Raw genomic sequence first — 57,671 nt, 5'->3', positions numbered from 1 at the left:
ATGGATCAAACTTTTGAATCGTTACGTTTAAACCACGATTTTTTAAAAGTCTTCCAAGAGATGCTGCTGTAATACCTTTTCCTAAAGACGATACTACACCGCCTGTTACAAAAATATACTTAGTCATGAAAAAGCTCCCTTCTATTTTGCTGTTATATAATCACCGTTGCAAAGCGCAACGTATGTAGATAACACTGTATCCATCTTATTGTTAGACTCTTTTTATTTTCTAAACAAAAAACAAAAAAGAAAATTGCTCCCCTCATCACAAAAAGTAATAAGTAGGGAGCAATTTTCTTTTATATTTACACTTTAAAAGTATTATCGTCCTTTTTTAAAGAGCCCAAAAATGATTCTACATGGACGATAATGAAAAGTCAAGAACTACAGTTCTTCCTCTTCTTCTTCTTCAGTTTCGTCATACTCAAGTTCTTCTTCAGCGAAGTCGTCGTCATCTTCGTCTAAATCATCAAGATCGTCGTCATCTCCGTCTTCTTCTTCAAGAACCTTGTCCAAATCTTCTACATCATCATCTTCTTCATTTACGTCTGCATCGTCGAAGTCATCTTCATCTTCTTCAATGTAGTCGTCAAAACCGTCTTCTTCAACTTTACGTTTCTTCTTCGGTTTTGGTTGAGGCAAGATTTCTTCATCAATTTGCTCGTATGGGTACCAGCTGCGTAGTCCCCAACGATTTTCTCCTAAATTAATGAAACGTCCATCGATGTTTAAGTCTGTATAAAATTGTGCGATTTTCGCATTAACTTGCTCTTGAGATAGTCCCAGCACTTGAGCGATTTCTTGAACCAACTCGTTGAATGTCGTTGCTTGTTTTTTATCCCCTAAAACGCTATGTACAACTTCAATCATTGAACATTCTTTTAGCTCTTCTGGTGAATATTGCTTAAAATCCACTTATGCGGCACTTCCTTTCATCAAATATAACATTATATATAACGGCCTGCTTAAAAAAATCCATACTATTCATTATAAACAAAAGTCGCACAAATATGCTACAAAAAAAACGGGAAACTTTTATAGGGTAGTAAAATTATAATTTGTCTGTTCCTTATTTCGGAAGCATATGGGCCCCTTGCAATACATACCTAATTTGCATTTCTGTATATTCTTCGAGCGTATACAGTTTTTGCAGCGCCCAGCGTCTAAATCCCCACATCTGTCCTTGTATAAAAATATTATGGGCAAGAAGCTGTATTTCTTTTTTATTTAATGTAAATGTTCCATTTTCCGTACACTGTTCTAAAATATTCTCGAACATTCCTACCATTTGAAACTCCTTTTCTAATACATACGGAAGTGATTCTTTCGGTAAAAAGCGTACCTCTTGATACATTATCAATACTTCTTCCTGTAATTCGTCCATCACTTTAAAGTAATTCGTTATTGCTATCTTTAAACTTTCTACACTCCCTTTTTCTGTACAAACTACTTCCTCTAATCTTTCTTTTACATGTTCATAAATACTATCACAAACTAAATACAAAACATCATCTTTTGTACGAATGTACTCATAAAGTGTCCCTATACTAAATCCAGCCGCTTTTGCAATTTCTCTCGTTGTTGTACGCGGAAATCCTTTTTGTTTAAACAGTTGCACCGCACCTTTAATCATTTGCTCACGTCTTAACGCAACTAATTTTTCATCTTTCACCGATGCATGTACATTATGTTTAACCATTCCCTTCACCTCTCTCTATTATTTTTTGGAAGGAAAAAGCGTAGGAAAATACCTACGCTTTCGTTCCTACTTCGTTAACATACGAGAAATTACAAGCCTCTGAATCTCTTGTGTTCCTTCATATATTTGTGTAATTTTTGCATCTCGCATATAACGCTCTACTGGATAATCTTTCGTATAACCGTAACCACCAAATACTTGCACCGCTTCAGTCGTCACCCTCATCGCTGTATCTCCTGCAAATACTTTTGACATCGCTGACTCTTTTCCATACGGAAGCCCTTCTGATTCAAGCCAAGCCGCTTGATATGTTAAAAGGCGTGCCGCTTCTACATCTGTTGCCATATCCGCAAGTTTAAAGCCAATCCCTTGCTGCGCCGCAATTGGTTTTCCAAATTGATGGCGCTCCCTTGCATATTCTACAGAAGCATCTAAAGCCCCTTGTGCAATACCAACAGCTTGCGCCGCAATACCGTTACGACCTCCATCTAATGTTTGCATCGCAACTTTAAACCCTTGCCCCTCTTCTCCAAGTAGATTCTCTACAGGAATACGGCAATCTTCAAACATAATTTCAGTCGTTGGTGAAGAGCGAATCCCTAGCTTGCTCTCCTTCTTCCCAACTGAAAATCCCGGTGTATCACTTTCTACAATAAATGCACTCGTACCGCGCTGCTTTGATTCAGGATCAGTTAGCGCAAAAACGACATAAATATCAGCAATACCGCCATTTGTAATGAAAATTTTTGATCCATTTAAAATATAATGGTCTCCATCTCTCTTTGCGATTGTCTTCATTCCACCAGCATCCGATCCAGATCCTGGCTCCGTTAAGCCGTATGCACCAATTTTCTTTCCTTCAGCCATCGGTCGTAAAAACTTTTGCTTTTGCTCTTCCGTCCCAAATTTAAAAATTGGCCATCCCGCAAGTGAAGTATGCGCGGACAGTGTTACGCCTGTTGAAGCACAAACGCGGGATAATTCTTCAATAGCGATTACGTACGCTAAGTAATCGCTTCCAATTCCACCGTACTCTTCAGGCCACGGAATACCGGTTAAACCAAGCTCTGCCATTTGATCAAATAATTCTCGATCAAATCGCTCTTCCTCATCACGCTCAGCTGCTGTTGGTGCCACTTCATTTTTAGCAAAATCTCGAACCATTTTTCTTATCATTTCATGTTCTTCTGATAGTTTAAAATGCATCTCCGTCTCCCCCTCGCCCTTTTATAAAGCACGGCTAATAACAAGTTTCTGTATTTCACTTGTTCCTTCATATATTTGCGTGATTTTCGCATCACGGAAAAATCGTTCTACTGGATAGTCTTTCGTATAACCGTAACCACCAAAAACTTGCACCGCCTCAATCGCGACTTCAACCGCTGTCTTAGAAGCAAATAATTTCGCAATAGATGCTTCTTTACCGCATGGTAATCCCTGTGCCCTAAGAGATGCCGCTCTATATACGAGTAACCTTGCTGCTTCGACACTTGTTGCCATATCTGCAAGCTTGAAGCCAATCCCTTGCTGCGCCGCAATTGGCTTCCCGAATTGCTCTCTTTCTTTTGCATAATCAATTGCACAGCCAAGCGCCGCTTCAGCAATTCCTAACGCCTGCGCACCGATTCCAATTCGCCCAACATCTAAATTCGCCATTGCCACCTTAAATCCTTGTCCTTCTTCCCCAAGTAAATTCTCAGCTGGCACTTTCATATCTTCAAAAGTAAGTTGTACTGTACGAGAACCGAGAAGTCCCATCTTATGTTCATCTTTTCCAATGATTAAACCAGGTGTATCTTTCTCTACTATAAATGCAGAAATACCACTTTTTCCTGCCTCTGGATTTGTAGAAGCGAATACAATGTATGTACTTGCTTCACCACCATTTGTAATAAACACTTTCGATCCATTAATAATATAATGATCACCTTTTTTCACAGCTCTTGATTTCAAACTCCCTGCATCTGATCCTGCATTTGGCTCTGTTAAAGCAAATGCACCTAAATATTCCCCAGTTGCAAGTTTAGAAACATATTTTTTCTTCTGTTCTTCTGTTCCGAAATATAAAATCGGATTCATTCCAACTGACGTATGTACAGCTAAAATTACACCAACTGTTGCACTTACCTTTGAGATTTCCTCAATTGCTAGAATGTAAGATATAAAGTCCATTTCTGCCCCACCGTATTTTGCAGGCGCTGGAATACCCATTAATCCAAGCTCACCCATCTTTTGCAAAATCTCTTTCGGGAACACCCCTTGTTCCATACTAGGAACAAAGGGAGCTATTTCCTTCTGTGCAAAATCCCGAACCATTTTCCTCATCATTTGCTGCTCTTCATTAAAACGAAAGTTCATATATTCCGCCTCCATTTGCTATATATCCTTTAAATAATTTGGTAAGACCACTATGTTGTAACAAAGGGGGCATTTATTCGTAAACGTAGAATCCACGACCTGTTTTACGCCCTAACCATCCTGCATTCACATACTTACGTAATAACGGACATGGGCGATATTTACTATCTCCTAATCCTTCATGCAACACTTCCATAATGTATAAACACGTATCTAAACCGATAAAATCGGCGAGTGTCAAAGGCCCCATCGGATGGTTCATACCAAGCTTCATGACTTCATCAATTGCTTCTTTCGTCGCTACACCTTCATATAACGTATAAATTGCTTCGTTAATCATCGGTAGCAAAATACGATTTGATACAAAACCTGGGAAATCATTCACTTCAACTGGTACTTTCCCAATTTTTTTCGTAATATCTTCAATTGCTTCATATACCGCATCATCGGTAGCCAAACCACGAATAATCTCAACAAGCTTCATAACTGGAACTGGATTCATAAAGTGCATACCGATTACTTTTTCCGGACGCTTCGTTACCGCTGCAATTTCTGTAATTGGCAGAGATGACGTATTCGTTGCTAAAATTGCGTGTTCTGGAGCAATTTCATCTAGATTCGCAAAGATTTTCTTTTTAATATCCATTTTCTCAACAGCTGCTTCAATAATAAGATCCGCTTCTTTCACACAATCTAAATCAAGCGTTACTGTAAGACGATTTAATGTGGCTTCCTTCTCTTCTTCCTTCATACGTCCTTTTTCTACTTGGCGTGCTAAGTTTTTCGTAATGATAGCCAATCCTCTATCTAATTGCTCTTGCTTTAAATCTTGTACCTTCACGTCATATCCTGCCATTGCACATACTTGTGCAATTCCTGATCCCATTTGCCCTGCACCAATTACAACAATGTTTTGTACACCCATTTTTTCTTCCCCCTTAATTGTTAATAAATTTTATACCCTCGAACTTTAATTAGTGAACTTCAATCATCACTGCGTCCCCTTGACCGCCACCGCTACAAATCGAAGCAATTCCAATTCCACCGCCGCGCTGCTTAAGTGCATGGATTAGTGTAACGATAATGCGCGCTCCGCTTGCTCCAATTGGATGTCCCATCGCTACCGCGCCGCCATTTACATTCAATTTTTCCGGATCAATTCCTGCGATTTCTGTACTTGCAATTGCTACCGCTGCAAAGGCTTCATTAATCTCGAATAAATCAATGTCTTCAATTGTCTTTCCTGTTTTTTCAAGCAATGCGTTAATTGCATAACCTGGAGTTCTTGGGAAATCTTTAGATTCCACTGCAATTGCTGTATGCGCCAAAATTGTCGCTAATGGCTTTCTTCCTTCTTGCTTCGCTCTGTCTTCGCTCATTAATACAAGTGCGGCACCACCATCGTTTAGTCCCGGCGCATTACCAGCTGTCACCGTCGCTGTCTTATCAAATACAGGTTTTAACTTTGCTAACTTTTCAATCGTTGTATCTTCACGTGGCGCCTCATCCTTTGCAACGACAATAGGATCGCCTTTTCTTTGCGGAATCGTTACTGGCACGATTTCCTCTTCAAAACGCCCTTCTTTATGCGCTGAAACCGCACGCTGATGGCTACGATATGCCCATTCATCTTGCGCTTCGCGAGAAATTCCATCTTCCTTTGCAACTTCTCCGCCATAAACGCCCATGTGTGTACCTGAAAATGCGCATGTTAAACCGTCAGCAACGTTTAAATCAATAACTTCGTTGTTGCCCATTCTGTATCCCCATCTTGCTCCACGTAAAATGTAAGGACTGTTACTCATCGACTCCATACCGCCAGCTACAATCAGTGATTGATCGCCAGTACGAATAATCTGATCCGCTAACGTAACCGCACGAAGCCCTGATGCACAAACTTTATTCACTGTTTCCGTCTGCACTTCCCAAGGGATTCCAGCAGCCCTCGCAGCTTGGCGCGATGGAATTTGTCCCTGCCCACCTTGAATAACCGTTCCAAATATAACTTCTTCAACATCACTAGCCGCAACATTTGCTCTTTCAAGCGCTGCTTTAATTGCAATTCCTCCAAGTTCCGTCGCTTTTACATCCTTTAAAGATCCTCCAAATTTTCCAACTGGTGTTCTTGCAGCACTTAAAATAACTGTTTTACTCATGTTTCTTTCCCCCATTTCATTTTTTAACACTGAGCGCTCGCTCGGTATCCCTACGTTGAGAAGAGGTGCAATCATTGCACCTCTTTCTAAAGTTGTATACATTCTTACAAACTACATTGCTTCTTTTTTCTGCCCGATAACAGATCGTTCTAAAATCTCTGTCACATCAAGAGTTTGAACTTTCTCTTCTACCTCTTTCGCTTTCGTTCCATCACTGATCATCGTTAAGCAATATGGACAACCTGTACCGATAATAGATGGCTGTACAGCTAATGCTTGTTCTGTACGAGCAACGTTAATACGAGAACCTGTTGTTTCTTCCATCCACATTAAGCCACCACCTGCGCCACAGCACATTCCAGTTTCACGGTTACGTGCCATTTCTACAAGATTCACTCCAGGAATCGCTTTCAAAATGTCACGTGGCGCTTCGTACACTTCGTTGTATCTTCCTAAATAACAGGAATCATGGTACGTAACTGTTTCTTCAATAGCGTGAACAGGCTTTAAGCGCCCTTCTTTCACCCACTGAGCTAACAATTCTGTATGATGATAGACTTCTGCTTGCAAGCCAAAGTCCGGATACTCATTTTTAAATGTGTTATAAGCATGAGGATCAATCGTAACGATTTTCTTCACTCCTGCCTTTTCAAATTCTTCGATATTCTTTGTCGCCATCTCTTGGAATACAAATTCATTTCCGAGGCGGCGTGGTGTATCTCCAGAATTCTTTTCTTTATTACCGAGAATTGCGAATGAAATGCCTGCTTCGTTCATTAACTTCGCAAACGATATCGCAATCTTCTGACTACGATTGTCGTATGATCCCATTGAACCAACCCAGAATAAATACTCGAATTCCTCCCCAGCTTTTGATTTTTCTTTTACAGTTGGAACTGTTACTTCGTCATCACCTTGGCGCCATGTTTCACGCTCTTTACGGTTCAGACCCCACGGATTCCCTTGACGCTCGATATTTGTCATCGCGCGTTGTGCTTCCGCGTCCATTTTTCCTTCTGTTAAAACGAGATATCGACGTAAATCAATAATTTTGTCAACATGCTCATTCATAACTGGGCATTGATCTTCACAGTTACGACACGTTGTACATGCCCAAATCTCTTCTTCTGTAATAACATCTCCGATTAAACTCGGATCGTAAGCGAGCGTTGTAGACGCTGATTCTTGTTGTCCTTTTCCAGCTGCCATCATCGCTAACTGATTTCCTTGTGTATTATTGAAGGCAACTACTGGAACCCACGGTGCTTTTGATGTTACCGCAGCTCCTTTATCAGTTAAATGATCGCGAAGTTTTAAAATTAAGTCCATCGGCGATAACATTTTTCCTGTTCCTGTTGCCGGACACATATTTGTACAACGGCCACACTCTACACAAGCGTATAAGTCAATAAGTTGATTTTGTCTAAAGTCTTCAATTTTACCAACACCAAATGTTTCTTGCGTTTCATCTTCAAAATCAATCTTTTCAAGCTTCCCTGGGTTTGAAAGACGACCGAAGAATACATTAGCTGGTCCTGCAATTAAATGCGCATGTTTTGATTGTGGAACATACACTAAAAACGTTAACAAAATTAGTAAATGCACCCACCAAGAAAAATAGAACACTGAAATGGCTACGGTTTCATTTATCCCGCTAAAAACGTAAGCGATTGCAGAAGCAATTGGTTCACTCCATGAAAGCTCCTCGCCATGCCATATAAGTCCCATACCGTTACCAAGTAGCACAGAAATCATTAAGCCACCGATAAAGATAAGAACAAGACCTGATTTGAAGTTACGTTTTAAACGAACAAGCTTTTCTACATAACGTCTATGAAAAGCCCAAAATACTGCAATTAAAATAACAAGTGTGACAATTTCCTGGAAGAATGTAAATGCAGGGTATAGTGGTCCAAGTGGAAGATGTGATCCTGGTGCGAGTCCTTTCCAAACGAAGTCAATTGCTCCAAATTGGACAAGAATAAATCCGTAAAAGAACATAACGTGAATGATGCCGCTTTTCTTATCTTTCAGCAGCTTTTTTTGACCGAAAACATTGACCTTAAGGAGATCCCAACGCTCTTTAAAACGACGGTCAAATTCAATTTTTTTTCCTAATTGTATGTAGGCCATTCTCGTCCGTATAAGATATACAAACAAATATCCTGCATAAGCAATAACAGCAATGGCAGCCAGCCAATTAATGATCAGTAAGCTATTCATTTTTATGCTACCCCTCTCTTTGTAAGCCCTCTTTCTTTTTTGAATCTTCAAAAATATATAATTTTCTGAATTATATCCCCTATCCCCATTATATAATGAGTGAGCATTCAGTCAACAGTTTTTTGTTATAGAACAACACATTTTTTCATAAAGCTGTTTATTTCGGTGAAACTATAAAGTGAAACTTTAATCCGCAGGGGTGGTTCATCCCCCGCTGATTATTAGTTGAACCAATCGGGCTTTTACGGGCAGTTGATTTCCAAACTAGCTTCTGCTTATTCATCAATTTTTGAAATAGGAAGCTTACTGCCCGTTAAAGCGGGATAAAGTGAACCTTTAATCAGTACAAGATCTATCCTCTAAAGAAATTTATAATAACAGCCGTGCTACCCGTATCATTTGTAACACACTGAAGGTGAAAAGAATGCGAAGGAGGGAATTCACTAATGCTCTACTTATCTCTTTTGTTAATATCCGTTGCTCTTTGGATTACAATTGACCTTTCATACGGGAGACTTCTTCATTTAAAACGAGTAAGCTCTCGCACTTTCCCTTTACGTCAAAGTGATTTTCACCTTTATACATACGGGAAAGATTTGTATGACGCTTTATTTACTGATATAAAACAAGCACAGCATCACATTCATATTTTATTCTTCATTGTAAAAAACGATAAAATCAGTCGTGAATTTTTAAAATTGCTGATTGATAAGGCTCAGGAAGGAATTGAAGTACGACTTTTACTTGATCGATTTGGCAGCCATTCTTTATCAAACGAAGCTATTCGCTCCCTGCAAAAACATGGTGTATCTTTTTCATTTTGTCATAAGGTAAAATTTCCTCTGCCTTTCTTTTCTGCCAATCAACGAAATCATAGGAAAATTACAGTGATTGATGGGAAAACCGGCTATATCGGGGGATTTAATATCGGTGAAGAGTATCTAGGGCATAATGAATATTTAGGATTATGGCGAGACTACCATTTACGTCTTACAGGAGAAGGGGTTCAAGATTTACAAAAGCAATTTTTGCATGACTGGTTTGATGATACGAAACAAAATTTATTAGATGCTTCTCTTTATTTTCCAAAACAAAACCCAGGTACCATCCTGCATCAATTTATTCCGACTGATGGGGCTTATTTACAGCATACTTTTTTACATTTAATTAACGCGGCAAAAAAAGAAATCTGTATCGGTACACCATATTTCATTCCTGGAAAAAAAATTATGAATGCCTTATTAAAAGCAAAAGAAAGAGGGGTTCAAATCACAATTCTTGTTCCAGAAAAAGCTGATCACCCTCTTGTTCGAGAAGCCAAATTTCCGTACTGCCGAAAATTAATACAGGCTGGTTGCAATATTTATGCATTTCAACAAGGTTTTTTTCACGCCAAAATTATTATAGTAGACGATGATATTTGCGATATCGGAACAGCAAACTTTGATATGAGAAGTTTATATATTAACCATGAAATAAACTGCCTGTTATATAATAAACATTTCATTCAAACAGTAAAAAAGAAATTCCATGAAGATCTAGAGAATGCATCTGTACTTTCCTATAGCGATGTAAACCCGCCTTCTCTTATCGATAGAGGAAAGGAATGGATTGGAACAATATTTGCTTTCTTTTTATAGGAAAGACAATGAATAAAAGAGGTGTATCTCATATGCTTATACGGTTTGGATATGTCTCACATGCAATGGCACTCTGGGACTGTTCTCCTGCCAAAACAATGACGTTTACAAGCTTTAAGAAACTCAGCAAGCAAGAGCAAGAAGACAAACTGTACCATGTTATAAGGCAAAATTTAGAGCACACAATACGTATCCTTCATTACAATATAGCGCATGAAATCCCACTATATCGCCTATCGTCTTCCATCGTCCCACTTGCAACACATCCCGAAGTCGAGTTTGACTATATTGGGGTATTCACACCACTTTGGCGTAAAATAGGGGCTTTAATTAAAGAACACAATTTACGAATAAGTTTTCATCCAAATCAATTTACGCTATTTACAAGCGACAAGCCACATATTACTACTAACGCTATTACGGATATGACTTATCATTATAAAATATTGGATGCTATAGGCATTGCAGATTCTTCTTACATTAATATTCATGTAGGTGGAGCCTATGGAAATAAAGAAAAGGCAATTGAGCGCTTCCATGAAAACATAAAAAAACTTCCTACACATATAAAAAAACAAATGACTCTTGAAAATGATGATAAAACATATACAACCGCTGAAACTTTATCAATTTGCCAAAAAGAAAATATTCCATTTGTATTTGATTATCATCATCATATGGCCAATCTTTGCGAGGAACCACTAGAAGAGTTGCTTCCTGCAATTTTTGAAACTTGGTCACATACAAATATTTCTCCTAAAGTTCACATTTCCTCCCCGAGATCGGAAAAAGAATTTAGGGCTCATGCTGAATATATCGATTTAGAGTTTATTAAGCCTTTCTTACACATTGCAAAAAAACACAATCATAATTTCGATATTATGATTGAAAGTAAACAAAAAGACTTAGCATTATTCCAATTAATAGATGAACTTTCTGCTATAAGAGGAATTAAAAGAATAGGTGGTGCAATGTTACAGTGGTAAATTGTAACTTTGCACCATTTTTTCAAAAAAGTAATTTTTATAGTAAAAAACATCCTATTTTATATGCTATTATTTAAATTAGCATTCCCTCGAGATTCAACTTTATTGAAACGGAGTCATAATATGATTAATCAAAAAAAATATGTACAATTTGTCATAATATACATATCTATATTTGCTCTTTGGATACTCTTTATTCCAAATGAGTCGCATATAAAGGAGATTGGAATTCTTTTCTTATTCTGTTTCGCTGCACTTTTTTCTTGTCACTGTTTATATAAAGCTATTAAGAGAATGAAACGCAGTGATAAACTATTTTGGATTTTATTACTATGTACTTGCCTATGTGGGTTAGTTATGGAGATAACCCTATTTCTTAGTTCACTTTCTATACATGATCAATCTATATTTTCATATAAAGCATTACCTTTTTTTATCATACAATATATTTTGCTCTTTGTTGGATTTGCTATAAAGTTTATAAAAAATTATTCTATTAAGGGGCTTTCTCAATTTTCATTCGATAGCATCTTTATTATTATTATGAACATTTATTTCACCTTAACTTTTATCTTAGACCTTTCAAGCTTCCGCATGTTAACAACGGATACTTGGATTTTAATTGGGTATTTCATTGCACAATCATTAGTAATTTACGCCGTTATTAGCCTATATAGAAGAGAACAATATTCTTCTAGTAGAATTGCATTAATTATCGGTTTCACTATTATACTCGTATACGGTTATATTCATCTGTTTCAATTGAATTTTGGAATGAAAACTTCTGCTGAAATTAATTATTTAATACACACTGCTTCTATTTTATTAATTGGACTTTCTTCCATACTATATATTTTAGATAAACCAATGCAGCATGAAACGAAAACAAAATATTATCGATTCGATTATGTACGTTTTATACTACCTTATTTTAGTATAATTATTACTTTTTCTTTTATTATCATTCAACCTTGGGATGATAAATTCATGTTAATCGGTCTCGTATTATCACTTATTTTGTTATTCTTGCGGCAACTTTACATGTGGAAAGATAATCAAGCACTAATTCATACATATGAACAGTTGACTACACAACTAGAGGACGAAGTTGAAGAAGGTGCATTTGCATTATCAAAAAGTGAACAACGTTATAAATCTTTATTCGAGGACCATCCCGATGCCGTTTTCTCTTTAAATATGAATGGCATTTTTCAACAATCTAATAAGGCGTGCGAAAGCTTATTTACTGCCTATTATTGCGAAGTGGCAAGCTATTCTCTGGTACACTTCATTGATTCAAAAGACCACGAACTACTAAAGAAGGCTTTACAAATTACAAAGGAAGGTAGGCCACAAACGTTAGAAGTTCGTACAAAAGAACAAGAAGGCTATTATTATTATCTCCATATTACACTTATCCCTACTTTTATAAACAAAGAAGTGGTCGGAATGTTTGGGATAGCACGTGATATTACCACCTTATATGAAAAACAAAAACAAGTAGAACATTTAGCCTTTCACGATGCACTTACTGGATTACCAAATCGTCGAAAGTTCGAAAAAGATTTAAAAGCCATTTTAAATACAGCCCAAACTAACGCAAATGATGTCGCCGTCATATTCCTTGATTTAGATCGATTTAAAAAAATTAACGATAGACTTGGCCATGACGTTGGAGATTTATTATTAATTGAAGTAGCAAAAAGATTACGCGGTTGCTTGCGTTCAAAAGATATCGTCGCTCGCCAAGGTGGAGATGAGTTTACAATTCTATTACCAGAAATGTACTCAGAAAAAAGTGCAATTTTTATAGCTGAACAGATTTTAACTATTTTAAACAAACCATTCTTCATTCAAGGCGAAGAACTTTCTATTACACCAAGTATCGGAATTGCGATGTACCCTGATTATGGAACTGATGTAAATGAGTTAATGAAAAATGCTGATATGGCTATGTATCGTGCGAAAGCAAATGGAAAAAACAGATTTGTTTTCTTCTCAAAAGAAATGAGTATCGCTCAAAATGAAATTCAATTCTTAGAAGGTGAACTTTCAAAAGCATTACAACAAAATGAATTTTTCCTTGAATACCAGCCACAAGTAAGCACAAAAACAAAACAAATTATCGGTTTTGAAGCATTAATACGTTGGAAGCATCCAAAACTCGGTATCGTATCTCCTGCCCAATTTATCCCTCTAGCAGAGGAAACTGGTTTTATTATTGAACTTGGCAATTGGATTTTACGTACTGCTTGTTTAGAGGCAAAAAGATGGCATAATCAAGGTTTCTCTCATTTAAAAGTTGGTGTAAATTTATCTGTTGTTCAATTTAACCATGCAGATTTAATCCCAACTATTTCAAAGGTATTGGAAGAAACAGAACTGAAACCAGAAGCACTAGATATTGAAATTACGGAAAGCATCGCAATTAATCAAAATCAATCTGTAGTTGCAAAACTAGAACAACTTCAAAATCTCGGTATTCAAATTTCAATCGACGACTTTGGAACCGGTTATAGTTCTTTAGCTTATTTAACAAAATATCCAATCAACACATTAAAAATCGCTCGAGAGTTTATTTGTGGAATTACAACTAGCCCTTTAGAAGAAGCAATTGTCTCTTCCATTATTACATTATCAAAACAACTAAATTTAGAAGTGATTGCAGAAGGTGTAGAAACGGAAGAAGAATGGGAATTTTTACATAAACAAAATTGTGATCACATTCAAGGATTCTTTATTAGCAAACCTGTTTCTAGTAAAGACGTTTGGATGTTACTCCATAAAAAAACAACCGCCTAAGTAAGACGGTTGTTTTTTAATATTCAAAAGGTAAATCTTTAGCTAATTGTACCTCTTGATCGTTATGAGAAATTATATGGCTTTTCTCTAATGCCGTATCGCCTAATGAAATACCCCATGCCATCGCTAACGTTAATAAACTACCAATAAGTAATTTCTTCATATTCCATCACCCACATTTTTTATTTTAATATATCATGAAAATTTATCTCTATTATATGCAATTATGCATACCCATTTTTTAGGATATTTATCTACTGATTTTATTTACGAGAGCTTCTTTATATGTATGCATTTCTAATATATCAAAAAAGAAGCTTGCCTTTTTATATGCATCTTCAACCTCTGCCCCATCGTACTCCAACTTCCCTAGGCATTCACCTCTTTGATAATATAGCTGTCCAATTAATGCCATACTATTAATTCGGCATGATATTTCAATCGCTTTATTTACTTGATAAAGTGACTCTTCATATTGATTATCTAAATATAATGCTTTCGCATGATTATATCTTACCTTCACTTCAAATTCTTCATTATCATGCAATACCTCTAATTGTTTTAATATATCTTCAAATAACTCAATACTCTTCTTAAAATAGCTATTTTCAGCATAAATATTTGCAATCGCATTTTCTATATAAAGATTTTGGTATACGTCTATTCCAGCTAACTGTTGATTTAACAATTTTTTTAATTCTAAAATACAATATTCGTAATCGATTTTCTTTAATATGTAAGCTGCTACATGATATTGCCATTGAAGAAATTGCTGGAATTCAGGATGATATTCTTCCTTTTTCAGCTCATTCCACACTTTATTATAAATTTCTTTATATCTTTTTTGCTTACAAAGCATAATGATTTGATCTTTAAACTGTTTTTTTCTTTCAATATCGGAATAAATGAGTACCTCATAAAAATGAATAATAGGAACTTGTAATTTTGCTGCGATACCTTGCAATATATCCATACTTGGGTATACCGCACCCGATTCAATTCTACTCACTTCCGATTGATGACATATATTATCGGATAACTGTTTCTGTGTTAATCCTCTCATCACCCTAATTTTCTTAATTTCACTTCCTAATTTTTCTGCGTGCATACTTACTCACCATCCCATTAGAACAATCTAATTTTTTGAGTTGTCATACCACTACAATAATGTGAATTCGACAATTTTTGATATGAAATAATGCATAATATATATAAAATTCGGCAAATTTTTCATACAATTCATCTCACATACAATAATAGATTAGGAGTGTTATAGATGAATTATAGAAAACTTGCTAGTGCTTTCGTTACATTCGGTCTTCTTTGCCCTTTATCAACAGAAGCTATTCATGCTCAAGAATTAGACAAAAGTGCAGTCAAAGTTGAAATTGCTCAGCCTGGTTTAACAATCGGGAAATTAACACAACCTCAAAATGATACGAAAGAAAATATTGCTAAAAAGTATTTAAAAGGTGAGGTAAATGGGGCGAAAGCTCAACAAGAACAAGTCACTACTGAAAAAAATGTAGATTTCCAACCTACAAATAAAGAAACCAAAGAAAATCAAACCGAAGTTCGCCTTGCACAAACATATAAAAACTATAAAATATATGGCCAAGATCTCATTGTAAAAGTAGATAAAAATGGAGTAATCACAACTGTTAGTGGTAAAGTTGTTCAAAATTTAAATCAACAACCTAATCTTACTATAACAAATTTTTTGTCGAAAAATGAAGTAAAATCTAAATTACGCGATATAGTTCAAATTCCAAGTGATGCAGTTGAGACAGAATTCTCTAGCGAAACCGTTGTTTATAAGAAAAAAGATGGCTATTATACATTCGCAACTGTTATTACATTTACTTATGAAAACAATGAACAAATTATAAACGGCAATGCTATCGTTGATTTAAAAACTGGCGAAGTACTTTTCCAAGAAAAATTCATTAAAAACAAAGAGAATAAGACTATAAATCAAGTAACATCACCTAGATTATCCCCTGCAAGTGAGCAAGGAACTGGGAAAAATGCACTTCAAGAAAACATCTCTTTCAATATTGCCAAAGGAACTGATGGGAAGTTTTATTTAGCAGATTTATCACGCGGAAATGGTATTTATATTTATAATGCAAACTACGCCGATTCCCTCGGAGGATATAGTCAAGCTGGTTATCCAGGGACACTAATTTCAAGTAGTACTCCTAATTTTGCAGATAAAGAAGCCGCGGGCGCTATGAAGAACATGAGTGATATTTACGATTACTTTAAGAAAGAACATAATCTAAAAAGTTACGACAATAAAGATTCAAAAGTTGTTGCTAGTGTACACGGTTTTGATTCTACTGAAGTTAGTGATGGTGTAAAAGAAGACTATGTAAATGCATTTTGGCATCCCGCTTGGAACCAAATGGTATTTGGTGATGGTTTAGACGGAAAACTAACATCCGCTCTTGATGTAACAGCTCATGAATTTGGACATGCTGTATTCAGTGGCACGACGAAAAATAAAGTCGTGAGATATCCAAGCGCTGAAACATCTGCACTAAACGAGGGATTAGCGGATTTCTGGGGTACACAAATCGAATATTACGTAAAGAAAGATAAAGGAAACTGGATTATGGGCGATACATTAGATGGCCTAACAATTCGTGATATCCCAAGGGAAATTGGTGACGGCGGTCATAAACTATATACAAATTTACAAGATTTCTATAACGATGGTAATAATCAAGAATCACACGTGAATTCTGGTATTATCAGTCACGTATTATATCAATTAGCTGAAGGTAAAACATATAACGGTGTTGCTGTTCAAAAACAAGGAAATGAAAAAGTAAGTAAAGTTGTTATGCGTGCATTGCAAAATTATGCAACTTCCGCTGAAGACTTTGAATCACTTCAATCTCATATCGTACAAGCTGCAAAAGATTTATATGGCACTGCCGTATCAAATGAATTTGCAAAGGCATTTGAAGCACACGGTTACAAACCGTTACAAAAAGTAAATCAAGTAATAGAAGTACAATAATTATAAAAAGAAGGTTACCTCTCATAGGTAACCTTCTTTTTATATCCAACCCTTTTCTTCCGCAATTGTAATTGCCTCAATTCTATTTTTCGCATCAAGCTTCGCTAATACTTCAGAAATATAATTACGTACTGTACCCGGCGAAAGATAAAGTGCCTTCGCAATTTCGTTTGCCGTCTTTCCTTCTTTCGCAAGCAACAGTACTTCCTTTTCGCGATCTGACAACGGATTTTGCTCCTGCCATAAGCCAAACATTAAATCTTGGGAGACCTCTCGTTTCCCCTTCATTACATTACGAATTGCTGCCGCTAAATCTTCACTTGGGCTATCCTTTAATAAATAGCCGTGCACACCAGCTTTCATTGCTCTTTCAAAATATCCCGGCCGTGCAAATGTTGTTAAAATCATTACTTTGCATGATGATTTTTCTTTCTTTAAAGTCTCAGCGACATCCAATCCACTTTGAATCGGCATTTCAATATCCATAATACTTACATCGGGCTTTAACGATTCAATTAATTCTAACGCCTCTTCCCCGTTCGCAGCTTGCCCAATTACTTCGATATCATCTTCTAGATCAAGCAGGGCCCCTAATGCACCACGAAGCATCCGCTGGTCTTCTGCAATAATAATTCGAATCATGCCCTCACCTCATCTTTTCCTGTTCTAATAACAACTGGAACTTTTACCGTTAATAACGTCCCTGGATTGATTGTACCTAGTTCAACAAATCCATCAATAAGAGCAATTCGTTCTTTCATGCCGCGAATACCATTTCCATCATGATTTTGATCTGTTAAACCGATTCCGTTATCTTCTACTTTCAAAATCAGTTCACCTTGTGATTCTAATACAGAAACTGCGCACCGCGTTGCCTTACTATGTTTTACAACATTTGTAACGGCCTCACGTAAACACATCCCGACAATATTTTGTTCAATTGGTGATAACGAGCTCGATCTTGCTTCTTGCCTCACTTCTAATTCAATATTAGCTGCTTGTAAGATCGCTTTTATTTGCTCTAGCTCTTCTTCTACCGTAATCATACGCATATCAGAAATTAATTCTCTCAGCTGTTTTAAGGCTGTACGAGACGTTTGTGTAATTTCCTTCGCTTCCGCACTTGCACGCTCTGGATTTTTCACAATTAACTTCTCTACAAGCTGGCTTTTCAAAGTAATAAGAGATAACGTATGCCCTAATGTGTCATGAAGATCTCTTGCAATCCGCTGCCGTTCTTCACGTTTTACTAAGTCTTTAATTTGCTCGTTCGCCTGATCCAATTGATTTCTTAACATCTTTTTCTGATTAAAATTGCGCATACCAAATGGCGTAAGAAGCATTAAAATAAACATTGGAACGATATTTACTAAACTTGTAGTTGTTAGTTGATTCATATTTACAAATAAAAATGCTCCAAGCATGATAACTAACGAACATAACAGCACTCGAAATACTTTCTTATTTGGCGCAAATCCCATCGCACTTGCTGTGAAAAAGCCAAAAAATATCATAAAAGGATTATAAAATAAAGCAAATAAAAAGATGAGTACCATTTGAATACACGCCCAAAAAACAAACGTCCTCTGAACAAAATAAAGCTGACGGTATGTGACGATAAAAATTATCAACATACCGCTTCCTATTACAAGCTTCCATCCTGATGCCTGCGCTAAGTGATAAATTGGAAATAATAGATAAACAAACCACATATACGGGAAGAATCCCATATGTTTCGGAAAAATCTCAATCCTCTTCTTCTCTATCATTTATACCGCTTCCTGTCTTTTTCTTATATATATTGATACTACAACAAATATAAGGAAATAACCTCCTAATACCGCGATATTTTCCCATCCAATTGATTTTCCAGCTACAATATCCCACGCACCACTTCCGAAATGGTATGTCGGTGTCCATTCACCAATCGTTCTTAATATTTTTGGGAATACTTCAATCGGCATCCATAACCCGCCAACTATAGCTAAACTCATATTTAAAATATTTGCTAAGCCAGCAGCTGCGTCCGCCTTCTTAATGGAACCTATTACTGTTCCTAACGCTAAAAATGGTGTTACCCCTAACAATAACCATAATCCCGCACCAATCCATTGCCCTATCGTTAACTCAACATGATTAATTAGTATCCCTGCAATAAAGATAACTAATATTGAAAAAGCATTTACTACTGTTTGAGCGATAATTTTTGCTGTTAAATATGCTCCCTCTGGAAGCGGTGTAATTTTTAGAAGATGTGTCCATCCTTGCCCTCTTTCCTGAGAAAGTCTCACACCGAAACTAAAGAGTGCAGTCCCTACAATACTGAAAGTTGCCATCGAAATTAAATAATGTGCTTTCCACGCATCTCCGTTTTGTGGTACTTGAACAACATTTGTGAAAATGTAGTAAAACATAACAGGCATTAATAATGAGAAAAAGATAAATAATTTATTGCGGAATGTACGTAAAATTTCTATTTTGCATTGCATCCATAATGCTCTCATGCGATTTCCTCCTTCTGATTTGCGACAAACTGTTCGAATGCTTCATCAAGACTTCCACGTTCAACTGAAACATCTGTTACAGGTAAACTCTTTTGATAAATGGCTTTTAAAGTTGCATCCGTATCCTCCGTTGTTAAAATGAAGCGTCCTTCGCTTGACTTTACTTCTGTTACATTTGGTAATTCCTTTAGTAATTTTGTAGGAATGCTTTCCTTCGAGTAAAATGTGATTGTTTTTCGCGAAATCGTCGCTTTCATTTCGTCTGGTGTACCATCTGCGATAATCTTTCCGTTCGCAAATAATAAGATACGATTTGCTAAAGCATCTGCTTCTTCTAAATAATGCGTCGTTAAAATAATTGTTTTCCCTTCACTTGCTAACTTTCGAATCGTTTCCCAAAACATTCTTCGAGACGTAATATCCATTCCGACTGTCGGCTCATCTAAAAATAACAAATCTGGATTTCCCGCAAGTGCAAGCGCAAAATTCAACCTTCTTTTTTGCCCACCTGATAACTTCTCACATCTTTGCTTTCGCTCTGATTCTAAATTTGATAACTGCAGTAACGTTTCTTTCGCTATAGGATTCGTATAATAACTACGGAATAACTCGATTGCCTCTTCCACCGTAATACTATCAATGACACTTACTTCTTGCAGCATCGCACCGAGGCTATTACGAACATCTCTATGCTTTGGACTCTTTCCAAATATAAAGACCTTACCTTCTGTCGGGTCCTTTAATCCAAGCATCATCGACATCGTCGTTGTTTTCCCCGCACCATTCGGACCAAGTAACGCTACTATTTCCCCTTTATTTACATGAAATGAAACATTATTTACTGCGTTTTTATGTTTAAATGTTTTAGAAACACCATTTACCTCAATAATCTTTTCCATCTCTCCACCCCCGCTGTTTCTTATATTTACATTGTATTACTTGGAAAACTTAGGAAACAGTATGATGCGTCATGACATCGATATGACAATTGTCATGTATTCTTTATGAGAGGAATCAACCCGCATACCGCAAGCGAGTAGCAGGACGAAAATAAACATGATACAATCGGATAAGATATATATTCGAGGAAGGACAGTGGTTTTCATGATTATTCGTAATGAACAAGATTTAGAAGGCTTACGAAAAATCGGCCGCATCGTTGCGCTTGCACGTGAAGAAATGAAAAAAGAAGCGAAGCCAGGTATGACAACGAAAGAGCTTGATTTGATCGGTAAAAAAGTATTAGATGAGCATGGTGCTATTTCTGCACCTGAAAAAGAATATGATTTCCCAGGTGTAACTTGCATTAGTGTAAATGAGGAAGTTGCTCATGGTATTCCAGGAGATCGCGTATTAAAAGAAGGCGACTTAGTAAACGTCGATGTATCTGCTGCACTTGATGGCTATTATGCAGATACAGGTATCTCATTTGTTCTTGGAGAAGACGAAGCAAAAGAAAAGCTTTGCCAAGCAGCAGTTGATGCATTTTGGGCAGCAATGAAAAAGGTTAGAGCTGGCTCAAAACAAAATCAAATTGGTCGTGCTGTTTCAAACTTCGCACATAAAAGTGGATACAATGTCATTCAAAACTTAACTGGTCACGGCATTGGTCTTAGCTTACATGAAGCACCAAATCACATTTTAAGTTACTATGATCCAATGGATAATGCGCTTCTAAAAGACGGTCTTGTTATCGCTGTAGAACCGTTCATCTCTATGAAAGCTGATCATATTATTGAACGTGGTGACGACGGCTGGACATTCGTTACACCTGATAAAAGTCTTGTTGCACAATGTGAACATACGGTTATCGTAACGCGCGGCGAACCAATAATTTTAACAGAAATCTAATACCAAAAACGGCTGTTTTGTAGATTTATTCCACATAAAACAGCCGTTTTTATTTTTGGGAAAATATGTGAACTACTGTTGAACTCTTTATCATTTAAGTATATAATCTTTAGCGGAGGTTACTTAAGCTTATCTTTACTAAAAAGATATTGTAACTAAAAACACCTTCTTTCTTATTGTTTAAACAGTCTCAAAAATGACCGTAGTAACGTGTTAGTCGAATATTCTGTAATTCTTATATTCCTCTAACAATGTAAGAAACTATCATCTTTCAACTTCGGTCCACTAATCGCACAACTCTCTTTAGACAAAATAAATGACTATTTTCAAAGTACATATTGTCTTCATTCTGACCAAAACCAACCCTATCTAGCTTTTTATCTCCACATAACTTTAAGGCAAAAATAAGCCGTCACAAAGGGATACACTACATTGGTTAGTATGTATCGTAAAACTTACCTTTATAACCATTCTTTTTTACTAGATATACATGAAAACTATCTCACATATAAGGGTCTGATATCATTCTTTATATCAGTATTTTTTTCGACATTTTTTGTCGAATTGTGTATATTTCCATAGAACTGTGTAAATATACATTTTGTTTTACGTTAAACAATTTTACTTTGAACATAATCCTGTTTGTCTGAGAACGCGTATAGAAACGGAGGGATAGCAAAAATAAATAGCTTATAACAAATACTTTTAATATTCCATTTGTTCATGTGGAATAAGTCCCCAATGGACAAATGAATGTTCAGAGGAGGAAAAATGAAAAAACTTTTCAATGTATGTTTAATTGTATTCGTACTATTTTCGCAAATTGCTAGTTTTCCATACAATCAAGTAAAAGCGGAAACCTTAACAGGAGATTCCTTATTTGACACTGTTGAAATGAAAGATGCAACGAATCATATTATTGACGAAGCAAAAAATCCTAACAATTTAATAAAGATAGGATCAATCATTCAAGTAGAATACGCTTGGTCAATAAAGGATCAACAAGCTGCACACGCAAATGATACAGCAGTAGTTCAAATACCACTTGCATTAAAAGTATCTAAAGATTTGCAAGGAGATTTAGTAACAGATCAAAAAAATATTGGTCAATATTTTATAACAGCTAAAGATAATAAATTAAAATTAATATTTAATAATCAAGTAGAAAATTTGAAAGACGCTAAAGGAAAAATTAAAGTTGATACCGTGTTTAACTCAACTTTAAAAACTGGAGAAAAATCAGTTCAAATCGCTTTTCCTTTAGGAACAATGGTTCAGCCTATATCAGTTCCTGTTCAAGTAGAAAACTCTAAAGAAGATGGCACCAAACAGGATACTAATAAACAAGCGCAAGATCCAGTAGCTAAACCTGTTACTGACAATCCGGAGCAAGATCCAGCAACTAAACCTGTTACTGATAATCCAGAACAAAACCCAACAACTAAAACTGTTACTGATAATCCGGAACAAAACCCAACAACTAAAACTGTTACCGATAATCCGGAACAAAACCCAGCAGCTAAAACTGCCACTGATAATCCGGAACAAAACCCAGCAGCTAAAATTGCTACTGACAATCCAGAACAAAAGCTAGCAAGCGACCCTGCTGAGAATACAAATTCAGGTCCAAAGCAAATAACAACAAACATTTTAACCAGTGTAAAGTTGACGGATAAAGACGGAAAACCATTTACAGAGGATAACCGTCCAAGTACAGATTCCCCTGCCAATATTGAGTTTACATGGGAACTTTTAAAATCAATGAATGTGAAAAATGGAGATTACTATATTTTTGATCTTCCTAAACATTTTAAGATTTACAATACAATTAACAGTCCTTTATATGATAGTGAAAACCATCAAATTGGTAATTTTACTGTTACAAAAGATGGAAAAGTCACGATGACATTCAACGATTATGTTGAAGAGCATCCAGATGTTGCTGGTAACCTACAATTAAAGACAGAATTTAATAAAGCTGAAATTAAAGGTACAACAACACAAGAAATTCCTTTCCCGATTAAAGATAAGGATGTTTCTATTACAGTTGACTTTAAGCCTAATGTACAAACAGCTACGAATAAAAAGGGTTTACCTGATAGACCAATTAATACAAATGAAATTAATTGGAAAGTAGAGATGAACAAAACGAAAGACCCCCTTAAAAACGCTGTTTTTAAAGATAACATTCCACAAGGTACAAGCTTAAATAAAGATTCTATTAAAGTTTATTATTTAGAAGTTGATGTTAATGGGAATGTAACGCGTGGTGCAGAAGCTGAGCCAACAGATTACAATATTATTTCATCAGATGGCTCAAAATTGGAGATTGCTTTCAAAGATTCTATCAATAAAGCATACCAAATCGAATATGCCACAAAAATTACTGATGAAAATATTAAAAGTTTCCGAAATAACGTTACGATAACGAGTGATAATCAAAAGCAACAAAACGCAAGTTCTACTGTAACGGTTTCTCGTGGTACACACTTAAATAAAACAAGTAAATATGATCCAAAGACGCAAACAATTGAGTGGACAATTACTTACAATGGTGATCAAAGAGAGATCAAAAAAGCTGATGCGATTTTAAAAGATATTTTTGACGATACACACGAACTAGATGCAAATTCTATTGTTGTAAAAAACGCTTCATATAATGAAAAAGGAACGCTTGTAACAGGAGACGCTGTTAATAATTACACTGTAAATAACAAGAAGAATGGATTCGATTTACAGTTTAATGATGATATTAATAGTGCTTATGTGATTACCTATAAAACCAAGCCAACTAATAAAGTTATAGAAGATGGAAAAGTAAAAAATAAAGTTACAGCTGATAATGATTCAAGTAAAGAAAATGAAGCTAGCTTCAAGCAGCAAAATATTATTAAATCTAATAATAAAGCTGAAACAAATTATAAAGACAAAACAACAACTTGGACAATTATAGTAAATAATAACAACTATCCATTAAGCAACGCGATTATTACGGACACCTTTGATCATGGTGGATTACAATTAAAAGATAAGAAACTAGAAATTAAAGACGGAAATTATACCCTTCAAGCTGGGACTGACTATGTTTTAGATGTAACAGATAAAGGCTTCAAAATTACTCTTATAGGTACGTATCAGTCTAATATGACAAAGACATTAGTCGTAAAATATACGACAGACTTTGATTATACAAAGCTAGAAAGTGGTAAAACTTCATTTAAAAATACAGGTAACCTTTCTTGGATAGATACGGATTCTAATCCACAATCAAATAAAGTTGAAGCTAATTTCGATCCTGATACTTTCACAAAGGCAAATGGTTATAAATACGGTTCTTATAACGCCCAAACGAAGGAAATTACTTGGATAATAGGCTTTAACTATAATAATGTTGAGATTAAAGATCCTTATGTTATAGACGTAATACAAGATAAACAAAAATTAGTGCCTGGATCCATTGAAGTGCGCGATATGATTCTAAATGGAAATCCTGATAATGCACAACCTGGTAATGCTGTACCAACTGAGAAATATGAACTTGAAGAACCTACAGAGAAAAATAAAAACACCCTAAAGGTTCATTTCAAACAATCAATTAATTCACCTTACTATATTATCTTTAAAACAAGCCTTGATGGTGAACTTATCCAAGGCACCTACAAAAACGAGGCAGATTTAAAAGATGGCTCTAAAATCGTAAACACCCTTACAGGTGACACTCAAGTAAATAAAGGTGGCAGCTTCGTTACTAAAAAAGCTGTGCAAGACGACAACTATATTAATTGGAGTATCGCAATTAACGAAAGCCAATCAACCATTGCAGATGCCGTTGTAACAGATGATCCAACCGAAAATCAGGTAATTGTGGAAGATTCATTCCACTTATATCCTACAACTGTTGATCCATATGGAAATTTAACAAAAGATACAGTAAACGAATTAAAAGAAGGAACAGACTATAAACTCAAAATAACAACAGACAATAATACCGGAAAGCAACATTTCGAAATTGCCTTCTTGAAAAAAATTGATCGAGCTTATATTTTAGAATATCGCTCACTTATTAATGCAGACGATAAAGAAAAAGTAAGTAATAAAGCGAAAATCACAGGCAATAAGTTGACAGTTAAAAACACAGAAACTACTGAAACGATTGAAGTGAGAATGTCTTCTGGTTCAGGCGGAGGATCTGCTACTAAAGGCCGTGGAAACCTTGAAATTATAAAGGTAGATAACGACAATAAGAACGCACTATTAGCTGGGGCAGAATTTACTTTATACGATCGTACAGGTAAAACTGTTATCCGTAAAATTACAACAGACAAAGACGGTATTGCTAAATTTAATAATTTAAAACGCGATAAATATTTATTAAAAGAAACAAAGGCTCCTGAAGGCTATGTAATTAGCTGGGATTTAAAACAAGGGAAAATTGTTGAACTTGGTACACAAGAGACTACAACATATAAACTTGCAAATAAGAAGTTTGTCGGTAAAGTAGTTTTAACAAAGTCTGATGACCTGAATAAAAACGTCACACTGCAAGGTGCCGTTTTCACACTACTTGATAAAGACAAAAAAATAATTTCAGAACACGAAAAATTAACAACAAATAATCAAGGACAAATTACTGTAGATAATTTAAAACCAGGAACTTACTACTTACAAGAAACAACTGCTCCTGAGCATTATAAATTAGACAGTACACCTATACAATTCACAATCAAAGAAGATCAAACAACAGTAATAAACCGAACTGCAACAAACAGTTTGATTCTAGGATCGGCCATTTTAACAAAATTCGATAAAGATGGAAAAACTTTAGCAGGTGCGGAGTTCAGTGTACGCGATCGATATAACAAAGTAATTCGTGGATATGAAAAATTAACGACAAATGATCAAGGACAAATCGAAGCAAAAGATTTACGCCCTGGAGACTATCAATTTGTCGAAGAAAAAGCACCTAAAGATTACGACATAGATAAAAAACCAATTGAGTTTACAATTATAAAAAGTCAAAAGAAAGCACTTACTGTTACAGCGACAAATCACCTCATTAAAGGTGGTGTCACTTTAACGAAAGTCGATGATGTCGATGGCACTGCCCTTGAAGGTGCTGTATTTAAAATTGTCGATGCGAATGACGAGAAACAAGTAATTCGTGAAAATATAAAAACAGGTTCAGATGGAAAAGTTACCGTTAAAGATTTAGAGCCTGGTGCTTATAAATTTATTGAAACAGAAGCTCCTAAGGATTATACGTTAAGTACAAACCCTATCGAGTTTACAATTGATAAAAGCCAACAAGCTCTTGCCACTGTTACGGCAAATAACAGCTTAAAAACGGGCGAGGTTGAATTATTAAAAGTTGATGAGTTTGGTGAGAAAAAACCACTAGAAGGTGCTGTATTCAAACTTGTCGATACAAATAATAATGACGTTTCCCCTCACACTAACTTAACTACTGATAAACACGGTAAAGTTAAAGTTAGTAACCTACGTCCTGGTACGTATAAATTTATTGAAATAGCTGCTCCTGAACATTACGTTTTACGAGCAGAACCTATTGAATTTACAATCGATAGAAGTCAGAAAGAAACTCTACTTGTGAAAGCTGAAAATGCTTTAAAACCAGGAGATGTTGAGTTAACAAAAGTTGATGATATCGATGGTACAGCTCTTGAAGGTGCTGTATTTAAAATTGTTGATGCAAATGATGAAAAGAAAGTTATTCGCGAAAATGTAAAAACTGGTGCGGATGGTAAAGCTATCGCTACTGGCTTACGCCCTGGCGATTATAAATTTATCGAAGTAACAGCACCGAAGTATTACGACAAAAATACAAAACCAATTAAATTTACGATTACAGAAAGTCAAACAACTCAGGCTACTGTTACCGCTAAAAACAGCTTAACAAAAGGCGGTATTGAGTTAACAAAAGTGAATGCTGCAGATGAAAAGGAAACACTTGAAGGTGCAGTATTTAAAATCGTTAATAGAGATACTAATGAAGATGTTCGTACGGACCTTGTTACGAATAATAAAGGAATGCTAGTTGTAGATGACTTACGTCCTGGTAACTATAAGCTTATCGAAACAAAGGCTCCAACTTATTACGATGTAAATGTAGAACCAATTGAATTTACAATCGAAAAAGGACAACAAAAACTCCTTCCACTTACATTTAAAAATAGTTTAACGAAAGGAAAAGTTAAACTTATTAAAGAAGATGATGTGGAAAGTAGTAAAGCTCTTGCCGGCGCTGTATTCACATTGCAAGATGCAACTGGCAAAGAAATTATGAAAGATTTAACAACAGATGATTACGGAGTATTAGTTATTCCTGATTTAGCACCAGGGGATTATCAATTTATCGAAACAAAAGCCCCTGAACATTATAAATTAGACAAAACACCTATTAAGTTCACAATTAAAAAAGGTAGTAAGGAAGATCTTCCTATCCCTGTTACTGTAAAAAATAGTTTACTTACAGGTGGCGTCACTTTAACAAAAGTTGATGATGTTGATGGCACTATTCTTGAAGGTGCGGAATTTATAATCGTTGACGCTCATGATACTAAAAAGGTAATTCGCAAAGGTTTAACGACTGATAAAAACGGTAAAATTTCTGCTTCTGATTTACGTCCTGGAGACTATCAATTTATTGAAGTAAAAGCTCCAAAAGACTATACCTTAAGCAAAGACCCTATTCCGTTCACTATCGAAAAAAGTCAAAAAGAGAATATTACTGTTACTGCTACTAACAGTTTAAAGAAAGGTGCAGTAACATTAACAAAAATTGACGACATCGATCGTACGATGCTCGAAGGTGCAATCTTTAAGATTGTTGATATGAATGGTAAGGAAGTTCATACGAATCTTGTTACAGATAAAAACGGTAAAATTTCTGTTTCTGATTTACGCCCTGGAGACTATCAGTTCATTGAAACAAAAGCTCCTGAGCACTATGTATTAGATGAAACAACGATTCCATTTACAATTGAAAGAAGTCAAACGAAAGAGATCAATGTTACAGGCAAAAATGCTTTGAAAAACGGTAGCGTTGAACTAACAAAGATTGACGATATTGATATAAATACAAAACTTGCTAACGCCGTATTTAATTTATTAGATGTAGACGGAGAGCTAGTTAAAGAAGGCTTAAAAACAAATGATGAAGGTAAAATTGTTGTTGAAAACCTACGTCCTGGTACGTATCAATTCGTTGAAACAATTGCTCCTGAACATTACGATTTAGATAAAAAACCTATCGTATTTACAATTAAAAAGAGCCAAACTGAAACTCTTCATGTCACTGCTACAAATGCTTTAACAAAGGGTGCAGTTAAACTTTCTAAAGTTGATGATGTTGATGGCACTGTTCTTAAAGATGCAGTATTTAAAATTGTTAATATGAATGGTGATGTAGTTCATAAAGACCTTGTTACAAATGAACAAGGAATAATCGAAATTAACGACCTACGTCCTGGTGATTACCAATTTATCGAAACGAAAGCTCCGAATCATTACGTTTTAGATGAAACACCAATCAAATTCACTATTGAAAAAGGACAGAAGAAAGCTATTTCTTTAACTGCTACAAATAGCTTAAAACAAGGTAGTATCGAATTACTTAAAGTTGATGATTTAAACACTCAAACAAAACTTGCCGATGCGGTATTTAATTTACTAGATCAAGATGGCAAAGTACTTAAAACAGACTTAAAAACAAACAGTGAAGGTAAAATCGTTATCGAAAACTTACGTCCTGGTACGTACCAATTCGTTGAAATAACGGCTCCTGAACACTATGATTTAGACAAAAAACCAATTATATTTACAATTGAAAAAAGCCAAAAAGATATTGCTACCGTTACTATGAAAAATAGTTTAACAAAAGGCGGCGTGGAACTTTCTAAAGTGGATGACGTCGATGGCACTACTCTTGAAGGCGCAGTATTTAAAATTGTGGATATGAATGGTACTGTAATTCGCAAAAATCTTGTTACGAATCAACAAGGTAAAATTAGCGTTTCTGACCTACGTCCTGGTGATTATCAATTCATCGAGACAACGGCTCCGAAACACTACGATTTAAACAAAGAGCCAATTCCATTCACAATTACAAAGAGCCAAGCTGATCCTATCTCCGTTACAGCTACAAATAGCTTAACGAAAGGCGCTGTGGAACTTTCTAAAGTGGATGATGTAGATGGTACTGCTCTTAAAGATGCGGTATTTAAAATTACTGATCTGAATGGTAAAGACATTCGTACTGAGCTTATAACAGATGTACACGGAAAAATTTCTGTTTCTGATTTACGTCCTGGGGACTATCAGTTTGTTGAAACGAAAGCTCCTGAACACTATAAATTAGATAGTACACCTATTAAGTTTACAATTAAGAAAAGCCAAAAAGAAAAGCTCCAAGTTACTGCTACAAATAGCTTAACTGAGGGTGCTATAGAATTAGTAAAAGTGGATGATATAAATCCAGATACAAAACTTTCTGATGCAGTGTTTAACATCATCGATGTGAAAGGTAAAATTGTTCGCACTGATTTAACTACTGATAAAGATGGGAAGATTACTGCTACGAACTTACGCCCAGGAGACTATCAATTCATTGAAACGAAAGCTCCGAAAGATTACGATTTAAATAAAACACCTATTAGCTTCACTATCGAAAGAAGTCAACTAACTCACGCTTCTGTTACTGCTAAGAATGGCCTAACAAAAGGTGGCGTGGAATTAACGAAAGTTGACTCTATAGATAAGAAAGAAATGCTAGAAGGTGCGGTATTTAAAATTACTGATCTGAACGGTAACGATATTCGTACGAATTTAGTTACCAATAAAGACGGAAAAATCATCGCTAAAGACTTACAACCAGGAGACTATCAATTTATTGAAACAAAAGCTCCTAAACATTACGACTTAAATGAAGAACCAATTAAGTTCACAATCAAAAGAAGTCAAACAAAGCATGTCTTCGTTACAGCTATTAATAGCTTAACGGAAGGTAGTGTTGAGTTAATTAAAGTTGATGATGCCAAGCAAAACACAACACTTGAAGGTGCAGTATTTAAAATTGTTAATAAGGATGGACACGATGTTCGTACCGATTTAACTACTGATAAAAACGGCCGTTTAGTTGTGGATGAATTACCGCCAGGAGACTATGAGTTTATCGAAACAAAAGCTCCTGAACACTACGACTTAAGCAAAACACCTATTAAGTTCACAGTTAAAAAAGGCCAAGAAAAAATCGCCTCTGTTACTGCTACGAATAGCTTAACTAAAGGCGCAGTTGAATTAACTAAAGTTGATGACATCGATGGTACTACTCTTGAAGGAGCAATCTTTAAAATTGTAGATATGGACGGCAAGGATGTTCGTTCTGATTTAACTACTGATAAAGATGGGAAGATTTCTGTTTCTGATTTACGTCCGGGAGATTATCAGTTCATTGAAACGAAAGCTCCAACTGGCTATGATTTAAACATTAAACCAATTCCTTTCACAATTACGAAAGGACAATCTCAGATTACCTCTGTTACAGCTTTAAATAGTTTAACAACAGGTTCAATTGAGTTAACTAAAGTTGATATTGATCACCATGGAACACTTGAAGGTGCCATTTTCAATATTTTAGACCAAGATGGAAAAATCATCCGAGAAGGTTTAAAAACAGACCAACACGGAAAAGTAATCGTAAATGATTTGAAACCTGGTAATTATCAATTAGTAGAAACACAGGCTCCTAAAGGCTATCAATTAGATGCATCACCAATAAACTTTACAATTGATAAAGCCCAAGCTACACCACTACAAATTACAGTTTCAAATAAAAAGATTGAATCTTCGTCAGGTGGAGATGACAAGCCAGTTACTCCTCCAAATAAAGAAGAGAACAAAGGCAATGAAACATCTGAGAAACACGAAAACGGAACTTCCGAAGAAACATCGAATAAAACAGATAACAAACAGCAAGATGATCGAAATACGGATAAACACCTTCCAAATACAGGTCATAAAGAAGACCCTACACAAACAGTAGGTATCCTTCTTCTACTAGCTGGATTATTAAGTATTTTGGCTACAAAACGCAAAAAAAATTATTAATAATTTTTTCACATCCAATCAATCTCTCAATTGATTGGATGTTTTTTTATACAAAAAGGACGATACATAAAGTATCGTCCTTTTAACGGGGTGAGGCTGCCCAAAAGTACGGAAAACCTTTGAACAGCCTCTTATTTTCATATGGATGCCTTACATATATCACTGATAATAATTATGAAATGCGGAAACATAATTACCATCAACTGATTCAAACATGAGAAATGAAACCCTACAGTGGTTCCATTTCTCTACATAATCTAAAGTTTGGGTACACTAGATTCATGCAATGTAGGAGCTTTCAGAGTAGAAAGCGAACCTTCGTTTAAAATGATAGCATACATATCTTCCTCAAAAATATGCAAATATGCATATATTGTTTTTATTTCTCAATGTCAGAATATTGAAAAACAAAAGACTCGAAGGTAAAATAAAGTCATTATCCGTCTTCTTTTGTCAGTCACAGAGAATAGAAGAATAGGAGAGGAAAAAATGAGAAAATCATTGAAACAAAAAATAGTAAGCTCTTTGCTTGCTGTATCACTCGCTGTTAGCTTAGCTCCAATTGGGCAAGCAAAAGCGGATTCCACGTCAGAGGTTACACAAACTCCATCTATTACAAAACAGATTGATCCAAACCGCGCGATTGAACATGTTCGTTTCTTATCTGAAACAATTGGTCCTCGCCCCGGTGGAACAAAATCCGAAGAATGGGCTTCTCGTTACATTGGTATGCAGCTTAAATCAATGGGCTATGACGTAGAATATCAACCATTTCAGGTGCCCGATCAATACGTTGGATTCATTGAATCACCACTATCAACAAAACGTAATTGGCAAGCTGGTGCTGCTCCTAATGCACTCATTTCTACAGAAGCTGTTACAGCTCCCCTTATCTTTGTTCAAGGTGGGACAAAATTAGAAGATATTCCAAATGAAGTAAACGGTAAAATTGTTTTATTTGAAAGAGGAACGACAGTTACAGACTATAATAAACAAGTTGAAAATGCTGTTAGCAAAGGTGCAAAAGGTGTTCTTTTATACAGTTTAATTGGCGGACGCGGAAATTATGGACAAACCTTCAATCCCCGCCTAACGAAAAAGCAGTCTATCCCTGTCTTTGGTCTTGCTTATGCGCAAGGAAATGCATTTAAAGAAGAAATCGCTAAAAAAGGGACAACAATTCTTTCCCTAAAAGCGAGACATGAATCTAAATTAACATCTCTAAATGTTATCGCCAAAAAGAAACCAAAAAAGAGTACAGGTAATGAGAAAGCAGTCGTTGTAAGCTCGCACTATGATAGTGTTGTCGGAGCACCTGGCGCAAATGATAATGCTTCTGGAACTGGATTAGTATTAGAACTAGCTCGTGCTTTTCAAAATGTAGAAACTGATAAAGAAATTCGCTTTATTACCTTTGGTTCTGAAGAAACTGGATTACTTGGTTCGGATTATTACGTGAATAGTCTATCCCAGAAAGAACGCGACCGTATTTTAGGTGTCTTTAACGCCGACATGGTTGCAACAAATTATGATAAAGCAAAGAATTTATACGCTATGACACCTGATGGCTCTACAAACTTTGTAACAGACGCTGCCTTGCAAGCAGGTAAACAACTAAATAATGACCTCGTCCTACAAGGTAAATTCGGTTCTAGTGATCATGTTCCATTTGCTGAAGCTGGTATTCCTGCTGCTCTATTCATTTGGATGGGTGTCGATAGTTGGAATCCATTAATCTATCATATTGAGAAGGTATACCATACACCTCAAGATAACGTATTAGAAAACATTTCACCTGAACGAATGAGAATGGCATTAGACGTTATCGGAACAGGTGTTTATAACTCGCTTCAAAAACCTGTTCCTCAAACTGAACAGAAAGCTGCTTAATCATTTAAAAGACCACTGATTTTATCGGTGGTCTTTTATTGAGAAAAAATATATATGCATAAAAGCATATTTTATCCTACCCATTATCGTATACAATATTAACTGTAACAACACCGATTACAACTAATAAGGAGGCTTTTTCTATTATGAAAAAAATGATTTTAGCAGGTGCATTAACTTTAGCAGGAATTACTGGAGCTACTGCGTTTATTCCTGAAACAAAAGTCGCTGCTGCCGCTCAAGAACAAAGCTTTACAAAATTCTATTCTTTGCAAACTGGAGGTGGTTCTGAACAAGAACCTATTTTCCTTCAAAAAGGACAAGAACTAACAATTCATCCTAACAGCAAAACTCCTAGTTACAGTGTTTATGACTCAAATCATAACCTAATTGGACGTTATTCTGATGGTTACGGCCGAATTTTCACTGCAAAAACAGATGGAAATATGTATGTTCAATTTCATGCACCTTACGTTTACTATAGTCCTGTTAGTTTTTCTGTTACTTATACTATTCAATAAAAAAGAGGTCCTTTATAGGGCCCCTTTTATTTCTCTTGCCAATTCACTTTTACGAATCCATCTTTCACTTTTAATCCGCTTATATTCAATACATACTCTTCATTTGCTTTTAAAGTAACTGTAAAACTACCTTTTTTCGATTCACAGATTTCCTTTAACTCTTTTATACCTTCTCCTCGTCTTTCATACACGCTAAAGCATAAGTTCCCTCGTTTTGCATCTGTCTCATAAGAAAATGTCACTTCTGTGTCCTTCTCATACTGAAGTTCAATATCTTTACCGGCAATATCCCATGATGAGAATTTCGCCTCGTAACTTGTCTCCCCTTGCTTCTCATTTTCTAAATATATATCTCCTGCTTTCCACGCGTCATCTAACGTTTGTGCAAAAGCAAAACCACTAAGTAATACAAACATTGTACTTGCCAATATCGCAACTAATGTTACTTTCTGTTTTTTAACAAAGTTCATCTTATATTCTCCTTCAACTTTCTTTTTACTTCTTCTTACCATATATAACAAAAAACCGATAAAAAATGGAAATATAACCGCTAAGACACTCCATCCTTTACTCATTTGATGTGCTTTAGCATCTGTATATACCCATGATGCAACACATATTAAAAGTGCTATAAAAGCTAAAAACATCGTCACTCCAGCTACTTCAAATAGTACAAACGGATTAGCGAACTCATTCATGTAATTTATACTCCTTCTTTAAAAATGACTGTATTACAACATATCTCGGAATGTATACATGCATCATAATCACAATGGCTATTAACATAGGAATTTTATAATCCAAATGAGTGACAAATTGTTCTATAACAATTGTTAACAAAACAATCCAAATGGTGTGAATACAAATCATCCATTTCCTCTCTAACTTCTGAGCCTTTCGCACGCCCTGCTTCGTGTTATTTATTAGCTCTTCGCTTGGAGTTATCTCTTCTGCTAAACTGCTCTTTATTTTCTGTTCAAATTTATCTTCCTTCATGAACGAACCCCTCCAAATGTTCTCGCATTTTCTTTTTCCCATAATTAAGCCGATACTTTACCGTACCAATCGGTATATTTAATATTTCGCTCATTTCTTTATAAGAGTATTATTCATAATAGTAGAGTACGAGCACGGTTTTATATTTTTCATTCAATAGCTGTATAACTTCCCGTATCATTTCCGCTTCCACTTTTTGAATAAATTCTTCTGATATATTCACATCATCTGCGAAATCTATTTCTCCACCATCCTCTTTATGAAACAAATCCAATATTCGATCTTTCCACCTTTTTTTCTTACGATAAAAATCATAAAACGTACGAACACAAATTGTAGTAATCCATTTTTTATAATTCTCCACGTAAGAAAGTTGGTGCCGCGATGAAAAAACTTTTATCCATGTCTCTTGAAAAATATCTTCCGCGTCTTCTTTCGTCTTTGCTAACTTATAGCATAAGGAATATATTTGCTTCTTATATATATCAATTAATTCTTCTACCTTTTCTTCCATCATAAGCCTCCTGTCATTTATATAAGACGACGCAAATTCCCTTTTTGTTTGATAAAATTTTATTTTTTTATTATCTCCACATAAAAAGGCAATCACAACATCGTGTGATTGCCTTTTATTTAAAAACGAAAGTCCGCTTCCGCTTTTCTTAATTACATTTTTTCTGGTGCAGATACTCCTACGATTGCTAATGCATTTTGAAGTGTAGTGCGTACTGCTTTCATTAACTCGTAACGAGCTTTACTTAATTCTAAATTATCTTGGTTTAATACTTTTTCTGCATTGTAGAAGCTGTGTAATGTTGCTGCTAATTCAAATGCATAGTTTGTAATACGGTGTGGTAGACGTTTTTGTGCTGCATCCGCAACTACCGCTGGGAATTCACCAAGTTTTTTCAGTAACTCTACTTCTTTTTCAGAAGTAACAAGTTTGTAGTTAACGTCTCCGCCTGTAGCTAATCCTAATTCTTCACCTTGGCGAAGGATGCTGCATACGCGAGCGTGAGCGTATTGTGCATAGTATACTGGGTTTTCATTAGATTTTGATACAGCTAAGTCCATATCGAAGTCTAAATGAGAGTCACCGCTACGCATTGCGAAGAAGTAACGCATTGCGTCCACGCCTACTTCTTCCATAAGCTCACGAAGTGTAACTGCTTTACCCGTACGCTTACTCATCTTCATTTTTTCACCATTTTGGTATAGTTGTACCATTTGGATGATTTCTACTTCAAGCGTGTCTTTATCGTAACCAAGTGCTTGAATAGCAGCTTTCATACGTGGAATATAACCGTGATGGTCAGCACCCCAAATGTTAATTAACTTATCGAAACCACGCTCTAATTTATCACGATGATACGCGATATCTGGCGTTAAGTATGTGTAAGAACCGTCATTTTTAATTAATACACGGTTTTTATCGTCACCGTAAGTCATTGAACGGAACCAAGTTGCACCGTCTTCTTCAAAGATCTCGTCGCGCTCTTTTAATACAGCAAGTGCTTGATCAATTTTCCCGTTTTTGTATAATGATGTTTCTGAGAACCATACATCAAATTTAACGCGGAAGCTTTCTAAGTCTTTTTGAAGTTTTGCTAATTCATATTTTAAACCGTACTCACGGTAGAATTCATAGCTTTCTTTTTCATCAGCTTTCGCATAACGATCACCGAATTCTTCTGCTAAACGTTTACCAATTCCAATGATATCCGCACCATGGTATCCGTCTTCTGGCATTTCTTTTTCTAAGCCTAAAGCTTGCATGTAACGAGCTTCAACAGAAAGAGCTAAGTTATGAATTTGGTTACCAGCGTCATTAATGTAGTACTCACGAGATACATCGTATCCTGCTTTTGCTAATAGGTTACATAAAGTGTCACCTACTGCCGCACCTCGTGCATGTCCTAAGTGAAGGTCACCTGTTGGATTCGCAGATACGAACTCAACTTGTACTTTTTCACCTTTACCAGTATTCGTTTCACCGTAAGCTTCACCAGCGTTTACGATTGTTGGAATTAAATCTGTTAAGTAGCTATTATCCATATAGAAGTTAATAAAACCAGGACCAGCGATTTCGATTTTTTCAATAGAAGCTTTTGCTTTATCGAAGTTTGCAACTAGTTCTTCTGCAATCATACGAGGTGCTTTTTTCGCAACGCGTGCAAGTTGCATTGCCATATTTGTAGAGAAGTCACCATTTGTTTTATCTTTTGGAGATTCTAATACAACGTTTGGAATTTGTTCTTCTGTCGCTAATTCTGCCTTTAATACAGCAGCCTGAATTTCTTCTTTAATCAATCCTTTTACCTGTTCTAAGGAATTCATTATTTTGCCTCCTTCAAATTAATTGTAATAGTATATCTGCCAGCTTCTTGTTCACTTAGAAGCAATGCGTACGTTAAAAAGAGTTGTCCTTTTTTCTTTTCATCCGACCATTTAAAAAGAACGTTATCAGTCTTTGTTTGCAATGCAAACGTACCAAGTTCACTCGTATACGTACCAGTTGTCCATTCACCTTTCACATGCGTCTGACGCATAGAAACAGCACCTGAACGCATAATGAGAACTTGTTCATCTTGAATTTTAATAATTGTTTTCACTTCGCCTTGTTCGTTCGGCTCCTGGAATGCTACATATGTACCTTGACCTTTTACATAGTATTGACCATTTGCTTCAAAAGCAACGGTTTCCTTCCTCGCCCCTTCACGGATTTCTGTTACGAAATGAACGTGTACCGGCAAGCCTGCAAGTTGTTTCTCCACGTCTTGCACACCTTTCAAATGTTATAGATATTAAATACTACTTATAATAAATCACTTTTCCTATCATATCAAAAAAAGACTCTGTCTGTCTGCTGAAAAATCAGGAAAACTCCATTTCAAAAAATAATTCACTTCTACTTTATTTCATATGATAAAATATTTTTTAAATCTAAATATTCTTTCAATTAAAGAGGTGAATGTAGTGATACCAACAAAGTTAAAAAAGGGTGCTGAAATACGAGTGATTTCACCATCGTGTAGTTTAAGTATTGTTTCAAATGAAAATAGAAAACTTGCTATAAAAAGATTAACTGACATGGGCTTTCAAGTTACATTCTCAAAATATGCTGATGAGATAGATCGATTTGCTTCCTCCTCTATTTCTTCCCGCATTCAAGACCTCCATGAAGCATTTCGAGACTCTAATGTAAAAGCTATTTTGACTACACTTGGCGGATACAACTCAAATGGTTTATTGAAACATCTCGATTATGATTTAATTCGTGAAAACCCGAAATTTTTCTGTGGTTATTCTGATATTACTGCCTTAAATAATGCAATTTACGCAAAAACAGGGCTTGTTACATATTCAGGACCCCATTTCTCTTCGTTTGGAATGGAGAAAGGGCTCGGGTATACAACCGATTACTTTTTAAAGTGCTTAACTTCTAATGAGCCTATTGAAGTCCTTCCATCTGAAACATGGAGCGATGATTCTTGGTATATAAATCAGGAAAATCGAGAATTTATTAAAAATGAAGGATATGTTTCAATTCAAGAAGGAGAAGCTACGGGAGATATTATCGGTGGCAATATGAGCACATTTAACTTACTGCAAGGTACACCATATATGCCAAATTTAAAGGAGAAAATTTTATTTATTGAAGAAGATAGTTTAACTGGAACATCTACTCTTAAAACTTTTGATCGTTATTTACATTCCCTTATGCAGCAGCAAGGTTTTGAATACATAAAGGGAATCGTTATAGGAAAGATGCAAAAAGGTGCAGAATGTACGATAGAAGACATTCAAGAAATGATTGCTTCAAAACCTGAACTTGCACATATCCCTATCATTGCAAACGCAAATTTCGGGCATACAACCCCGATTTTCACTTTTCCAATTGGTGGACGTGCAAAAATTATTTCTCACAAAGAGAAGACATCTATCACTATTTTAACGTACTAAAAAAGGAGCGAATGAGTCGCTCCTTTTATGGTTTTTCTATTTTTTCCAACGCTTTTTGCGGAATGGATTCTTTCGGGATTTCAGCCCATCCTTTTCCTTGCATACCTTTTGCATAAATTTTTATAAACGCCCCCGTATGCAATTCACGGTTCATCATTCTTTTAATAACCTGTAACTTTCCATCTTCTGTATACCCTTTAAAAGTATACAAGTATTCTCCGTCTTTTTTCTCACCTTTATCTATAACCGCATAATAATCTTGTATTTCTTTATTTGAAAAGAAGTTGTCTACAAAAGCATGTACACCTTCTGTTTTTGTGTTCAAATAATACGCTGTTCCACCTAGAATAATGGCGAATACAGCTAAAACTTTAATTACCAATTTCATACATGAACCTCCTGTTTGCACTTCTTTCTCGCTAGTATTATATCTATACTTGTATTATACGGAAAAGAGCATACTATACTCTATCTAAAAGTCTTACACTTTCCTTACATTATTGTAAGGGATTTTTTCTTACAACCAGTTCCCAAGAAAAAATTTTTCCGTTTCATACACTTTTATATTATTATTGAATGATACGAATTTTTATTACAAAAATCAAAGGAGACAGTTTTCAAATGGCTATCTTGCAAGGTTTAGCACTATTACTTGTTGTACTTTGTCTATTTACACTTTTCAGTTACCGTGCGCCTTACGGAATGAAGGCGATGGGCGCTTTAGCTAATGCAGCAATTGCAAGTTTTCTTATTGAAGCATTTCACCGTTATATAGGTGGAGAAATGTTTCATAATGACTTTTTACAATCAGTAGGAGAAGCTTCCGGTAGTATGAGCGGTGTCGCAGCAGCGATTTTAGTCGCATTAGCAATCGGTGTTTCCCCCGTATATGCTGTTTTAATTGGTATCGCTACTAGTGGATTTGGTATTTTACCAGGATTTTTCGCTGGATACGTTTGTGCCTTCGTCGTGAAATTTCTCGAAAAGAAATTACCAGCTGGTGTGGAATTTTTAGCAATCCTATTTATCGCTGCACCAATCTCACGCGGAATGGCAATGCTTATGGATCCGCTCGTTAACGCCACACTTGGTAAAATCGGTTCTATGATTTCAGTTGCAACTACAGAAAGTCCTATCATTATGGGTATTATGCTTGGTGGATTAATAACAGTTATTTCTACCTCTCCACTGAGTTCTATGGCACTAACTGCAATGCTTGGATTAACAGGTTTACCAATGGCAATTGGTAGTCTGGCTGTAGCAGCTTCAGCCCCAATGAACTTTATTTTCTTTAAACGCTTAAAAATTTGTTCAAAGAAAGATACAATTGCTGTAGCAATCGAGCCTTTAACACAAGCCGATGTTGTTTCAGCAAATCCGATTCCAATTTATGCGACAAACTTCGTTGGCGGTGCACTTGCTGGTATTATTACCTCTCTGTTCCAGCTCGTTAATAATGCACCAGGAACAGCATCACCAATCCCAGGACTTCTTGTCTTATTCGGATTTAATGACGTTGTAAAAGTAACAATTGCTGCTATATTATGTGGAATCGTTACCACTATTGTCGGATACATCGGATCTATTGTGTTCCGTAAATATCCAATCCGCTCTGCTGATGAAATTCGCGGAGTTACTTCGGAAGAGAAGGTTGCATAAGAAAAAGAGCTATTCCCATCGTTTAGGAATAGCTCTTTTTTGTGTCGCGTAACAGTAAATGAAATTATATCGGCGGTTTTTTAATATATCGGCGCAACTCGAATTATATCAGCGATTTTTTTAATATATCGACTTACCGACACATAACCAAAAATAAGAGCCCTCTAATCATATAGAGAGCTTTTAATTTATCTAGCTGCAGCGGCTAGAATGATCGGTGGCTTCGCTTCTTCCTTCGAGGCAAAAAGCGCCTTTTGCAGGAAAGAACCTTAGCCACCGGGCCTAAACAGTCGGCTTCACTTTTATTTCACCCAACCGAGCAGCATTTCCCGCACGAATTTGCTTGCTGCGACTGGTGTTTGATCACTATGGTCGTAGACTGGAGCTACTTCTACCAAGTCTGCTCCAACTACATTTATATTTGAATTTGCAATTGCTACGATGGAATCTAATAATTCTTTAGATGTGATACCGCCAGCTTCTAACGTTCCTGTTCCTGGAGCGTGAGCTGGGTCTAATACATCAATGTCGATTGTGACATAGACTGGGCGGCCAGCAAGTTTCGGTAATACTTCTTTTAACGGTTCTAATACGTCAAATTTGTATAAGTTCATACCTACTTCTTTCGCCCATTCAAATTCTTCCTTCATTCCAGAACGAATTCCGAAAGAATATACGTTTTCCGGACCAATTAAATCACACACTTTACGAATTGGTGTAGAGTGGGATAAAGGCTCCCCTTCATACGATTCACGTAAATCAGTATGAGCATCCATGTGGATGATTGCTAAATCCGGATATTTTTTTGCCATTGCCTTAAAAATTGGCCAAGACACTAGGTGCTCACCGCCGAGACCTAGTGGAAACTTATCGGCATCTAAAAGTTTTGATACATACTCTTCAATCATGTCTAAGCTGCGTTGTGCGTTTCCGAATGGTAATGGGATATCACCCGCATCAAAATATTTTACCTCTTCTAGTTCACGATCTAAATACGGGCTATATTCTTCAAGACCGATTGATACTTCACGAATACGTGCAGGGCCAAAACGAGATCCCGGACGGTAACTTACTGTCCAATCCATAGGCATCCCATAAATAACTACCTTTGACTCTTCAAAACTTGGATGACTTTTAATAAATACTTTACCTGAATAAGCTTCATCAAAACGCATATTCTTTTCCTCCTTATGTGGAACTTAAGGTATCCCAACCTTTCACTATTTCTCAAATTTGGAGCGAATTGCTCCTCTTTCTCGATTTACCGGGTCTTCTTTTTAACAACAAGAAGACGATTTTCTCTACAGAAGTGTAAGTAGCTAGCATGTTCAAGTCTTCTGGACAAACACCTTAAATGAGCTACTTACACTTTATTTGTTTGATACAATTCTCTTACTTAATTAAATCGCCAACAAATTTCGGTAATGCGAATGCTGCATTGTGTAATTCTTTTGTGTAGTATTTCGTTTCGATTTCGTGGAAACGCTCTTCACTTACTTCTAATGGATCATGTTTTTTAGATCCAATTGTGAACGTCCAAAGACCACTTGGGTAAGTTGGAATGTTTGCTGTGTATAAACGAGTGATTGGGAAGATCTCTTTTACGTCTTTAAACACAGTTGTAATTAACTCTGGTGTGAACCAAGGGTTGTCCGTTTGTGCAACGAAAATACCATCTTCTTTTAACGCTTTTGAAATTCCAGCGTAGAAGCCTTTTGTAAATAGGTTTACTGCTGGTCCTACTGGCTCAGTAGAATCTACCATAATTACATCGTATTCATTTTCGCTTTCTGCGATATGTAGGAAACCGTCTCCTACTTTTACTTCTACACGCTCATTATCTAATGCGCCTGCAATTGATGGTAAGTATTGTTTAGAGTACTCAATTACTTTTCCATCGATTTCAACAAGAGTTGCTTTCTTTACACTTGGGTGTTTTAACACTTCACGAATAACACCACCATCACCGCCACCAACAACTAATACGTTTTCAGGGTTTGGATGTGTAAATAAAGGTACGTGCGCTACCATTTCGTGATAAACGAACTCGTCCTTTTCTGTTGTCATAACCATGCCATCTAAAATAAGCATGTTTCCGAACTCTTCCGTTTCAACCATATCAAGTTTTTGGAATTCTGTTTGCTCCGTATGTAATGTGCGGTTAATACGCGCCGTAATCCCAAAATGTTTTGTTTGTTTTTCAGTGAACCATAGTTCCATCGTACAATCACGCCTTTCAATGCAAATTTATAATAGGGACATCATTAATGTCCCCTAACAAAAATAAAACAAAACATCCAAAATGTATAGTTAAAAGTACAAAAATACCGAAAATATATTTTAGTCAGAGGGTTCTAACATATGTGCGGAAAGGGTTTGCACCGTAAAAGGAAAGAAAACCCTTTCTTAAGAAAGGGCTTTTGTCTCTATTTCTACTGGTTTACGAATTGGAATTAGGATCATAATACAACCAACTAACACCACAATTCCACCTACTAAAAACGGACTTTGTGGTGAAACAGTATGACCGATAATTCCTGATAAAATCGGAGCAATCGCACCACCTAACCAACGAACAAAGTTATAAACACCTGACGTAACAGATCTTTCATAAGGTGAAATATCCATTACATAACTTGTGTATAATGCATTGTTTAAGCCAGATGCCAATCCTGATAAAACGATAAGAGTAATTTGTAACCACATAATTTTCACAAAGAATAGTGCAATTAAGAAAATCGCAAATACGAGTAAACTACCCTTCAATAATGTTTTTGGTTCATATTTCCCTTCTAGCTTATGTGCTAAAATTGCAGAACCGTAAGCTAACGCGAGTCCCCATCCGCAAAATACAAAGCCTAATTGAATAGCTGATAAATGCATAATAAGTGGTGAATATGCTAACACGACAAAAAATCCGTAGTAGTATAGCATCCCTGAAATGGCACCTTGCATAAATGGTTTATACTTCACCAGGTTAAGTAATTCCCCTACGCCAGCAGCCTTACGCTTCACTTTTCGTTCTGGTTCTTTTACAAAAAAGAATACTAAAATAAATGCTAAGAAAATTAAAATACTCGTCGCGAAAAACGGATAACGCCAAGAATGACCACCTAATATCCCGCCTAATAACGGTCCGCCAGCCATACCTAAGCCGATAGCTGCTTCGTATAATCCTACTGCTTCATGAACTTCTTTACTTAATGCAATCAATAAAGTCATCGCCGTCGCGAAGAACATCGCATTCCCTAATCCCCATCCAGCGCGGAAAAGAGATAATTGAGCAATCGTTTGTGACATACCACATATAAACGCAAATACAGTCACAATCGCAAGACCGATTGTCATCATCCGTTTATCACCAAATCTCGATGCAAATATACCAGCTGGTAACATCATAATTGCCATCGTTAAAATATAAGCGGTAAATAACATTTCAACTTGCCAATGCGATGCACCAATTTTCTCTGCAATAATCGGCAAAATTGGGTCGACTACTCCTATACCCGAAAAGGCAAGGAAGGTAGCCACCACTGTAATCAATCTCCCTAGTTTTTGTTTGCTCTCCATTTTGATTACTCTCCTTTTGTGCTCTCTAAAAATGTTACTGCACGATGTAAACTATCTTCTAGTTCTGCCTTTACACGTTGCATTTGCTCCATTTTTTCGTCTAACGTTTGCACTTGTTTTTCAAGCATATCTTTAATTTCTTGAATCACTTCACGATCACGAGGATTTTCGCTATTTCTTCTTTGCTCCATTCTTTCTTTTAGTGATAAGAAATGCTGCATTTCTTGAAGTGTGATTCCTAGCACTTCTTTCGCTTCTACAATTCTTTTAATTCTGGAAATATCCTCATCCGTATACAGACGGATATTTCCCTCACTACGTTCTGGGGGATGAATTAAACCAATTTCCTCATAATAACGAAGTGTACGTTTTGTTAAACCGACTTGCTTTGTTACTTCATCAATTTTATACATGTTTATTCCTCCCTTCACTTGATTATTACATTTTACGTTAACGTTAACTTTTCTGCAACTGTTAGACTTTTGTAAATGTTTGTCATATTCAATTGTATTTTCCCTAAAGCAGTTTCATAATAAAAGAAAAGAGATAATAAGGAGAATTTCACATGAGTAAACCACTTATTTTCGCTCACCGCGGAGTAAAAGGAACACATCCCGAAAATACGATGATTGCCTTCCAAGAAGCAGAACGCATTGGTGCTCACGGAATTGAATTCGATGTCCACTTATCAAAAGATGGTGAACTTGTCGTAATTCACGATGAAACCGTCGATCGTACAACAAATGGCGTTGGACTTGTTTCTGAAAAAACGGTAGAGGAACTACAATTATTGGACGCTGGTAGCTATAAAGACCCTTCTTTCCATGAAGCAAAAATCCCAACGTTGCGTGAGGTTTTCATTTGGCTTTCCACAACGAACTTACAACTAAATATTGAATTAAAGACAGATGTTATTCATTACCCAAATATTGAGGAAAAAGCTGTTGCACTTGTGCGTGAATATCATCTTTCTAATCAAATTGTATTTTCATCATTTAACCATGACTCTGTTTCATTATTAGCAGAAATTGCTCCTAAAATCCCAAGAGCAATTTTATATGATACACCACTTGCTGATCCAATTTCCGAAGCGAAACATAGAGAAGCAAGTGGATTACATCCAAACTTCCAGTTATTAACGAAAGAATTTGTGCAGTTAGCACAAGAGCAAGGATATGTTTTCCGTCCATATACAATTAACGAATACAAAGATTTACAAACTATGATTGATTATGGTGTAGATGTCATCATTACCGATTGGCCAGCACGTGCCTTTGAGCTCCTTTCTTAATGGAAGGAGCTTTTTATTTTCGAAATTTCATTGTTTAAAATAAACGAAAACCCTCAATACTAATACAATAACGCTTGTATTAATGAGGGGCTGAAAAAAGATGGATCAGACTATGAATCCAAAACTTAAAAAATATAAACGTCTTTTCTTCACCGCAATGTTTTCTTGCGTCCTTTTCTTCGTTTTTTCTTTTTTTGTTATTATTATAGTTGCAAAAATTATGGGACCTCCTCCTGTTGCGGTCCCGCAAACAAGCGTCTTTTACGCAAACGATGATACTGTTATTGGACAAAGTAACGAAATTCAAAAACGTTACAATGTCTCTCTTAATGAAATTTCACCTTATGTAAAAGAAGCGACCCTTTCTATTGAAGATCAAAGATTTTATAAACATCACGGCTTCGATGTGAAACGGATTGCAGGTGCAATTGTTGCTGATTTAAAAGCGATGGCAAAGGTACAAGGAGCTAGTACAATTACACAACAATACGCGCGTAATCTGTATTTAGATCATGATAAAACGTGGAAACGAAAATTATTAGAGGCAATGTACACTATCCGCCTTGAAGTAAACTATAATAAAAATCATATTTTAGAAGGATATTTAAATACAATTTATTACGGACATGGCGCTTATGGCATCGAAGCTGCGTCCCGTCTATATTTCGATAAAACGGCAAAAGAGTTAACATTAGCAGAAGCTAGTATGCTGGCAGGTATCCCGAAAGGGCCAAGTGTCTATTCTCCCTTTTTGAAAGAGGATCGCGCTAAAGGACGACAAGCTCTCATATTAGATGAAATGGTGAAGCAAGGATATATTACGAAGCAACAAGCAACCTTAGCGAAGAAAGAGACACTAACTTTTGCCTCATTAGATACGAAAAAAGTAGCAGAGGTCGCACCATATTTCCAAGATGCTGTACAAGCTTCGCTTCTTCGTGATGTTGGATTAGACGAACAAGCTTTACAACGAGGTGGCTTACGAATTTATACAACGCTAGACCCTAAACTACAAGCTGTAGCAGAACAAGCTGTAAAAGATCATATACCTGACACAACAAACATACAAACTGCTCTCGTCTCTATGAATCCAACGACAGGTGAAGTGGCTGCTCTTGTTGGTGGAACTGATTATAATATGAGTCAATTTAACAGGGCTACACAAGCCGTTCGTCAGCCTGGTTCTACATTTAAGCCATTTCTATATTATGCGGCATTAGAACGAGGATTCACGCCTGCTACGCGCTTAAAAAGCGAATATACTGTATTCACCCTAGGTGACGGCGTTTCAAAGTATAAACCGAAGAACTATAAAGATTATTATGCAGATGATTTCGTAACGATGGCACAAGCTCTCGCAGTCTCTGATAACATTTATGCTGTGAAAACGAATTTGTTTTTAGGAGATGACACGCTAGCAAAAACAGCGAAACAATTTGGAATTAAAAGTGCATTAAAAGATGTGCCTTCTCTAGCTCTCGGTACATCACCAGTAAAACCAATTGAAATGGTTAACGCTTATAGCATGTTCGCAAACGGTGGAAAAGAAGTAAAACCTACTTTCATTCGCCGCATTATGGATCATGAAGGAAATATATTATACGATGCTCATTTAGAGAGTAAACAAGTTCTCGACAAGAGCAAAGCGTTTGTAATGGAAGAAATGATGACTGGTATGTTTAATAAGAAACTAAGCAGCTATGCTGCTGTAACTGGCCAATCGATGTTATCAAAATTATCAAGAACATATGCCGGCAAATCTGGTTCTACTGAAACGGATAGTTGGATGATCGGATTTACTCCGCAAATCGTAACAGGTGTATGGGTCGGATATGATCAACCTAAATCTATTTCAAACGTAGCAGAACAGGGGTATGCGAAGAAAATATGGACTGATACGATGGAGAAGGGCTTAGATGGACAGCCTAAAAAAGAATTTAAACAACCAAGTGACGTCGTAGCGGTTAATATCAATCCAGAGAACGGTAAAATTGCTACAAAAAATTGTCCTATTTCTGTGAAAATGTATTTCGCTAAAGGTACCGAACCGACTGAATATTGTATGGATCACGTCGATGATAAAGAAGAATTTGAAAAAACGACTGAAGAAAAGAAAAAAACAAGTTGGTGGAAAAAATATCTTCCTTGGTAAAAAAAATAGCTGACGGGCATCCGTCAGCTATTTTTTATTCACTTAATAATGCACGGCGCAATTCTTCACTAGATTCGTTCCAAATCGCTTCATTATGTTCTTTCAAGAACGTACCAAGTACCTTTTTAGATGATTCATCCATATGGTCAACCATAATGTGACGCTTCAATGATTTATCCATTTTATTTACGTGTTCTGGAAGTGATTTATATCCGCGGCGAATCTCACGGTCAACTGTCATTTCACAAGCTGTTACACCTGCGTAATACGCACCTGTCGCAGTTCTTTCAATTGTTACCCAAACAAGCCAAAATGGTTTTCCATTTGGAACTTCATCTTTATTTGTTAAAAACTTAATACCTTTTTCTACTGTACTACGCGCATGCATCGCACCGATATCAACGAATGCAGTCTTCTCTAGTACATCAACAAATACGGGTGAAATGTTTTCTAAGCTTAATGCTCCAACACCAAATCCACCATGTCCATCTGTTGAATCATTTTTCACGATATTAAAACCGATTTTTTTCTTTTTCTCTGTCATATGTAAAATCCTCCTCACTTAAAAATTATAAAAGGCCAAAAATAGGCGCAATGATGCTGTCTAAAAATACAAATACATGCGGAATAACTACCTGGAAAATAGGTTGAATTGTGTAATTACTAAGCGGTGTAATAACGAGAATTAATAACGCAATTGCCCCGTATTTTTCATACTGTGTCATTTTCGCGCGAATATTTGCTGGCGCTAAATCTTCCACAACTCGATATCCATCAAGTGGCGGGATCGGTAATAAGTTAAATACAAGTAAAACGATATTCAGCATAATAAAAATCTGGAAAAATTGAGCTAACGTATCTGCCACTGCAGATGGAATTGAGTATAATACACCAAATTTTAATAAGCTATACCAAATAATTAAACCAATTGCACTTAAAATTAAGTTACTAATCGGCCCTGCAATTGACACTAATATACCTGCCAGACGCGGTCTTTTAAAGTTATATGGATTAACAGGAACTGGTCTTGCCCAACCGAATCCAAGAATTAATACTGCAATCAAACCGATAGGGTCTAAATGGGCCATCGGTGATAACGTTAAACGCCCTTGTCTCTTTGCTGTATCGTCCCCAAATTTATATGCAACATATGCATGTGCAAATTCATGAACGGATAGTGCAATAATAATTGCCATTGCTACTAACGGAATTTCGTGCAATGGATATCTAAATAACTGATCCATACTTCATCTCCTCTTCCATATGTCAAAAAAAGAAATTATTTGTTTTTTCGATTGTTCTTCCCCATAATCCGCTATAATAAGAGTGTAACTTACATAAAAGGAGCGATTGTACATGCCATACGTAACAGTGAAAATGCTAGAAGGACGCACAGAAGAACAAAAGAAAGCTCTTGCTGAGAAAGTAACAGCAGCAGTAAGCGAAACAACTGGTGCTCCTGAAGAAAACATCGTTGTTTTCATCGAAGAAATGTCTAAAAACCATTATGCAGTTGGCGGAAAACGCTTAAGCGACAAATAATTTCAAGTTTTTTCATAAGAAGCAGCCATTAGCTGCTTCTTATTTCTTTCCTTCTAACAACTCAATAATTCTCTCTTTATATTTTCCTTTTCTTCCATCTTCATAGATTAAATCATGTGGATAGAATAGCTTTTGATCCGTTCTTTTCTTACCTGTAATCGCCTCAACAATATCCGACTCACGTGAAAGCTCTCTAAGCTCTCCGTTTGGCATAAGAAGTAGGATTGGTAGACGCTCTTCTTCTTCTCCTGCACGATAAAAGTCATACGGTAAGTCTGATGTTGAATCAACTACTAAATAATACTCCGGATCAAGTCCAATCTTTTTAAATAAACTACTTAATTCCATCCAATTATCTAAACCGTGTTTATCTGTAAACTCTACATATTTAAATAGATTTCGATTCATAAAACGGCGGCATAAATCGCTTAAAATTGGATCTTCTTCTTCCTGCCATACTTGGAAGTAGTAATACATAACGTTCTCGTCTAACTTTAAATAATCCTCTACTGTTACTTCTTCTTCAAATAAAGAATAGAAATGAACAGGATGATTTTTGAATGTATAATACTTCTCGTGCAGTGATTTCGCACGGTGTAAAATCTTCGTTAAAATAACTTCTGCACTTCGCGTTACTGGGTGGAAATATACTTGCCAATACATTTGATAACGACTCATAATGTAATGCTCAACAGCATGCATACCACTATTTTTAATGACTACTTGATCCCCATACGGGCGCATTACACGCAGTATACGTTCCATATCGAAGTTTCCGTACTTTACGCCTGTAAAATAAGCATCTCTTAATAAATAATCCATACGATCCGCATCAATTTGGCTCGAAATCATACTAATTGCTAATTTATTAGTAGACGTTTTTGCAATTACATCTGCTACCTTTTGTGGAAACTCCTTATCAACACGACTTAATACATCATTAATCTCCGTATTGCCAACAATAATCTTTTGCGTAAATTTCTCATGATCTAATGAAAATACTTTTTCAAACGAGTGAGAAAATGGGCCGTGACCGACATCATGAAGTAATGCCGCACATAAACATAACAATCTATCTTCAGCATTCCAATTTGGTCTGCCATCAAACACATCATCAATCATACGACGAATAATTTCGTATACACCTAACGAATGAGTAAAGCGACTATGCTCTGCACCGTGAAATGTAAAAAATGTCGTTCCAAGCTGCTTAATACGGCGCAAGCGTTGAAATTCTTTCGTTCCGATTAAATCCCAAATAACACGATCACGCACATGCACATATTTATGTACTGGGTCTTTAAACACTTTTGTTTCGCTGAGTTTGTCGTTTAAATATACCACTTTCCGACATCCCCCTTTCTTTACTACATTCTTACTTTATATTATAAACGAAATGAGAAACAGAAAGAAATGAAAGACTGTATTAATTACCTTTATAAAAAGAAAAAATCACCTTTACCGAAGTAAAAGTGATTTCCTTTATACATTATTTACCTAAAACGAATTCAGCAACTTCGTCTAAGATCATATCTTTCCCTAATGGGAAGTAACCTTTGTTTAAGTCTTCATTTTTAATTGTGAATACGTGGTTGTTTTTAACAGCGTTCATGTTTTTCCAAATTGATTCTTCTTGGAATTCTTTCAAGCGCTGAGAACCGTCACCAGTTGTAAATACGAATAAGTAATCTGGGTTGTAATCGATTAAAGCTTCTTTTTGTACTTGTACTAGTGGTTTATCAGTTGGTGTACCTTTAACTGCTGGTAGTTTTAAGTCATTAAAGATTACGCTACCGTAACCGTAGTCACCGTATACGCGGAAAGCATTTGGATATGCAGCCATTTTCATAAATGTTGCTTCACCAGTTTTAGCGACGATTTTGTCATGTAATTTGCTTGCTTTTTCATCATACTTTTTGAACCATTCTTTTGTTTCTTTTTCTTTACCGAAGATTTGACCTACTTCTTCAAATTTTGGACGCCATTGATCTAATGGAGTGTTTAACATAACTGTTGGTGCAATTTTAGATAATTGATCATAAATCTTTTCTTGACGATTATTTACAAGAATTAAATCTGGTTTTGCAGCAGCTACTGCTTCGATGTTAATTTTATCGCCCCAAGCAGAACCAACTGGTTTAACGTCTTTTAGTTTCTTTTCAATATGTGCATCAATTTTTTCTTGAGATGTATTAGCAGTAATAACCGGTTTCATACCGAAAATTAATAATTCTTCTGTTGAACCACTAAGGTCAGCAATTTTCTTTGGGTTTGCAGGAATTTTAATTTCCCCTTTTGCATGTTTTACAGTGCGCTCTTCAGTCTTTGCATCTGCTTTCTTTTCTTCTTCTTTGTTAGAACAAGCTGCAAATAGTACAGAAGTCACAACTAGTACCATTGCTAATAGTGCCATTTTAAAATTCTTCATGTTCCCACTCCTTCTAGCTGTATTTATCTTATAAGTTACAACGAACTATAAGAAACAAAGATAACAATTAATTAATATATATTTATTAATTGTTGTTAATAACCCATTCTAACGGGCGTTCAACTTCCCATTCTTATATAAGAAGCTCAACGTCCATTAGAAGTCCCCCTCTTCACGAGGGGGTTCTACTTATGCTTTTTTACGCAATTGATTACTAATCATCGCTAAATCATATGTTAAACAAATTGGCTTACAGTTTACTGGACATGGAACGATTTGAGCTTCAATCTCAAATACGTTACGAAGTGTTTCACTTGTCATAACTTCATCTGGCGTTCCTTGTTTCATTAACTTACCTGCTTTTAATGCAATCATATGATCGGAGAAACGAGAAGCGTGATTTAAGTCATGGATAACCATAACAATCGTTCTACCTTCTTCTTCATTTAACTTTTTCAATAAGTTTAATACTTCTAATTGATGAGCCATATCTAAGTACGTCGTTGGTTCATCCAATACAAGTAATTCTGTTCCTTGTGCAAGAGCCATTGCAATCCAAACACGTTGACGTTGACCGCCTGATAGCGCTTCTGCTGGACGATTCGCAAATTCTTTCATTCCTGTCACTTCAAGTGCCCAGTTAATGTAGCGATAATCCTCTTCTTTCAACGTGCCAAACCCTTTTTGATGAGGGAATCTTCCATATGACACAAGCTCAAATACAGTAAGACCCGTTGGCACTTCTGCAGTTTGTGGTAAAATCGCCATTTTCTTTGCAATTTCTTTCGTTGGCTGTTTCTCAATTGCTTTTCCGTCAAGATAAACAGTACCTTGCTTTGCCTTCAAAATACGAGACGCCGTTTTTAATAATGTGGACTTCCCACAACCATTTGGTCCAATAATTGTTGTAATTTTCCCTTCCGGAATTTCAACTGTTAATCCATCAATAATTAAACCTTCATTATAGCCAACCGATACCGCATCCACCGCTAAAGTTGCCATACGAAAAGCCTCCCTTTATTTTGTCCTCATAAGTAAATAAATAAAATACGGTGCACCAATTACAGAAATAACAAGACCGACTGGTATTTCTGAAGTTGTTAGTACACTTCTTGAAATTACGTCTGCGAATAAAAGTAAAAACGTTCCTATTAGCGCAGCTGTGGGCAACATAATTTGATGTTTACCACCAACAAGGCGCCTTGCTAAATGCGGGGCCATTAAACCGATAAAGCCAATTCCGCCGGCAACAGCAACAGATGCCCCTGCTAAACAAACTGCAATAAATAATAATTTACGTCTTTCTTTTTCTACGTTTACACCAAGGCCAACTGCTGTAGAATCGCCTAGGTTCATTACATTTAATATGTGTGCTTTACTTATAGCAAGCGGTAAGAAAATAACCATCCATGGAAGTACACTTAATACGAATTTCCAATCTGTACCCCATAGACTTCCCGCCAGCCAAATCGTAGCAAAACGAAAATCGTTAGATGTCATCTTCATAGAGAAAATTAAACTAACAGCTCCAAATCCAGCTGCAACGGCAATACCGACTAGTATTAATCGAGTCGATGAAACGCCGTCTTTCCATGCTAGTAAATAAATAATTACCGCTGCTAATATCGCTCCAACTAGTGCGAAGAATGGGAGAATGAATACAGATAAAAATGTACCAGTCCCTACTTTCCCGAAGAAGAAGTAGACGAATATAACAACTGTTAATCCCGCTCCAGCATTAATACCTATAATACCTGGATCAGCAAGCGGATTTCGTGATAAACCTTGCAAAATCGCGCCTGACATAGCTAAAGCAGATCCGACTAGTATAGCAATTACCATACGCGGCATACGGAATTCAAATAAAATAACAGACTGATCTTCAGCCCCTAGTCCAACCAATGACTTTAATACGTCCATTGGCGGGATTTTAAAAGTTCCTGTATTTAAACTAATAAGAAATATAGAAACGATTAGTCCTACTAAAATCGTTAATATAGAAATGTTCTTTTTTGTTAAGACACTCGTCCTCACATCTTTCCTCTCCCTTCATTACGTGCTAAGTAGAGGAAGAATGGAACCCCAATTAGCGCTGTAATTGCTCCAATTGGCGTTTCAAATGGCGGGTTAATAACGCGAGATAACATATCTGCACATTCAATTAACAGCCCACCTAAGACCGCAGAACATGGAATAACCCATCTATAGTCCGAGCCTACGAGGAAACGAGTCATATGCGGAATTACAAGACCAACAAATCCAACTGATCCTGCCATGGAAACTGCGGAACCCGTTAAAACAAGAACAAGTACTGTTCCGATAAATTTAATCAATGTCGTATTTTGACCAAGTCCAATCGCAATTTCTTCACCGAAGCTCAAAATTGTAATATATCTCGACATCATAATTGCGATAAAAAGACAAATAAGGCCAATTGGCACTAACATATTAATACTTTGCCATTTCACTCCAGCGACTCCGCCTGCATTCCACATACTCACCTCTTGGGCAAGATTGAAATACAATGCGATTCCAGATGAAATTGCCCCTAATAAAGCACTAATAGCTGCACCTGCTAAAGCTAATTTCACAGGTGTTAATCCACCTGGTGAAGAAGATCCAATTCCATATACAATGCTTGCACCAAACGCAGCTCCAATAAAAGATGCGATAACAAACATTAAATAAGGTGAATTAGGGAAAAATGCATACATAATTGCAATTCCAAATACAGCTCCATCTGTAATCCCCATTAACGATGGTGAAGCAAGTGGATTTCGCGTCATACCTTGCATAATTGCTCCTGATACCGCTAAAAAGGCACCTGCAACTACGCCCCCTATTGCTCTAGGCATGCGAAGCTCTTGAATTACGTTATGATGTGTAATAGATCCATCAAACTGAAATACAGCTTGCCATACAGTCTTTAAACTAATATCTGCAGCCCCAAAAGAAATAGAAACTGCCATGCTTAAAGCTAACAAAATTGTACCCGCTACTAAAATAATAGAAGCGATGAGCGGTCTGCTCTTAATCTCTTTAACATTCTCTTCTTGCTGTTCTATACTGCTTGCGCTCGCTTCCATCCCTCAACCATCCTAACCAACAACATATATTTATTGAAATGAAATTTATTCTCAAATAGTAATAAAAAAATTAGGTGAATTGTTATTTCCCTGATAATGATTCTCAGAATCAGACACTTCTATTCTACCTATCGCTTTAAAAGACTGTCAACCATTATTTTGAAATATAAATTTATACAAATTGGTATTTTAATACAAAAGTTATGTTCATCCTTTAGAAAATGTTCGTCCACACAAGAGTACTTTCGCAGAATAAATCATTCCTCTTATGGGCATAAAAAAAGAAGAGTAATCTTTTCACTCTTCTTTTTCTTACTTATTTAACTTTGCTTCAATTTTCACGATTAACTCATCTTCTGTTGGAGCCGCAACTGGACGGTTATTTACAAATGCGAATGATTTTTTACGACCAGGACCACAGTAAGACTGACATCCAACTTCAATCGTTGCACATGAATCTACTTTTTTTAACTTCGGAACTAACGTTTTAATGTTCGTTGCCTGACAGTCATCGCACACGCGAAACTCGTTTCCCATTACATAACACTTCCTCTATTTTAAACTTTTCTCAAGTACATTTAAAAATAAACACTAAATGGTATTTTACCGCTCTTTGAAGCTCGTTGCAAGTTTCCCTACAAAGCCTATTCTCTACATAATGATACATATTTATATGCTCTCCTACAGAAGCGCTCACCATTCATGGGAAAATTTTTACCTTTCATCGAAATCTACCATATTTTTAAAAGCTTTGTATAAAAGTTTATTTTTTTGCCCATTATAAAAATAGGAAGTTCATAAAAAGAAAGGGAGTTGAATCTATGAAAGTAAGACAAGATGCTTGGACAGATGAGGATGATTTATTACTTGCTGAAACGGTACTTCGTCATGTTAGAGAAGGAAGTACGCAATTAAATGCATTTGAGGAAGTAGGGGATCAGTTAAATCGTACATCTGCTGCTTGTGGTTTCCGCTGGAATGCTGTTGTTCGCTATAGCTATGAACAAGCTCTTCAACTAGCAAAAAAACATCGTAAAGATAAAATGCGTGCTGCAAGCGGTGAACAAGCGAAAAAACGTTTACTTTATACACCACCAGCTTCAGATTCGATAACTGATTATGAAGAATTAGTACAAGAAGAATCAATCGTACAATATAAAGAAGCTATTCCATATCAAGAATCTACTGCTCCTGCTGCAAGAAGCTCTATGACAATGCAAGATGTTATTTATTTTTTACAAACAGTCGGATCTTCAAATATAAAAGTGACAGCTCTTGAAAACGAGAATACGAGATTGAAACAAGAAATTAAAGCACAAATCCTTCGGAATGAGGAACTAGAAAAGAAACTAGAAAAATTAGAAAAGCAATCTCATACTGTACAAGAAGATTACGAAACACTTATGAACATTATGAACCGTGCTCGTAAATTGGCAGTCATGGATGACGAAGAACGTTCTCAAACATCTTTCCGAATGGACCGAAACGGTAATTTAGAAAAAATTGCAGAATAAAAAGGATGCATGTAATGCATCCTTTTTATTATTTCACCTTTAAGCTCCCCCTTTATATGTGAGAAAACTCCATTCTTCATTTTTTGCTATAATAGAGATTGTCATTTTAAAGATAAGGGGTTAGTTATATGAGCAATTCCCGTTCCATTTTATCTCAGCCAGAGTGGCGCATTGTAGATCAGTCTAGTTTGGGACCAACATTCCATGCACTTCAGTCATTCGCAATGGATGACACATTATGCACAAGCATTGGAAATGGCAAGTCAGCCGCAACAATGCGTTCTTGGGTTCATCACAATACAATTGTCCTTGGCATTCAAGATTCACGCCTTCCGCATTTAGAAGAAGGTATTTCTTTTTTAAAACAACACAACTTCAATGTTATTGTTCGTAATTCTGGCGGGCTTGCAGTCGTGCTTGATGAAGGTGTTTTAAACGTATCACTTTTATTCCAAGAAACAGAAAAAGGTATCGATATTGATCTTGGATACGATACGATGTGGCATTTAATTAAGGAGATGTTAAAGGATTACAACGTTACTATCGAGGCAAAAGAAATTGTTGGCTCTTACTGTCCTGGTAGTTATGACTTAAGTATTCGCGATCAAAAATTCGCTGGTATTTCACAACGTCGTATTCGCGGCGGTGTCGCTGTCCAAATTTATCTCTGTGCTACCGGAAGTGGCTCTGAGCGTGCCGCACTCGTTCGTGATTTCTACAACCTAGCAATTCAAGGGGAAGAAACACGCTTTACGTACCCTGAAATTGTACCAAGTACGATGGCCTCACTCTCAGAATTACTTGGCGAAACCATTACAGTACAAGATTTAATGATGCGTCTTTTAAAAACATTGCAGCAATTCGCTCCAAAGTTAACACCATCTCAATTAACAATAGATGAGATTCCTTTATATGAGACGAATTTACAACGTATTATTAATCGTAATAATAAAGCACTTGGCTTAGAAAAATAAAGACCGTCGCTATTATAGCGACGGTCTTTATTTCAATTCATTATAGAATTAAAGTGCTTGAGCTGCTGTAATTAAAGCTAACTTGTACACTTCTTCTTCGTTACATCCACGAGACAGATCATTTACAGGCATGTTTAAGCCTTGTAAGATTGGTCCTACTGCTTCGAAGTTACCTAAACGTTGAGCGATTTTGTAGCCAATATTACCAGCTTCTAAGCTTGGGAATACGAATACGTTAGCATCACCTTTAATTGTAGAACCTGGAGCTTTTTTCTCAGCTACAGATGGTACGAATGCAGCATCGAATTGGAATTCTCCATCTAAAGTTAACTCAGGAGCCATTTCTTTTGCAATGCGAGTTGCTTCTACAACTTTTTCTGTTTCTGGAGATTTCGCAGAACCTTTTGTAGAGAAGCTTAACATAGCAACGCGTGGATCAATGCCGAATAACTCAGCAGTTTTCGCACTTTCGATACCGATTTCAGCTAAATCTTGGCTGTTTGGTGCAATGTTAATTGCGCAATCAGCGAATACATATTTCTCCTCTTCACGTACCATGATGAATACGCCAGAAGTTTTTGTAACGCCTGGTTTTGTTTTAATAATTTGAAGTGCTGGACGAACTGTATCAGCTGTAGAGTGAGCTGCACCACTTACTAAACCGTGTGCTTTGCCCATGTATACAAGCATTGTACCGAAGTAGTTTTCGTCTT

47 protein-coding genes and 1 pseudogene (2 of these 48 cut by a window edge) are annotated in these 57,671 nt (G+C 36.2%); 15 read left to right on the top strand and 33 right to left on the bottom strand.

The window, feature by feature from the left end; all coding sequences use genetic code 11:
- The 8 genes from pyrG to MR112_RS09940 form a co-directional block, all read right to left on the bottom strand.
- Positions 1-127, bottom strand: the 5' end (the start) of a protein-coding gene (pyrG, locus tag MR112_RS09975) for a CTP synthase (protein WP_000170459.1). It extends 1,481 nt beyond the left edge of the window; 127 of the gene's 1,608 nt are visible here — the first part of the coding sequence; its start codon is at positions 125-127; its stop codon lies beyond the left edge, outside the window.
- Positions 128-384: 257 nt separating this feature from the next.
- Positions 385-915 (bottom strand): DNA-directed RNA polymerase subunit delta, encoded by a 531-nt coding sequence (rpoE, locus tag MR112_RS09970; RefSeq protein ID WP_071740954.1) that lies wholly within the window; start codon positions 913-915, stop codon positions 385-387.
- A 154-nt stretch (positions 916-1,069) separates the two neighbouring features.
- Complete coding sequence (locus tag MR112_RS09965) at positions 1,070-1,699, bottom strand: TetR/AcrR family transcriptional regulator (protein ID WP_000238605.1); 630 nt, start codon at positions 1,697-1,699, stop codon at positions 1,070-1,072.
- A 66-nt stretch (positions 1,700-1,765) separates the two neighbouring features.
- Complete coding sequence (gene acdA, locus MR112_RS09960) at positions 1,766-2,905, bottom strand: acyl-CoA dehydrogenase AcdA (protein ID WP_000545544.1); 1,140 nt, start codon at positions 2,903-2,905, stop codon at positions 1,766-1,768.
- A 21-nt stretch (positions 2,906-2,926) separates the two neighbouring features.
- Complete coding sequence (locus tag MR112_RS09955) at positions 2,927-4,057, bottom strand: acyl-CoA dehydrogenase (RefSeq protein ID WP_001011179.1); 1,131 nt, start codon at positions 4,055-4,057, stop codon at positions 2,927-2,929.
- A 73-nt stretch (positions 4,058-4,130) separates the two neighbouring features.
- Complete coding sequence (locus MR112_RS09950; protein WP_000538874.1) at positions 4,131-4,982, bottom strand: 3-hydroxybutyryl-CoA dehydrogenase; 852 nt, start codon at positions 4,980-4,982, stop codon at positions 4,131-4,133.
- A gap of 49 nt (positions 4,983-5,031) precedes the next feature.
- Positions 5,032-6,315 carry an acetyl-CoA C-acetyltransferase gene (locus MR112_RS09945; protein ID WP_002026635.1) on the bottom strand — a complete coding sequence of 428 codons (1,284 nt, stop codon included), beginning with the start codon at positions 6,313-6,315 and terminating at the stop codon, positions 5,032-5,034.
- A gap of 9 nt (positions 6,316-6,324) precedes the next feature.
- Positions 6,325-8,436: a (Fe-S)-binding protein gene (locus MR112_RS09940; protein ID WP_001086776.1), complete on the bottom strand. Its 2,112-nt coding sequence runs from the start codon at positions 8,434-8,436 to the stop codon at positions 6,325-6,327.
- Positions 8,437-8,882: 446 nt separating this feature from the next.
- Here MR112_RS09940 and cls point away from each other — a divergent pair, with 446 nt between their 5' ends.
- From cls to MR112_RS09925, 3 genes are all read left to right on the top strand, one after another.
- Complete coding sequence (cls, locus tag MR112_RS09935; RefSeq protein ID WP_000966419.1) at positions 8,883-10,076, top strand: cardiolipin synthase; 1,194 nt, start codon at positions 8,883-8,885, stop codon at positions 10,074-10,076.
- Positions 10,077-10,108: 32 nt separating this feature from the next.
- Positions 10,109-11,062, top strand: a complete 954-nt coding sequence (uvsE, locus tag MR112_RS09930) for a UV DNA damage repair endonuclease UvsE (RefSeq protein WP_242244917.1) — start codon at positions 10,109-10,111, stop codon at positions 11,060-11,062.
- Positions 11,063-11,185: 123 nt separating this feature from the next.
- Complete coding sequence (locus tag MR112_RS09925; protein ID WP_002164653.1) at positions 11,186-13,864, top strand: DUF4084 domain-containing protein; 2,679 nt, start codon at positions 11,186-11,188, stop codon at positions 13,862-13,864.
- Between the two features lie 16 nt (positions 13,865-13,880).
- Here the strand turns inward: MR112_RS09925 and MR112_RS09920 are convergent, their stop codons facing one another.
- Together MR112_RS09920 and plcR are read right to left on the bottom strand one after the other, a co-directional pair.
- The gene (locus MR112_RS09920; RefSeq protein ID WP_000734730.1) at positions 13,881-14,027 is read right to left on the bottom strand and encodes a quorum-sensing peptide PapR; all 147 of its coding nucleotides are present in this window, start codon (positions 14,025-14,027) and stop codon (positions 13,881-13,883) included.
- Positions 14,028-14,114: 87 nt separating this feature from the next.
- Positions 14,115-14,972 carry a transcriptional regulator PlcR gene (plcR, locus tag MR112_RS09915; protein WP_000542912.1) on the bottom strand — a complete coding sequence of 286 codons (858 nt, stop codon included), beginning with the start codon at positions 14,970-14,972 and terminating at the stop codon, positions 14,115-14,117.
- Between the two features lie 168 nt (positions 14,973-15,140).
- On the opposite strand from plcR, the gene MR112_RS09910 reads away from it, so the two are divergent.
- Complete coding sequence (locus tag MR112_RS09910; RefSeq protein WP_071740956.1) at positions 15,141-16,892, top strand: M4 family metallopeptidase; 1,752 nt, start codon at positions 15,141-15,143, stop codon at positions 16,890-16,892.
- Positions 16,893-16,931: 39 nt separating this feature from the next.
- Here MR112_RS09910 and MR112_RS09905 read toward each other — a convergent pair whose 3' ends face one another.
- From MR112_RS09905 to MR112_RS09890, 4 genes are read right to left on the bottom strand one after another with little or no spacing between them, the layout of a single operon-like run.
- Complete coding sequence (locus MR112_RS09905; protein WP_000619237.1) at positions 16,932-17,534, bottom strand: response regulator transcription factor; 603 nt, start codon at positions 17,532-17,534, stop codon at positions 16,932-16,934.
- Positions 17,531-18,661 carry a sensor histidine kinase gene (locus MR112_RS09900; protein ID WP_000570607.1) on the bottom strand — a complete coding sequence of 377 codons (1,131 nt, stop codon included), beginning with the start codon at positions 18,659-18,661 and terminating at the stop codon, positions 17,531-17,533. Before MR112_RS09900 ends, MR112_RS09905 begins: the two co-directional genes overlap by 4 nt.
- Positions 18,662-19,396 (bottom strand): ABC transporter permease, encoded by a 735-nt coding sequence (locus MR112_RS09895; protein WP_001202429.1) that lies wholly within the window; start codon positions 19,394-19,396, stop codon positions 18,662-18,664.
- Entirely contained in the window at positions 19,393-20,295 is a 903-nt protein-coding gene (locus MR112_RS09890) for an ABC transporter ATP-binding protein (RefSeq protein WP_000411127.1), read from the bottom strand. The genes MR112_RS09895 and MR112_RS09890 overlap by 4 nt, the downstream gene beginning before the upstream one ends.
- A gap of 157 nt (positions 20,296-20,452) precedes the next feature.
- Between MR112_RS09890 and map the strand changes: the two genes are divergently transcribed.
- From map to MR112_RS09870, 4 genes are all read left to right on the top strand, one after another.
- On the top strand, positions 20,453-21,247 hold the full coding sequence (gene map / locus MR112_RS09885; protein ID WP_242244916.1) for a type I methionyl aminopeptidase: 795 nt from the start codon (positions 20,453-20,455) through the stop codon (positions 21,245-21,247).
- Between the two features lie 771 nt (positions 21,248-22,018).
- Complete coding sequence (locus MR112_RS09880; RefSeq protein WP_242244914.1) at positions 22,019-31,372, top strand: SpaA isopeptide-forming pilin-related protein; 9,354 nt, start codon at positions 22,019-22,021, stop codon at positions 31,370-31,372.
- A gap of 489 nt (positions 31,373-31,861) precedes the next feature.
- Positions 31,862-33,262 (top strand): M28 family metallopeptidase, encoded by a 1,401-nt coding sequence (locus MR112_RS09875; RefSeq protein ID WP_001232218.1) that lies wholly within the window; start codon positions 31,862-31,864, stop codon positions 33,260-33,262.
- A gap of 146 nt (positions 33,263-33,408) precedes the next feature.
- Positions 33,409-33,783, top strand: a complete 375-nt coding sequence (locus tag MR112_RS09870) for a hypothetical protein (protein ID WP_242244913.1) — start codon at positions 33,409-33,411, stop codon at positions 33,781-33,783.
- Positions 33,784-33,809: 26 nt separating this feature from the next.
- Here MR112_RS09870 and MR112_RS09865 read toward each other — a convergent pair whose 3' ends face one another.
- From MR112_RS09865 to MR112_RS09845, 5 genes and pseudogenes are all read right to left on the bottom strand, one after another.
- Positions 33,810-34,481 carry an ECF-type sigma factor negative effector gene (locus tag MR112_RS09865; protein WP_001001596.1) on the bottom strand — a complete coding sequence of 224 codons (672 nt, stop codon included), beginning with the start codon at positions 34,479-34,481 and terminating at the stop codon, positions 33,810-33,812.
- A complete protein-coding gene (locus MR112_RS09860) occupies positions 34,474-34,779 on the bottom strand; it encodes an anti-sigma factor (protein WP_242244911.1) in 306 nt (101 codons plus the stop codon). Before MR112_RS09860 ends, MR112_RS09865 begins: the two co-directional genes overlap by 8 nt.
- A pseudogene (locus MR112_RS09855) lies at positions 34,766-35,293 on the bottom strand (RNA polymerase sigma factor). Before MR112_RS09855 ends, MR112_RS09860 begins: the two are co-directional and overlap by 14 nt.
- Before the next feature lie 152 nt (positions 35,294-35,445).
- The gene (argS, locus tag MR112_RS09850; RefSeq protein WP_001086454.1) at positions 35,446-37,116 is read right to left on the bottom strand and encodes an arginine--tRNA ligase; all 1,671 of its coding nucleotides are present in this window, start codon (positions 37,114-37,116) and stop codon (positions 35,446-35,448) included.
- Entirely contained in the window at positions 37,116-37,553 is a 438-nt protein-coding gene (locus tag MR112_RS09845; protein WP_000414863.1) for a YwiB family protein, read from the bottom strand. Before MR112_RS09845 ends, argS begins: the two co-directional genes overlap by 1 nt.
- A gap of 202 nt (positions 37,554-37,755) precedes the next feature.
- On the opposite strand from MR112_RS09845, the gene MR112_RS09840 reads away from it, so the two are divergent.
- Positions 37,756-38,742, top strand: coding sequence for a S66 family peptidase (locus MR112_RS09840; RefSeq protein ID WP_242244910.1), 987 nt, complete (start codon positions 37,756-37,758; stop codon positions 38,740-38,742).
- 25 nt (positions 38,743-38,767) lie between these two features.
- On the opposite strand, the gene MR112_RS09835 is transcribed toward MR112_RS09840, so the two are convergent.
- The gene (locus MR112_RS09835; RefSeq protein ID WP_000779921.1) at positions 38,768-39,130 is read right to left on the bottom strand and encodes a YxeA family protein; all 363 of its coding nucleotides are present in this window, start codon (positions 39,128-39,130) and stop codon (positions 38,768-38,770) included.
- A 233-nt stretch (positions 39,131-39,363) separates the two neighbouring features.
- Between MR112_RS09835 and MR112_RS09830 the strand changes: the two genes are divergently transcribed.
- On the top strand, positions 39,364-40,401 hold the full coding sequence (locus MR112_RS09830; protein ID WP_000996319.1) for a PTS sugar transporter subunit IIC: 1,038 nt from the start codon (positions 39,364-39,366) through the stop codon (positions 40,399-40,401).
- Positions 40,402-40,703: 302 nt separating this feature from the next.
- On the opposite strand, the gene speB is transcribed toward MR112_RS09830, so the two are convergent.
- From speB to MR112_RS09810, 4 genes are all read right to left on the bottom strand, one after another.
- Positions 40,704-41,576 (bottom strand): agmatinase, encoded by an 873-nt coding sequence (gene speB / locus MR112_RS09825; protein ID WP_001209831.1) that lies wholly within the window; start codon positions 41,574-41,576, stop codon positions 40,704-40,706.
- 217 nt (positions 41,577-41,793) lie between these two features.
- Entirely contained in the window at positions 41,794-42,621 is an 828-nt protein-coding gene (gene speE / locus MR112_RS09820) for a polyamine aminopropyltransferase (protein WP_000424696.1), read from the bottom strand.
- Positions 42,622-42,807: 186 nt separating this feature from the next.
- Positions 42,808-43,971 (bottom strand): MFS transporter, encoded by a 1,164-nt coding sequence (locus MR112_RS09815; RefSeq protein WP_000444228.1) that lies wholly within the window; start codon positions 43,969-43,971, stop codon positions 42,808-42,810.
- A 5-nt stretch (positions 43,972-43,976) separates the two neighbouring features.
- A complete protein-coding gene (locus MR112_RS09810) occupies positions 43,977-44,384 on the bottom strand; it encodes a MerR family transcriptional regulator (RefSeq protein ID WP_000276577.1) in 408 nt (135 codons plus the stop codon).
- Positions 44,385-44,536: 152 nt separating this feature from the next.
- Here MR112_RS09810 and MR112_RS09805 point away from each other — a divergent pair, with 152 nt between their 5' ends.
- Positions 44,537-45,262 carry a glycerophosphodiester phosphodiesterase gene (locus MR112_RS09805; RefSeq protein WP_242244909.1) on the top strand — a complete coding sequence of 242 codons (726 nt, stop codon included), beginning with the start codon at positions 44,537-44,539 and terminating at the stop codon, positions 45,260-45,262.
- Between the two features lie 100 nt (positions 45,263-45,362).
- Positions 45,363-47,414, top strand: a complete 2,052-nt coding sequence (locus tag MR112_RS09800) for a transglycosylase domain-containing protein (protein WP_000372958.1) — start codon at positions 45,363-45,365, stop codon at positions 47,412-47,414.
- Between the two features lie 34 nt (positions 47,415-47,448).
- On the opposite strand, the gene MR112_RS09795 is transcribed toward MR112_RS09800, so the two are convergent.
- On the bottom strand, positions 47,449-47,958 hold the full coding sequence (locus MR112_RS09795) for a YwhD family protein (RefSeq protein WP_000136678.1): 510 nt from the start codon (positions 47,956-47,958) through the stop codon (positions 47,449-47,451).
- Between the two features lie 25 nt (positions 47,959-47,983).
- The gene (locus MR112_RS09790) at positions 47,984-48,658 is read right to left on the bottom strand and encodes a site-2 protease family protein (RefSeq protein WP_000372445.1); all 675 of its coding nucleotides are present in this window, start codon (positions 48,656-48,658) and stop codon (positions 47,984-47,986) included.
- 112 nt (positions 48,659-48,770) lie between these two features.
- Between MR112_RS09790 and MR112_RS09785 the strand changes: the two genes are divergently transcribed.
- Entirely contained in the window at positions 48,771-48,956 is a 186-nt protein-coding gene (locus MR112_RS09785; protein WP_001147171.1) for a 2-hydroxymuconate tautomerase, read from the top strand.
- 39 nt (positions 48,957-48,995) lie between these two features.
- On the opposite strand, the gene MR112_RS09780 is transcribed toward MR112_RS09785, so the two are convergent.
- The 6 genes from MR112_RS09780 to MR112_RS09755 form a co-directional block, all read right to left on the bottom strand.
- Positions 48,996-50,300, bottom strand: a complete 1,305-nt coding sequence (locus tag MR112_RS09780) for an HD domain-containing protein (RefSeq protein WP_000262741.1) — start codon at positions 50,298-50,300, stop codon at positions 48,996-48,998.
- A gap of 145 nt (positions 50,301-50,445) precedes the next feature.
- Complete coding sequence (locus MR112_RS09775) at positions 50,446-51,384, bottom strand: ABC transporter substrate-binding protein (RefSeq protein WP_000787724.1); 939 nt, start codon at positions 51,382-51,384, stop codon at positions 50,446-50,448.
- A 189-nt stretch (positions 51,385-51,573) separates the two neighbouring features.
- Positions 51,574-52,386, bottom strand: coding sequence for an ABC transporter ATP-binding protein (locus MR112_RS09770; RefSeq protein ID WP_000212068.1), 813 nt, complete (start codon positions 52,384-52,386; stop codon positions 51,574-51,576).
- 15 nt (positions 52,387-52,401) lie between these two features.
- Positions 52,402-53,418 (bottom strand): FecCD family ABC transporter permease, encoded by a 1,017-nt coding sequence (locus tag MR112_RS09765; protein WP_001260757.1) that lies wholly within the window; start codon positions 53,416-53,418, stop codon positions 52,402-52,404.
- On the bottom strand, positions 53,415-54,470 hold the full coding sequence (locus MR112_RS09760; RefSeq protein ID WP_000388293.1) for a FecCD family ABC transporter permease: 1,056 nt from the start codon (positions 54,468-54,470) through the stop codon (positions 53,415-53,417). The genes MR112_RS09765 and MR112_RS09760 overlap by 4 nt, the downstream gene beginning before the upstream one ends.
- A 312-nt stretch (positions 54,471-54,782) precedes the next feature.
- The gene (locus MR112_RS09755) at positions 54,783-55,007 is read right to left on the bottom strand and encodes a YuzB family protein (protein WP_000526071.1); all 225 of its coding nucleotides are present in this window, start codon (positions 55,005-55,007) and stop codon (positions 54,783-54,785) included.
- A 284-nt stretch (positions 55,008-55,291) separates the two neighbouring features.
- On the opposite strand from MR112_RS09755, the gene MR112_RS09750 reads away from it, so the two are divergent.
- Both MR112_RS09750 and lipL read left to right on the top strand, forming a co-directional pair.
- On the top strand, positions 55,292-55,984 hold the full coding sequence (locus MR112_RS09750) for an RsfA family transcriptional regulator (RefSeq protein WP_000868358.1): 693 nt from the start codon (positions 55,292-55,294) through the stop codon (positions 55,982-55,984).
- Positions 55,985-56,112: 128 nt separating this feature from the next.
- A complete protein-coding gene (gene lipL / locus MR112_RS09745; protein WP_071740243.1) occupies positions 56,113-56,958 on the top strand; it encodes an octanoyl-[GcvH]:protein N-octanoyltransferase in 846 nt (281 codons plus the stop codon).
- A 48-nt stretch (positions 56,959-57,006) separates the two neighbouring features.
- Here lipL and pta read toward each other — a convergent pair whose 3' ends face one another.
- Positions 57,007-57,671 carry the 3' portion of a phosphate acetyltransferase gene (pta, locus tag MR112_RS09740; protein WP_000067215.1) on the bottom strand. 307 nt of this gene lie beyond the right edge of the window, so 665 of the gene's 972 nt are visible here — the last part of the coding sequence; the start codon falls outside the window, past its right edge; the stop codon is at positions 57,007-57,009.

Source organism: Bacillus cereus group sp. BfR-BA-01330 (assembly GCF_022663885.1).
Lineage (GTDB): Bacteria > Bacillota > Bacilli > Bacillales > Bacillaceae_G > Bacillus_A > Bacillus_A cereus.
This window is presented reverse-complemented; position numbering and strand designations above follow the sequence as displayed.

Excerpts from the sequence above, each read along its gene's own strand:
- MR112_RS09965 (WP_000238605.1), bottom strand. The coding sequence starts at position 1,699 with ATGGTTAAACATAATGTACATGCATCGGTGAAAGATGAAAAATTAGTT.
- acdA (WP_000545544.1), bottom strand. The coding sequence starts at position 2,905 with ATGCATTTTAAACTATCAGAAGAACATGAAATGATAAGAAAAATGGTT.
- MR112_RS09955 (WP_001011179.1), bottom strand. The coding sequence starts at position 4,057 with ATGAACTTTCGTTTTAATGAAGAGCAGCAAATGATGAGGAAAATGGTT.
- MR112_RS09950 (WP_000538874.1), bottom strand. The coding sequence starts at position 4,982 with ATGGGTGTACAAAACATTGTTGTAATTGGTGCAGGGCAAATGGGATCA.
- MR112_RS09945 (WP_002026635.1), bottom strand. The coding sequence starts at position 6,315 with ATGTATACAACTTTAGAAAGAGGTGCAATGATTGCACCTCTTCTCAAC.
- MR112_RS09940 (WP_001086776.1), bottom strand. The coding sequence starts at position 8,436 with ATGAATAGCTTACTGATCATTAATTGGCTGGCTGCCATTGCTGTTATT.
- cls (WP_000966419.1), top strand. The coding sequence starts at position 8,883 with ATGCTCTACTTATCTCTTTTGTTAATATCCGTTGCTCTTTGGATTACA.
- uvsE (WP_242244917.1), top strand. The coding sequence starts at position 10,109 with ATGCTTATACGGTTTGGATATGTCTCACATGCAATGGCACTCTGGGAC.
- MR112_RS09925 (WP_002164653.1), top strand. The coding sequence starts at position 11,186 with ATGATTAATCAAAAAAAATATGTACAATTTGTCATAATATACATATCT.
- MR112_RS09920 (WP_000734730.1), bottom strand. The coding sequence starts at position 14,027 with ATGAAGAAATTACTTATTGGTAGTTTATTAACGTTAGCGATGGCATGG.
- plcR (WP_000542912.1), bottom strand. The coding sequence starts at position 14,972 with ATGCACGCAGAAAAATTAGGAAGTGAAATTAAGAAAATTAGGGTGATG.
- MR112_RS09910 (WP_071740956.1), top strand. The coding sequence starts at position 15,141 with ATGAATTATAGAAAACTTGCTAGTGCTTTCGTTACATTCGGTCTTCTT.
- MR112_RS09905 (WP_000619237.1), bottom strand. The coding sequence starts at position 17,534 with ATGATTCGAATTATTATTGCAGAAGACCAGCGGATGCTTCGTGGTGCA.
- MR112_RS09900 (WP_000570607.1), bottom strand. The coding sequence starts at position 18,661 with ATGATAGAGAAGAAGAGGATTGAGATTTTTCCGAAACATATGGGATTC.
- MR112_RS09895 (WP_001202429.1), bottom strand. The coding sequence starts at position 19,396 with ATGAGAGCATTATGGATGCAATGCAAAATAGAAATTTTACGTACATTC.
- MR112_RS09890 (WP_000411127.1), bottom strand. The coding sequence starts at position 20,295 with ATGGAAAAGATTATTGAGGTAAATGGTGTTTCTAAAACATTTAAACAT.
- map (WP_242244916.1), top strand. The coding sequence starts at position 20,453 with ATGATACAATCGGATAAGATATATATTCGAGGAAGGACAGTGGTTTTC.
- MR112_RS09880 (WP_242244914.1), top strand. The coding sequence starts at position 22,019 with ATGAAAAAACTTTTCAATGTATGTTTAATTGTATTCGTACTATTTTCG.
- MR112_RS09875 (WP_001232218.1), top strand. The coding sequence starts at position 31,862 with ATGAGAAAATCATTGAAACAAAAAATAGTAAGCTCTTTGCTTGCTGTA.
- MR112_RS09870 (WP_242244913.1), top strand. The coding sequence starts at position 33,409 with ATGAAAAAAATGATTTTAGCAGGTGCATTAACTTTAGCAGGAATTACT.
- MR112_RS09865 (WP_001001596.1), bottom strand. The coding sequence starts at position 34,481 with ATGAATGAGTTCGCTAATCCGTTTGTACTATTTGAAGTAGCTGGAGTG.
- MR112_RS09860 (WP_242244911.1), bottom strand. The coding sequence starts at position 34,779 with ATGAAGGAAGATAAATTTGAACAGAAAATAAAGAGCAGTTTAGCAGAA.
- argS (WP_001086454.1), bottom strand. The coding sequence starts at position 37,116 with ATGAATTCCTTAGAACAGGTAAAAGGATTGATTAAAGAAGAAATTCAG.
- MR112_RS09835 (WP_000779921.1), bottom strand. The coding sequence starts at position 39,130 with ATGAAATTGGTAATTAAAGTTTTAGCTGTATTCGCCATTATTCTAGGT.
- MR112_RS09830 (WP_000996319.1), top strand. The coding sequence starts at position 39,364 with ATGGCTATCTTGCAAGGTTTAGCACTATTACTTGTTGTACTTTGTCTA.
- speB (WP_001209831.1), bottom strand. The coding sequence starts at position 41,576 with ATGCGTTTTGATGAAGCTTATTCAGGTAAAGTATTTATTAAAAGTCAT.
- speE (WP_000424696.1), bottom strand. The coding sequence starts at position 42,621 with ATGGAACTATGGTTCACTGAAAAACAAACAAAACATTTTGGGATTACG.
- MR112_RS09815 (WP_000444228.1), bottom strand. The coding sequence starts at position 43,971 with ATGGAGAGCAAACAAAAACTAGGGAGATTGATTACAGTGGTGGCTACC.
- MR112_RS09810 (WP_000276577.1), bottom strand. The coding sequence starts at position 44,384 with ATGTATAAAATTGATGAAGTAACAAAGCAAGTCGGTTTAACAAAACGT.
- MR112_RS09805 (WP_242244909.1), top strand. The coding sequence starts at position 44,537 with ATGAGTAAACCACTTATTTTCGCTCACCGCGGAGTAAAAGGAACACAT.
- MR112_RS09800 (WP_000372958.1), top strand. The coding sequence starts at position 45,363 with ATGGATCAGACTATGAATCCAAAACTTAAAAAATATAAACGTCTTTTC.
- MR112_RS09795 (WP_000136678.1), bottom strand. The coding sequence starts at position 47,958 with ATGACAGAGAAAAAGAAAAAAATCGGTTTTAATATCGTGAAAAATGAT.
- MR112_RS09790 (WP_000372445.1), bottom strand. The coding sequence starts at position 48,658 with ATGGATCAGTTATTTAGATATCCATTGCACGAAATTCCGTTAGTAGCA.
- MR112_RS09785 (WP_001147171.1), top strand. The coding sequence starts at position 48,771 with ATGCCATACGTAACAGTGAAAATGCTAGAAGGACGCACAGAAGAACAA.
- MR112_RS09775 (WP_000787724.1), bottom strand. The coding sequence starts at position 51,384 with ATGAAGAATTTTAAAATGGCACTATTAGCAATGGTACTAGTTGTGACT.
- MR112_RS09770 (WP_000212068.1), bottom strand. The coding sequence starts at position 52,386 with ATGGCAACTTTAGCGGTGGATGCGGTATCGGTTGGCTATAATGAAGGT.
- MR112_RS09760 (WP_000388293.1), bottom strand. The coding sequence starts at position 54,470 with ATGGAAGCGAGCGCAAGCAGTATAGAACAGCAAGAAGAGAATGTTAAA.
- MR112_RS09755 (WP_000526071.1), bottom strand. The coding sequence starts at position 55,007 with ATGGGAAACGAGTTTCGCGTGTGCGATGACTGTCAGGCAACGAACATT.
- MR112_RS09750 (WP_000868358.1), top strand. The coding sequence starts at position 55,292 with ATGAAAGTAAGACAAGATGCTTGGACAGATGAGGATGATTTATTACTT.
- lipL (WP_071740243.1), top strand. The coding sequence starts at position 56,113 with ATGAGCAATTCCCGTTCCATTTTATCTCAGCCAGAGTGGCGCATTGTA.